General features: G+C 63.6%; 55 protein-coding genes and 1 pseudogene (1 of these 56 only partly in view). 39 read left to right on the plus strand and 17 right to left on the minus strand.

The genetic code is table 11. The features are described from left to right. The first annotated feature begins 332 nt into the window (after positions 1-332). From NMG70_RS08280 to NMG70_RS08370, 20 genes and pseudogenes are all read left to right on the plus strand, one after another. The gene (locus tag NMG70_RS08280; protein ID WP_254024535.1) at positions 333-509 is read left to right on the plus strand and encodes a hypothetical protein; all 177 of its coding nucleotides are present in this window, start codon (positions 333-335) and stop codon (positions 507-509) included. After that, a pseudogene (locus NMG70_RS33245) lies at positions 478-627 on the plus strand (winged helix-turn-helix domain-containing tetratricopeptide repeat protein); the annotation flags it as partial. The gene NMG70_RS08280 and the pseudogene NMG70_RS33245, both read left to right, overlap by 32 nt. 126 nt (positions 628-753) lie before the next feature. After that, complete coding sequence (locus NMG70_RS08285) at positions 754-1338, plus strand: hypothetical protein (RefSeq protein WP_254024055.1); 585 nt, start codon at positions 754-756, stop codon at positions 1336-1338. Between the two features lie 149 nt (positions 1339-1487). Then, positions 1488-1706 carry a hypothetical protein gene (locus NMG70_RS08290; protein ID WP_254024056.1) on the plus strand — a complete coding sequence of 73 codons (219 nt, stop codon included), beginning with the start codon at positions 1488-1490 and terminating at the stop codon, positions 1704-1706. Between the two features lie 743 nt (positions 1707-2449). Next, complete coding sequence (gene tauA / locus NMG70_RS08295; protein WP_254024057.1) at positions 2450-3463, plus strand: taurine ABC transporter substrate-binding protein; 1014 nt, start codon at positions 2450-2452, stop codon at positions 3461-3463. Between the two features lie 84 nt (positions 3464-3547). Further along, complete coding sequence (locus NMG70_RS08300) at positions 3548-4321, plus strand: taurine ABC transporter ATP-binding protein (protein WP_254024058.1); 774 nt, start codon at positions 3548-3550, stop codon at positions 4319-4321. Continuing rightward, positions 4318-5223 (plus strand): ABC transporter permease subunit, encoded by a 906-nt coding sequence (locus NMG70_RS08305; RefSeq protein ID WP_254024059.1) that lies wholly within the window; start codon positions 4318-4320, stop codon positions 5221-5223. The genes NMG70_RS08300 and NMG70_RS08305 overlap by 4 nt, the downstream gene beginning before the upstream one ends. 152 nt (positions 5224-5375) lie before the next feature. Next, positions 5376-5531, plus strand: coding sequence for a hypothetical protein (locus tag NMG70_RS08310; RefSeq protein ID WP_254024060.1), 156 nt, complete (start codon positions 5376-5378; stop codon positions 5529-5531). A gap of 374 nt (positions 5532-5905) precedes the next feature. Beyond that, the gene (locus NMG70_RS08315; protein ID WP_254024061.1) at positions 5906-6241 is read left to right on the plus strand and encodes a BRA0787 family protein; all 336 of its coding nucleotides are present in this window, start codon (positions 5906-5908) and stop codon (positions 6239-6241) included. Further along, positions 6241-7641: an FAD/NAD(P)-binding protein gene (locus NMG70_RS08320; protein WP_301555139.1), complete on the plus strand. Its 1401-nt coding sequence runs from the start codon at positions 6241-6243 to the stop codon at positions 7639-7641. Before NMG70_RS08315 ends, NMG70_RS08320 begins: the two co-directional genes overlap by 1 nt. 262 nt (positions 7642-7903) lie before the next feature. Continuing rightward, positions 7904-8854 (plus strand): sulfonate ABC transporter substrate-binding protein, encoded by a 951-nt coding sequence (locus tag NMG70_RS08325; protein ID WP_254024062.1) that lies wholly within the window; start codon positions 7904-7906, stop codon positions 8852-8854. Further along, a complete protein-coding gene (gene ssuD / locus NMG70_RS08330) occupies positions 8851-10029 on the plus strand; it encodes an FMNH2-dependent alkanesulfonate monooxygenase (protein WP_254024063.1) in 1179 nt (392 codons plus the stop codon). Before NMG70_RS08325 ends, ssuD begins: the two co-directional genes overlap by 4 nt. A 2-nt stretch (positions 10030-10031) precedes the next feature. Beyond that, positions 10032-10850 (plus strand): aliphatic sulfonate ABC transporter permease SsuC, encoded by an 819-nt coding sequence (ssuC, locus tag NMG70_RS08335; RefSeq protein WP_254024064.1) that lies wholly within the window; start codon positions 10032-10034, stop codon positions 10848-10850. Positions 10851-10924: 74 nt separating this feature from the next. Then, complete coding sequence (locus NMG70_RS08340; RefSeq protein ID WP_436798368.1) at positions 10925-11677, plus strand: ATP-binding cassette domain-containing protein; 753 nt, start codon at positions 10925-10927, stop codon at positions 11675-11677. 50 nt (positions 11678-11727) lie between these two features. Continuing rightward, on the plus strand, positions 11728-13530 hold the full coding sequence (locus NMG70_RS08345; RefSeq protein ID WP_254024065.1) for a vanadium-dependent haloperoxidase: 1803 nt from the start codon (positions 11728-11730) through the stop codon (positions 13528-13530). Positions 13531-13665: 135 nt separating this feature from the next. Beyond that, the gene (locus tag NMG70_RS08350) at positions 13666-14406 is read left to right on the plus strand and encodes a sulfurtransferase (RefSeq protein ID WP_254024066.1); all 741 of its coding nucleotides are present in this window, start codon (positions 13666-13668) and stop codon (positions 14404-14406) included. 5 nt (positions 14407-14411) lie between these two features. Further along, positions 14412-15047 carry an FMN reductase gene (msuE, locus tag NMG70_RS08355; RefSeq protein WP_254024494.1) on the plus strand — a complete coding sequence of 212 codons (636 nt, stop codon included), beginning with the start codon at positions 14412-14414 and terminating at the stop codon, positions 15045-15047. A gap of 195 nt (positions 15048-15242) precedes the next feature. Then, a complete protein-coding gene (locus tag NMG70_RS08360) occupies positions 15243-16091 on the plus strand; it encodes a MetQ/NlpA family ABC transporter substrate-binding protein (protein ID WP_254024067.1) in 849 nt (282 codons plus the stop codon). 102 nt (positions 16092-16193) lie between these two features. Then, a complete protein-coding gene (locus NMG70_RS08365) occupies positions 16194-17276 on the plus strand; it encodes a methionine ABC transporter ATP-binding protein (protein WP_301555140.1) in 1083 nt (360 codons plus the stop codon). Continuing rightward, positions 17257-17913 carry a methionine ABC transporter permease gene (locus NMG70_RS08370; protein WP_254024068.1) on the plus strand — a complete coding sequence of 219 codons (657 nt, stop codon included), beginning with the start codon at positions 17257-17259 and terminating at the stop codon, positions 17911-17913. Before NMG70_RS08365 ends, NMG70_RS08370 begins: the two co-directional genes overlap by 20 nt. 166 nt (positions 17914-18079) lie before the next feature. On the opposite strand, the gene pdxR is transcribed toward NMG70_RS08370, so the two are convergent. After that, positions 18080-19996 carry a MocR-like pyridoxine biosynthesis transcription factor PdxR gene (gene pdxR, locus NMG70_RS08375; RefSeq protein WP_254024069.1) on the minus strand — a complete coding sequence of 639 codons (1917 nt, stop codon included), beginning with the start codon at positions 19994-19996 and terminating at the stop codon, positions 18080-18082. 79 nt (positions 19997-20075) lie between these two features. Here pdxR and NMG70_RS08380 point away from each other — a divergent pair, with 79 nt between their 5' ends. Next, positions 20076-21200 (plus strand): methyltransferase, encoded by a 1125-nt coding sequence (locus NMG70_RS08380; RefSeq protein WP_254024070.1) that lies wholly within the window; start codon positions 20076-20078, stop codon positions 21198-21200. Positions 21201-21319: 119 nt separating this feature from the next. Here the strand turns inward: NMG70_RS08380 and NMG70_RS08385 are convergent, their stop codons facing one another. Then, the gene (locus NMG70_RS08385) at positions 21320-22213 is read right to left on the minus strand and encodes a LysR family transcriptional regulator (RefSeq protein WP_254024071.1); all 894 of its coding nucleotides are present in this window, start codon (positions 22211-22213) and stop codon (positions 21320-21322) included. Between the two features lie 372 nt (positions 22214-22585). Between NMG70_RS08385 and NMG70_RS08390 the strand changes: the two genes are divergently transcribed. The 6 genes from NMG70_RS08390 to NMG70_RS08415 all read left to right on the plus strand — a co-directional run bounded on the left by NMG70_RS08390 (position 22586) and on the right by NMG70_RS08415 (position 28792). Then, positions 22586-23167 (plus strand): (2Fe-2S)-binding protein, encoded by a 582-nt coding sequence (locus NMG70_RS08390; RefSeq protein ID WP_436798369.1) that lies wholly within the window; start codon positions 22586-22588, stop codon positions 23165-23167. Between the two features lie 3 nt (positions 23168-23170). Further along, entirely contained in the window at positions 23171-24169 is a 999-nt protein-coding gene (locus NMG70_RS08395; protein ID WP_254024072.1) for an FAD binding domain-containing protein, read from the plus strand. Further along, positions 24166-26283 (plus strand): xanthine dehydrogenase family protein molybdopterin-binding subunit, encoded by a 2118-nt coding sequence (locus tag NMG70_RS08400; protein WP_254024073.1) that lies wholly within the window; start codon positions 24166-24168, stop codon positions 26281-26283. Before NMG70_RS08395 ends, NMG70_RS08400 begins: the two co-directional genes overlap by 4 nt. 131 nt (positions 26284-26414) lie before the next feature. Then, complete coding sequence (locus NMG70_RS08405) at positions 26415-26810, plus strand: (R)-mandelonitrile lyase (RefSeq protein WP_254024074.1); 396 nt, start codon at positions 26415-26417, stop codon at positions 26808-26810. 231 nt (positions 26811-27041) lie between these two features. Then, on the plus strand, positions 27042-27764 hold the full coding sequence (locus NMG70_RS08410; protein ID WP_254024075.1) for an SDR family NAD(P)-dependent oxidoreductase: 723 nt from the start codon (positions 27042-27044) through the stop codon (positions 27762-27764). Then, positions 27761-28792 carry an S-adenosylmethionine:tRNA ribosyltransferase-isomerase gene (locus tag NMG70_RS08415; protein ID WP_254024076.1) on the plus strand — a complete coding sequence of 344 codons (1032 nt, stop codon included), beginning with the start codon at positions 27761-27763 and terminating at the stop codon, positions 28790-28792. The genes NMG70_RS08410 and NMG70_RS08415 overlap by 4 nt, the downstream gene beginning before the upstream one ends. A gap of 46 nt (positions 28793-28838) precedes the next feature. Here the strand turns inward: NMG70_RS08415 and NMG70_RS08420 are convergent, their stop codons facing one another. After that, positions 28839-29168: a zinc-binding dehydrogenase gene (locus NMG70_RS08420; protein ID WP_254024077.1), complete on the minus strand. Its 330-nt coding sequence runs from the start codon at positions 29166-29168 to the stop codon at positions 28839-28841. Then, positions 29152-29790: a quinone oxidoreductase family protein gene (locus NMG70_RS08425; protein ID WP_254024078.1), complete on the minus strand. Its 639-nt coding sequence runs from the start codon at positions 29788-29790 to the stop codon at positions 29152-29154. The genes NMG70_RS08420 and NMG70_RS08425 overlap by 17 nt, the downstream gene beginning before the upstream one ends. Before the next feature lie 413 nt (positions 29791-30203). Here NMG70_RS08425 and NMG70_RS08430 point away from each other — a divergent pair, with 413 nt between their 5' ends. From NMG70_RS08430 to NMG70_RS08445, 4 genes are all read left to right on the plus strand, one after another. Beyond that, positions 30204-30527, plus strand: a complete 324-nt coding sequence (locus tag NMG70_RS08430) for a winged helix-turn-helix transcriptional regulator (protein WP_254024079.1) — start codon at positions 30204-30206, stop codon at positions 30525-30527. A gap of 223 nt (positions 30528-30750) precedes the next feature. Continuing rightward, positions 30751-31023, plus strand: a complete 273-nt coding sequence (locus NMG70_RS08435; protein ID WP_254024080.1) for a hypothetical protein — start codon at positions 30751-30753, stop codon at positions 31021-31023. Between the two features lie 369 nt (positions 31024-31392). Further along, complete coding sequence (locus tag NMG70_RS08440) at positions 31393-33264, plus strand: adenylate/guanylate cyclase domain-containing protein (RefSeq protein WP_254024081.1); 1872 nt, start codon at positions 31393-31395, stop codon at positions 33262-33264. A gap of 351 nt (positions 33265-33615) precedes the next feature. Next, on the plus strand, positions 33616-34146 hold the full coding sequence (locus tag NMG70_RS08445; protein WP_254024082.1) for a dihydrofolate reductase family protein: 531 nt from the start codon (positions 33616-33618) through the stop codon (positions 34144-34146). Between the two features lie 278 nt (positions 34147-34424). Here the strand turns inward: NMG70_RS08445 and NMG70_RS08450 are convergent, their stop codons facing one another. Then, positions 34425-34670: a DUF1127 domain-containing protein gene (locus NMG70_RS08450; protein WP_254024083.1), complete on the minus strand. Its 246-nt coding sequence runs from the start codon at positions 34668-34670 to the stop codon at positions 34425-34427. 135 nt (positions 34671-34805) lie between these two features. On the opposite strand from NMG70_RS08450, the gene NMG70_RS08455 reads away from it, so the two are divergent. After that, on the plus strand, positions 34806-36323 hold the full coding sequence (locus NMG70_RS08455) for a winged helix-turn-helix domain-containing tetratricopeptide repeat protein (RefSeq protein ID WP_254024084.1): 1518 nt from the start codon (positions 34806-34808) through the stop codon (positions 36321-36323). 45 nt (positions 36324-36368) lie between these two features. On the opposite strand, the gene NMG70_RS08460 is transcribed toward NMG70_RS08455, so the two are convergent. Beyond that, on the minus strand, positions 36369-36761 hold the full coding sequence (locus NMG70_RS08460; RefSeq protein ID WP_254024085.1) for a GFA family protein: 393 nt from the start codon (positions 36759-36761) through the stop codon (positions 36369-36371). 238 nt (positions 36762-36999) lie between these two features. Between NMG70_RS08460 and NMG70_RS08465 the strand changes: the two genes are divergently transcribed. Together NMG70_RS08465 and NMG70_RS08470 are read left to right on the plus strand one after the other, a co-directional pair. Then, a complete protein-coding gene (locus tag NMG70_RS08465; RefSeq protein WP_254024086.1) occupies positions 37000-37608 on the plus strand; it encodes an ArsR/SmtB family transcription factor in 609 nt (202 codons plus the stop codon). Then, on the plus strand, positions 37599-38396 hold the full coding sequence (locus tag NMG70_RS08470) for an SRPBCC family protein (RefSeq protein ID WP_254024087.1): 798 nt from the start codon (positions 37599-37601) through the stop codon (positions 38394-38396). Before NMG70_RS08465 ends, NMG70_RS08470 begins: the two co-directional genes overlap by 10 nt. Positions 38397-38459: 63 nt before the next feature. On the opposite strand, the gene NMG70_RS08475 is transcribed toward NMG70_RS08470, so the two are convergent. Then, positions 38460-39434 (minus strand): LysR family transcriptional regulator, encoded by a 975-nt coding sequence (locus NMG70_RS08475; RefSeq protein WP_254024088.1) that lies wholly within the window; start codon positions 39432-39434, stop codon positions 38460-38462. Between the two features lie 104 nt (positions 39435-39538). Between NMG70_RS08475 and NMG70_RS08480 the strand changes: the two genes are divergently transcribed. Both NMG70_RS08480 and NMG70_RS08485 read left to right on the plus strand, forming a co-directional pair. Then, positions 39539-39808 (plus strand): hypothetical protein, encoded by a 270-nt coding sequence (locus NMG70_RS08480; protein ID WP_254024089.1) that lies wholly within the window; start codon positions 39539-39541, stop codon positions 39806-39808. Between the two features lie 94 nt (positions 39809-39902). Further along, complete coding sequence (locus tag NMG70_RS08485) at positions 39903-40445, plus strand: YybH family protein (protein ID WP_254024090.1); 543 nt, start codon at positions 39903-39905, stop codon at positions 40443-40445. Here NMG70_RS08485 and secDF read toward each other — a convergent pair. Next, on the minus strand, positions 40408-42993 hold the full coding sequence (secDF, locus tag NMG70_RS08490; RefSeq protein ID WP_254024091.1) for a protein translocase subunit SecDF: 2586 nt from the start codon (positions 42991-42993) through the stop codon (positions 40408-40410). The genes NMG70_RS08485 and secDF overlap by 38 nt on opposite strands. A 137-nt stretch (positions 42994-43130) precedes the next feature. Next, positions 43131-43469: a hypothetical protein gene (locus tag NMG70_RS08495; RefSeq protein ID WP_254024092.1), complete on the minus strand. Its 339-nt coding sequence runs from the start codon at positions 43467-43469 to the stop codon at positions 43131-43133. Positions 43470-44015: 546 nt separating this feature from the next. On the opposite strand from NMG70_RS08495, the gene NMG70_RS08500 reads away from it, so the two are divergent. The 3 genes from NMG70_RS08500 to NMG70_RS08510 all read left to right on the plus strand — a co-directional run bounded on the left by NMG70_RS08500 (position 44016) and on the right by NMG70_RS08510 (position 47664). Beyond that, on the plus strand, positions 44016-44978 hold the full coding sequence (locus tag NMG70_RS08500; RefSeq protein ID WP_254024093.1) for a sugar-binding protein: 963 nt from the start codon (positions 44016-44018) through the stop codon (positions 44976-44978). 122 nt (positions 44979-45100) lie between these two features. After that, entirely contained in the window at positions 45101-46645 is a 1545-nt protein-coding gene (locus tag NMG70_RS08505) for a sugar ABC transporter ATP-binding protein (protein WP_254024497.1), read from the plus strand. A 23-nt stretch (positions 46646-46668) separates the two neighbouring features. Further along, entirely contained in the window at positions 46669-47664 is a 996-nt protein-coding gene (locus NMG70_RS08510) for an ABC transporter permease (RefSeq protein WP_254024094.1), read from the plus strand. Positions 47665-47925: 261 nt separating this feature from the next. On the opposite strand, the gene phnN is transcribed toward NMG70_RS08510, so the two are convergent. The 8 genes from phnN to NMG70_RS08550 form a co-directional block, all read right to left on the minus strand. Next, on the minus strand, positions 47926-48546 hold the full coding sequence (gene phnN / locus NMG70_RS08515) for a phosphonate metabolism protein/1,5-bisphosphokinase (PRPP-forming) PhnN (RefSeq protein ID WP_254024095.1): 621 nt from the start codon (positions 48544-48546) through the stop codon (positions 47926-47928). Beyond that, positions 48543-49682: an alpha-D-ribose 1-methylphosphonate 5-triphosphate diphosphatase gene (locus tag NMG70_RS08520; protein ID WP_254024096.1), complete on the minus strand. Its 1140-nt coding sequence runs from the start codon at positions 49680-49682 to the stop codon at positions 48543-48545. The genes phnN and NMG70_RS08520 overlap by 4 nt, the downstream gene beginning before the upstream one ends. A 92-nt stretch (positions 49683-49774) precedes the next feature. Next, positions 49775-50482: a DUF1045 domain-containing protein gene (locus tag NMG70_RS08525; RefSeq protein ID WP_254024097.1), complete on the minus strand. Its 708-nt coding sequence runs from the start codon at positions 50480-50482 to the stop codon at positions 49775-49777. A 152-nt stretch (positions 50483-50634) separates the two neighbouring features. After that, positions 50635-51447: a 5-deoxy-glucuronate isomerase gene (gene iolB, locus NMG70_RS08530; RefSeq protein ID WP_254024098.1), complete on the minus strand. Its 813-nt coding sequence runs from the start codon at positions 51445-51447 to the stop codon at positions 50635-50637. 6 nt (positions 51448-51453) lie between these two features. Next, positions 51454-51672, minus strand: a complete 219-nt coding sequence (locus NMG70_RS08535; RefSeq protein ID WP_254024099.1) for a DUF3329 domain-containing protein — start codon at positions 51670-51672, stop codon at positions 51454-51456. Positions 51673-51719: 47 nt separating this feature from the next. After that, on the minus strand, positions 51720-52637 hold the full coding sequence (iolE, locus tag NMG70_RS08540; RefSeq protein WP_254024100.1) for a myo-inosose-2 dehydratase: 918 nt from the start codon (positions 52635-52637) through the stop codon (positions 51720-51722). Positions 52638-52788: 151 nt separating this feature from the next. After that, positions 52789-54639 (minus strand): 3D-(3,5/4)-trihydroxycyclohexane-1,2-dione acylhydrolase (decyclizing), encoded by a 1851-nt coding sequence (gene iolD / locus NMG70_RS08545; protein ID WP_254024101.1) that lies wholly within the window; start codon positions 54637-54639, stop codon positions 52789-52791. Positions 54640-54674: 35 nt separating this feature from the next. Further along, a protein-coding gene (locus tag NMG70_RS08550; protein ID WP_254024102.1) for a bifunctional 5-dehydro-2-deoxygluconokinase/5-dehydro-2-deoxyphosphogluconate aldolase crosses the window boundary here: on the minus strand, positions 54675-56472 show its 3' portion. The gene runs 137 nt beyond the window's last position; only the last 1798 of its 1935 coding nucleotides appear in the window; its start codon lies beyond the right edge, outside the window; the stop codon is at positions 54675-54677.

Here is a 56472-nt window from a genome sequence, read left to right on the forward strand (position 1 = left end):
ACCCATCTCTCGGGAAGGGCACACCACTCCAGAACAAAACTGGGTACTGGGTCGGCTTTCCGACTCCAAGCAGAAACTCGCCCGTCCTCAGCTGAACTTGCGACAATGACCATTGCTGACGTTTGCGAGCCGCGAATGGATGTCTGCCCCAACAAGCGAAGCGGTAATTCCTAGACTCACTACCTGGTCGCTGCGCATTGTAATTCCGCCCGCGTCCGCCGTGCCGATTCACGAGTGGCTGAGCGAGATCGTCGCCCTTCGCGCATCGCCCCCTGACATTTCATTTTCACGCGACCTGTTCTATGATTTTGGGGGGACAGGGCCAATTACCGATGGACCGCAAGCTCTCAGCAATCCTCGCTGCCGATGTCGTGGGCTATTCCGCCCTGATGGAACGCGACGAGGCAGGCACGTTCGAACGGCTTGGTGCCGGACGCAAGGAACTGTTTGAGCCCGAAATTGCTCGCCACCACGGCCATATCTTCAAGCCCGGAGCAAGACTATTTTAGCGACGGGATTACCGCTGAGCTTGGCAAGTTCAAGGAGTTTCTGGTCATTGCGCGGAACTCCTCCTTCCAGTTCCGCGGCAAGGCGAATGACCTGGCCGAGGTGGCAAGGAGACTTGGCGCTGCAGGTCCACATTTCGGCGCTCCGAAAGCTGCTGTCTGCCGAGATGATCGTGACCGTGCATGGTCGCGGCTATAAATATGCTGGTCCCAAGCCCTTCGCGTCCAGTACGTCGTCGAAGGCAGCGTGCGGAAGATCGGCAACCGGGTGCGGATCGCCGTGCAGCTAATCGATGCGTCCTCAATGGCTCATATCTGGGGCGAACACTACGACCGGGAACTCGACGACATTTTCGCGATCCAGGACGAAATCACCCAGATGATTGCGGCGCGTCTGGCCCGGCAGGCCAGAACCGCGATTGCGTCGCGTGCCAGGGCCAGGCCGACCGACAACATGTCGGCCTATGACTTTTACCTGCGGGCGCTGCAACTGGCAGCCACCTATGACTATGACACGGTGCGCGAAGCTGAACCCTTTCTGCGCCAGGCGGTAAAGCTCGATCCGCGGTTTGCTGCTGCCCACGCCTTGCTCAGCTTTGTGGAGACCCTCAAATTCTTCTGGGTCTACTACAATACCGACCTTTTGCACTCCGGACTGAAGATCGCAAGAACTGCACTGCAGCTTGACCCCGACGAGGCCTATGGGCATCTCGCCACCGGTTTTGCTCACTTGTACCTGCGCCAATTCAGGCAAGCTGAAATCAGCCTTGACCGGGCGGTGCGCTCAATCCGAACGATCCGTTCATTCTTAGTATCCGTGCCCTTCATCTGAACTACACGGACAGGCCGTATGAGGCGCTTGTTGAAATAAACGAAGCCCAGCGCCGCGACCCATACGCTGTGGGATGGTATGGAGACTTTCGCGGCATCATCCTGACCACGGCTGGACGATCTCGCGAGGCAACGGCCTGCTACGCGAAAATGGTAACTGTACCACCGTGGTCGCTCGTTCGTCTTGCCGTCTGCCATTGCGAACTGGGCGAAATCAAGCAAGCGCAAGACGTCCTGGCAAAAGTCAAGGCACATTATGCCGGACTACGCCTTGACGAGATCGTTGATACGGAAGTGGACTTCTATGTGGATCCCGCCGTGTGCAGCCGCTATCGCGCGATCCTGCAGCGCGTTGACAGGCAAGAATAGGCTTTTCGCGGGCCACGGTCCGCCGTGAGCTATAGGCATCCATCGACTGTGAGAGCTTAAACGCAGCGACATCCGCTCTTGGCTCAAAGCGGCGGTGATTCAGAAATCAATAGGCGCAGCAATGACATAGCGGTGCCCAGTTTCATCCTCTCCGGCGCGCCATAATTTCAAGGAGGTAGCAGGCACCGCAGACTAGAGAGAGAAATTAGTCCGCGATTTAGTCTGCGGAAGCTCATTGCATCGTGGGGCGTCGCGCCCGAATGCGGAGCAGCAGCTTCCGATGAAAGTGCAACGATGGAATCCGCCGCCATCACCAGCAGAAACGACCGTTGCCACCGAGAACCGAAGCTCTGATTTCGGCTGTGGCGGTCAAGCCGACCAATCCGTCGAGGGCATTTCTCCTTCACAGCGGATTGCGTTGGCCTGAAGCTGCGTCGGCTGGCTGCACCACCGTCACTTCGATGTTCGACCGCTTCGGTATCGACTACTGCACCGACATCTTTTAGCCCTTAGCCTACGAAAGACGAGCCGGCCCACTTGTGCCGCGAGGCTAGGGGTCCGATCGCTCAAAATGGGAATCCCGATTCTTACGGCAGCACCAAACGAGGCGAATCGCACCGTCAGCACCATCGGATTTTCTCCGAATGCGCAAAAAGATGGAACGTTTAAGTCTACAAAATAAGTAGAATTAGAGGAAGGATGAATACGCAGGAAATTTTCGGTGACCAAGAAGGGAGCACCCCGTGCGTACATTTTCCAGACGACTTCTACTCATCTCCTCAACGACGGTCGCCGGGGCGCTGGCCTTCGGCTCCGCCATCGCAGAGGATCTCAAGCTCACCATCGGCTATCAGACGGTCGTGGAACCTTCCAAGGTGCCACAGGCCGACGGCCTCTATGAAAAGGCGCTCGGCGCAACCATCGACTGGCGCAAATTCGATTCTGGCGCCGATGTCGTCGCGGCGATCGCGTCGGGCGCTATCGACATCGGCTATGTCGGCTCGAGCCCGCTTGCCGCCGCCGCCAGCCGCGAGTTGCCGATCGAGACGATCTTCGTCGTTGGTCTGATCGGCGAATCCGAGGCGCTTGTCGCCCGCAACGGGTCGGGCATTATCAAGATCGCGGACCTCGCCGGCAAGAAGGTCGCCGTGCCGTTCGTATCCACCACGCACTATTCGCTCCTTGCGGCGCTGAAGCACGAAGGCGTCGATCCGAAGACTGTCGAGATCCTTAACCTCAGGCCGCCGGAGATCGCCGCCGCCTGGGAACGTGGCGATATCGACGCCGCCTATGTCTGGGATCCGGCGCTCGGCCAGATCCGCACCTCGGGCGAGATCATCGTCGATTCCGCCAAGGTTGCGGAATGGGGCGCGCCGACCTTCGACGCCTGGATCGTGCGCACCGATTTCGCTGAGCAGAATCCGGCCACCGTGACCGGCTTCGTCAAGGTAACCGGAGACGCCTATGCCGACTTCCTCAAGGTGCCGGACGCCTGGTCGACCTCGTCCGAGCAGGCGGCCAAGATCGCGAAGCTGACCGGCGCGAAGGTCGAAGACGTTCCGCTGCTGCTCAAGGGCTACGTGTTCCCGTCGCTCGCCGACCAGGCGTCCGACAAATTCCTCGGCGGCGCGACGGTCCAGGCCGTGACCGCGACGTCGGAATTCCTCAAGGAGCAGGGCAAGATCGACGCCGTGCTGCCGGACTACGGCAAATATGTTTCCGCGAAATACGTGTCCGAGGCAGCCGCCTCCAACTGACGCGCATCCTCCCAAGCGCGCTAGCGCCCGTCCCGTCGTTCATTCCTCTGGCGACGGGGCGGGCAAACCTTTGAGGGGCCGACCATGCCGACACTTTCGCTGAACCAAGTCACCATACGCTATGACGGCGAGCCGCGGCCGACAATCGGCAGCACCAGCCTGACGATCGACACGGGCGATTTCGTCGTGCTTACCGGCCGGTCCGGCTGCGGCAAGACCTCGCTACTTAACGTCGCCGCAGGATTTATCACCCCGTCGTCCGGCACGGCCGGCATCGACGGCCGGTCGATCACGACGCCGGGCGCAGACCGTGCCGTGGTCTTCCAGAACGATGCGCTGTTCCCCTGGCTGTCGGCCCGCGACAATGTTTCCTTCGCGCTGAGGATGCGCGGTATGCCGAAGGCCGAGCGCAACCGGCGCGCGGACGAACTGCTTGAGCGCGTTCGGCTCCCGAAAGCCGGTGGCAAGGCGGTATGGGAACTTTCCGGCGGCATGCGTCAGCGCGTGGGACTTGCCCGCGCGCTCGCCGCCGATCCGGACTTCCTCTTGATGGACGAGCCGCTCGGCGCCCTCGACGCGCTGACGCGCGAGCGCATGCAGACGCTGCTCCTCGACATATGGGCCGGCGCAAACGTCGGCGTGCTTATGGTGACGCACGGCATCGAGGAGGCGCTGCTGCTCGGCACGCGCGGGGCCGTCATGGCGCCGGATCCGGGCCGCATCGTGCGGGTCATCGAGACCGGCTTCGGCCGGCGCTATGTCGCTGGCGAGCCGGTCCGGTCGATCAAGGCGGACAAAGACTTTATCGCCGGCCGGGCGGAACTCGCCGACGCCATCTTCGACGGAGAGCCGGCATGAGCGCGCTGTTTCGCCCCATGGCGCGGCCAGATCTCGAACGCCTCGCCCCATTCGACACCGAGCTTTCCGACCACGACCGGCCGGACGCGCTGTCGGTACCATGGTCCAGGCCCGCTCCCGAGCCTACCCGCAGCAAACGCTGGTCGGCCCGCTGGATCAGCGTCGCGACCATCATTGTCGTGCTCGCAGCTTGGGCACTGACCGCGGCGCTCGGCATCGTCTCACCGGTCTTCCTTCCCTCGCCAGCAGCCGTCGCCGCGCGGTTCGTGTCGGTCACCACCGAGGGTTTCGTCGATTCGACGCTGCTCGAACATCTCGGCGTCAGCCTCGCCCGCGTCTTCGCTGCGCTGATAGCCTCCCTCATCGTAGGCGTGCCGGTCGGCATCGCGATCGGCATGAGCACAGTCGGCCGCGGCATCTTCGATCCGTTGCTCGAATTCCTGCGGCCGATCCCGCCGCTTGCCTATATGCCGCTGATTATCATCTGGTTCGGCATCGGCGAACCGTCGAAGGTTCTGGTGATCGCGATCGCTATGCTTGCGCCAATCGCACTCTCGGCTGCGGCCGGCGTCAAGGGCGTGAACCGCGAGCGTATCAACGCAGCCCGCTCGCTCGGCGCGACCAGGCGGCAAGTGCTCGCCCATGTTGTGCTGCCGAGCGCGCTGCCTTCGATCCTCACCGGCCTGCGCATCGCGCTCGGCGCCGGTTGGACGACGCTGGTCGCCGCCGAACTCATCGCCGCCACGCAAGGCCTCGGCTTCATGATCCAGTCGGCCGCCCAGTTCCTCGTCACCGACGTGGTGATCATGGGCATTTTCGTCATCGCGGGCGTCGCCTTTGTGCTCGAATTCGCCATCCGCAGGATCGAAGCCGTTCTGGTCCCCTGGGCCGGCAGGGACTGATCCCCAATAGCGTCACCCTGGGAGAACGGAAATCTAATCGCGTCGTTCGCTGCGCAAACCCATTCCGTAAATCGCGCGATAAAAGCAATCGACAACGTCTACTAATTTACTAGACTAATAGAGTCGGAGGAAACCCAGACAGGAAACTCAAGATGCATGACATCGCGCTGACGCTGCCTGCGGACCATGTCTCGAGCCGTCCGCGCGTGGGTGCAATGCCGCCTCTCGGCGCGGTGCGTTCGGCTTGCATCTATCTCGCGTTCGCGTTCTCCCCGGCGTTCACCTTCGCCGTCGTCGGCGTTATCTGATTTGTATCTGGCAAAGCCCGGGGGGGCGTAGTCGAACGGCTCCATGATGGAGCCTGAGGTGATGGAGGAGATTGCATGTCAGTCGAGTTCACCCACGTCCCGACCACCAGCTGCAGGCATCTGCCGCAATATCTTTCCTCGAATGGCCAAGAGGCTCGCAGCCAGCGCCTGATGCTCGAAGGCGCTTCAGGACCGTCGTCAAAGACGGCCCCGCCGGCATCCTGACCAACATGGACGTCGCCGCCGAGACCGCCCGGCATCGCCCCTTACCCACTGGTCGGGACTATCGGGGCAGGACTGTCGGGCGCTTCCGTCCGGCGCATGTGAATTTTTCAGTTGGCTTGCGTTCGTTTGGCAAATCACAGGAGGAGTTGATGACGCGCTTGCTTCCCGCACTGCACGAAGGCCACGCACCAGTCTACTTGCATCAGGCTTTTTCGGACGCCCTCGACGCCTTCGAAGACTGGGAACATGGCATGGGCGAGCCGCTGGTCGAATTCGAAGGTCTGTCGATCCCCATCAGCTCGGTGTTCGGGCGTATGCGAAGCTGTTCAGATCTGCTTCCGATTCGCATTCTGGAGGATGTCGCCGCGATTGTCCCCGAAAGGCTTCTTGCCTCTGGCGAAGAGCAATTGACCTATGCTGACGCCGCGCGCGTGTTGCGGGCACTTTGTGTCGAGCGTCTTCGCAATGCTGAGATCCCGCGGTGATGACGGTTGCCTATCGCGGAAAATGGAATTTGGCCGCCCCTACAGTACCGACCAGGTCGATTGCAATCATCGGCGGCGGTGCAAGCGGGGTGCTGATGGCGGCGCATCTCCTGCGAAGCGGCAACGCCGGCCTCGAGGTCACCATCGTAGAAAAGCGGGCATCGCTCGGGCGAGGTCTCGCCTATTCGACCGACCTCCCGGAGCACGTTCTCAACGTCCGGGCAGCCAACATGAGCGCCTTTGCCGATGATCCCGACCATTTCGCGCGCTGGCTGAAGGCACGCAGCTTCCCCATCGATGATCCGACCACGTATTTTGCTCCCCGTCGGCTCTATGGCGAATATCTTGGAGAGTTGTTGACCGAGCCTCGGCAGAAGGGTGGTCCGCGATTGCGGATCGTCGATGAGGAATGCGTCGAGATGTTTCAGCGCAGCGATTATATAGAGCTGCGCCTCGCGAACGGATGCAGCATCGTCGCGCAGCAATGCATCCTGGCCACCGGTCACGACCGTACAGCGAACCGCGGCGGGTCGCTCCTTGCACCCTCGAAAGGGCAGCAAGCCGCCTTGCCCGGACCGGCCGATCGCGTCCTGATCCTTGGTACCGGTCTCAGCATGGTCGATACCTGCCTCTCGCTGCTGCTTCGCGGACATATCGGGGAGATTGTCGCCATTTCACGCAGAGGCCTGCTCCCGGCGGTGCACAAAAAGACCAGCCCCATCGTAGTTCACGGAGCCGATATACCGCTCAACCAAGGTCTGCCGGAGTTCGTCCGATGGTTCCGGGACCTCGTTCGCTCGACCGAGGCGCGCGGCGGCGGCTGGCGTGACGTCGTGGACGGCCTGCGCCCATTCAATCAGGCGATCTGGCGGGCCTGGCCGGATGCTTCGAGACGACAGTTCTTTCGCCATCTAAAGGCGTGGTGGGACGTTCACCGGCATCGAATGGCGCCCGAGGCAGGCGAGCGGCTCTCCAAGGCGATCGCAAGCAGCCAGCTACGCGTAATTGCGGGACGAGTGCTCGACGTGACACCCGACGACGCCGGTTTCGCGGCAAGGATACGCAGTCGAAACAGCCAACTCGTCGAGGAAATTCGAGTTGCACACATCTACGAATGCGCGGGTGTCATTGCTGATCCTGGCAAGAGCGCGAATCCCTTGATCCGGTCGCTTCTGGCTGCCGGCGTGGCCCGAGCGGATCCGCTTCGAATCGGCCTCGACGTCGCCGCCGATGGCGCCCTGATCAGTCGAGACGGCGCTTGCAACGATCGTATTTACGCCGTGGGTCCACTCACCCGCGGCACTTTTCTGGAGATCGAGGCGGTCCCCGACATCCGTATCCAGTGCCAGCATCTCGCCAGTTTGTTGGTCAAACAGCCCGCCTCGATGCGGAGAGCCTGAGACGCGTCAGATAACACCGTCGAAGGGCGGCGCCGTTGTCTGTAGCAGGTCGGCGTTCGGCAACTCTCAGTCGTACGGGTAAACTATTCCCGATAACTTCTATCAGATTAGTAGAATTTCCTTTGAGGGCGTTCTCCGGGCCCGATACGCTCACCGAAATCGGGCAATCCGAATGCGCCGTTTTGATCGCGCGCAGCGTGAGGCATGCGTCGTGCCCGCCGGTTCAAAGCCCTGGCTGACATTGGAAGAGGAGTCCGATTTGATGAATGCCTTCCTACGATATCTCGCGCAGATCACGCTCGCCGGGAGCATCGCGCTGGGCGTCGCGACGATAGCCCATGCAGAGGACAAGATCGTCCGCATCGGTTTCCAGAAGTACGGCACACTCATTCTGCTGAAGACCAAGGGCCTGCTTGAGGAGAAGCTGAAGCCGCAAGGCTACACGGTCGAGTGGACCGAGTTTCCGGCGGGACCACAGCTGCTCGAAGCGCTAAACGTCGGCTCCATCGACTTCGGCACGACTGGTGAAGCGCCGCCGATCTTCGCGCAAGCCGCCGGAGCGCCACTGGTCTATGTCGGCTATGAGCCGCCGGCGCCCGAGGCCGAGGCGATCCTCGTTCCGCAAGACAGCCAGCTCAAGACCGTCGCCGACCTCAAAGGCAAAAAGGTCGCGCTGAACAAGGGCTCCAATGTGCACTACCTGCTGGTCAAGGCTCTCGAGAAGGCGGGGCTGGCCTATACGGACATCGAGGTCAACTTCCTGCCGCCGGCCGATGCCCGCGCCGCCTTCGAGAAGCAGGCTGTCGATGCCTGGGTGATATGGGAGCCGTTCCTGGCGGCCGCGGAGGCGGCAACTGGCGCACGGCAGCTGGCGAACGGCAGTGGCGTCGTGGACAACCACGAATTCTATCTCGCCTCCCGCGACTTCCTCGACGCCCACCCTGATGTGGTCGACACGATCGTCGCGTCGCTCGGCGAGGTCGACACGTGGATCAACGCCAACCGCGGCGACGTGGCAGAGCAGTTCTCTTCGGCACTTGGCATTCCGGCCGATGTGCTCGAAGTCGCCGTCGAACGGCGGAAGTACGGCGTCAAGCCGATCACACCGGAAGTCGTGGCCGCGCAGCAGAAGATCGCCGACGTTTTTCATCAACTTGGCCTGATCCCGGCCGCGATCCGGATCGCCGACGCAGTGAAGAAACCACAGTCATGAATGCGCCCGCCGACATCGCGCCTGACCGAGTGAATGTGCTCTGGTTCCTGCCGACTCATGGAGACGGCAGGTACCTCGGCACCGCGGTCGGCGGCCGCGCCACCGACCTCCGGTATCTGCGCCAGATCGCGCAGGCGGCGGACCAACTCGGCTACTATGGCGTGCTTTTGCCCACGGGAAAGAGCTGCGAGGATTCGTGGATTGTCGCGTCGGCGATGCTCACCTCCACCGAGCGGCTGAGGTTCCTCGTTGCGGTGAGGCCAGGGCTGCAGCCGCCGACGGTCGCTGCCCGCCTGACCGCGACGCTCGACCGTCTTTCGGCTGGACGCCTGCTGATCAACGTCGTCACCGGCGGCGACCCGGTCGAGAACAAGGGAGACGGCATCTTCCTCAGCCATGCCGACCGTTACGAGATCACCCGCGAGTTCATGCATGCCTACAAGGCGCTGCTCGCTGGCGAGACCGTGACGACAGCGGGGAAGCATATCCGTCTCGAGGGCGGACAGTTGCTGTTTCCGCCGGTGCAGGCACCGCACCCGCCGCTCTATTTCGGCGGCTCGTCCGACGAGGGAATCGAGGTCGCCGCGCAAACCGTCGACAAATACCTCACCTGGGGCGAGCCCCCCGCTCTGGTCGCCGAGAAGATCGCCAAGGTGACGGCCGCCACGCGCAAGCACGGCCGCAGACTCAGCTTCGGCATCCGCCTCCACGTCATCGTTCGCGAGACCTCCGATGAGGCCTGGGCAGCAGCAGACCGCCTTATCGCCCACCTCGACGATGAGACGATCGCCAAGGCGCAGTCCGTGTTCTCGCGGATGGACTCCGTCGGCCAGAGCCGGATGAGCGCGCTGCATGGGGGCCGCCGCGACAAGCTCGTCGTCAGCCCGAATCTCTGGGCAGGCGTCGGCCTGGTCAGAGGCGGCGCGGGCACCGCCCTCGTCGGCTCGCCCGAGGAGGTGGCGGCGCGCATGAACGAGTATCGCTCCATCGGGGTCGACACATTCATCCTGTCCGGCTACCCGCATCTCGAAGAGGCATACCGCTTCGCCGAGCTCGTCTTCCCACTGCTGCCGCTGGCGCACGCGCCGGAGAGGGCCGAGCTCTCTGTCAACACCGGTCCGTTCGGCGAGACGATCGCCAACGAGATCCGTCCGGCCGCAAGAAAGGCGTCCTGAGCATGGTCGGGCCATCGCACCTTCATGGCACCGGCGCAGCGGCGCTCAGGACGCTGGCGTCGTGGGCACTCCCGATCGTGCTGCTGATCGCGTGGGAGATCGCCTCGCGAAGCGGCGTACTGTCAACGCGTCTTCTGCCAGCGCCGAGCGCGGTAGCCGCCGCTTTCTGGGAGAGCCTGCGCAACGGCACGCTCCTCACCCATGCAACAATCTCGACCGAGCGCGCGCTGAAGGGCCTCTTCATCGGCGGTGGCATCGGCTTCGTGCTGGGAGTCCTCGCCGGGGTATCGCGGCCGGCCGAGATCGTGTTCGACTCGTCGATGCAGATGCTGCGAAATGTGCCGCATCTGGCCATCATCCCGCTTGTCATCCTCTGGTTCGGGATCGGTGAGGAAGCGAAGATCTTCCTCGTGGCGATCGGGACCGCGTTTCCGCTCTACCTCAACACCTTTCACGGCATACGCACCGTCGACCCGAAGCTGATCGAGATGGCGCGGGTCTATGGGCTCGGTCCCGTACCCCTGTTCTGGCGGGTGATCCTGCCGGGCGCCATGCCATCGATTCTTGTCGGCCTTCGTTTCTCGCTCGGCCTCATGTGGCTCACCCTGATCGTGGCCGAGACGATCTCGGCGTCCTCGGGCATCGGCTACATGACGATGAACGCGCGCGAATTCCTGCAGACCGACGTCGTCGTCCTCGGGATCATCGTGTACGCGCTGCTCGGCAAGCTTGCCGATTTCATCACACGGCTGCTCGAGGCGCGTGCTCTTGCCTGGCACCCCACCTATCGCCGCACCGTCACCAGGGGAGCGACGTCGTGAGAGAATCTGCGAGCGTGCTGCGGCTGCACAAGGATGCCTCGTTCCACGAAGCGGATGCGCTGGCCGAGAAAAACCTGCTTCGCGACGTGAGACCGCACGGTAAGGACGCGCCGTCACTGAACGGGCAGGACATACGACTTGATCGCTTGTCAAAATCCTTCGGAAACCGAAGCGTCCTGTCCGACCTCGATCTGGTCATTCCTGCCGGACAGCTGCTGGCGATTGTCGGCCGCTCCGGCTGTGGCAAGTCGACGCTCCTTCGCCTGATCGCGGGACTCGATCGTCCGACGAGCGGAACGATTGCTATCGGCGGGGCGGAGGTCCAGTCGCTGCAGCCGAACGTGCGCCTTCTCTTCCAGGACGCCCGGCTGCTGCCCTGGCATCGCGTACTGAGCAATGTCGGTATCGCGCGCACGAAGGGCTGGCAGGAGACTGCGGCGGCAGCCCTCGCCGATGTCGGGCTTGACGATCGGTCGAACGACTGGCCTGCCGTCCTGTCCGGCGGCCAAGCGCAACGCGTCGCTCTCGCCAGGGCTCTGGTGAGCCGGCCGGGCGTCCTGCTGCTCGATGAGCCGTTTGGCGCCCTCGATGCGCTGACGCGTATGGAGATGCACCGGCTCCTGGAGCGCATCTGGCGTGAGCATGGTTTCACGACCGTGCTCATCACCCACGACGTCGCCGAAGCGGTCGCACTCGCGGACCGGGTGCTCGTCATCCGCGACGGCGGGATAACGCTCGACTTGCCGGTCGATCTCCCTCGGCCACGACGCGAGGGGGCCGACACCGCGGCTGTGGCCCTACAGGCGCGAATTCTCGAAGAGGTATAGGCGCAGCCGTCGATCCGTGCGGCGCCTCGGCAGAAGAAGGAGATCGCAACATGCACAAGGATCGCGGATCAGAAGGCGAAAGTCAGACCGGGCGTGTGCCGCCGGCACAGCAGAGGCCAGACCTCCCCCACGGTGGGCGCCGCCGCTTTCTTGGCGCAGCCGGAGGCGTCGCGGCCATAGCCGTTGCGGGCTTGCCTCCCCTCGCGGTCGTCGGCGGCTCCACCCGGGCACATGCCGGTGAGGAGTCGTCGGGGGATGCCCATCTTGCGTTTCGCAAGCACGCCTATGCTGTGCGAAGCGCCGCAGCGGACGCGGATTTCGCGGTGGCGATTGCGCCGCATCCGGTCAACGGCGACGAGCAGAAATATGCGAACCTCATCGGCTCCGACACTCGCGGCCTGCCGCATGATGAACGCGGCGAGGTCGACCGCGCGGCCTTCGACGCAACGTTGAAGGCCTATGCCTCGGGCGATCCCGCCGACTTCGAAGCGATACCGCTGGGCGGCAAGCGCAAGCAGCTCAATCCGATCGGTTCCCTCGCCGTGAACCTCACGGGTTGCGTCGGCCCGCAGCTCACGATCCCGCCAGCCCCCACGCTCGATAGCGCGACGCGGGCGAGCGAAGCCGTCGAGCTCTACTGGCAGTCGCTCCTGCGAGACGTTCCGCTGTCCGAGCTGACGAACGACACCAAGAACAAGGACGTGCTCGCCGCCGTCGACGAACTCAACAAGCTCACCGCTTTCAGGGGTCCGCGCAAGGATAGTGGCATCACGCCGGAGACGCTGTTCCGCGGGACGGCGCTCTATGTCGACGCCGCCGATCCGTCCGGGCAAACCGGGCGCTATGTCACGCCGCCCGGCACGCTCACAGGTCCCTACATTTCGCAGTTCCTGCTCAAGGACGCCCCGTATGGCAGCCAGCTCATTCCAGCGCGCATCCGCACCGCCGCAGCCGGGACCGATTTCCACACCGGCTACGACGAGTGGCTCGCCATCCAGAACGGCATTCCGCCTGCGAAGCCGACCAGCTTCGACCCGACGGCGCGCTATATCGCGACCGGTCGCGACCTCGCCGAATACGTGCACAACAATCCGGCCGCCTTCTGGTCGGCAGCCCTACTGCTAGGCGTGGGACCCGACAAGGCCAATGCCGAGTTCGGCGGGTTCGGGATTCCGTTCGCCAAATCCAATCCGTACCTGAACTCTAAGACGCAGACTGGCGGGTACAGCACTTTCGGCCTGCCCTATGCGCAAAGCCTGCTGCCGGTTACCGCATCGCTCGCCATCCGCGTCGCCTACTGGCAGAAGTTCTATGTCCACCGCGCCTTGCGGCCGGAAGCCTATGGCGGGCTGATCCACCACCGCATCACCAACAAGGTGGACGCCTATCCCGTCCACGGCGACATCCTCAACTCGGCCGCTCTTACGCGGAGCGTCGGCAAGTTCGGCACCCACCTCCTGTCGCACGTCTATCCGGAGGGCGCGCCGATCCACTCGAGCTATCCCGGCGGGGCGGCTCAGATTGCCGCGTCCAACGTGACGATTCTCAAGGCGCTCTTCGATGAGGACGCCACCATTCCCAATCCCGTACAGCCCGACCCGAAGGACCCGACGAAGCTCATCCCCTACCAGGGCGAGCCGCTCACGGTCGGCGGCGAGCTCAACAAGCTCGCCTGGAACTACGGGATCGGCCGCGATTGGGCCGGCATCCATTGGCGTTCCGATTTCTCGGCGTCGCTGGCGCTCGGCGAAGCGCTCGCGATCAATGTTCTCCGCAACGAACGGCAAACCTATCGCGAGCGGTTCGAGAAATTCACATTCACTCGCTTCGATGGGACCAGGGCCGACGTATGATGTCCCGGCGCACAGCAAGTGCGGGAACGGCGGCAGCTGGGGCCGCCTCCCGCCATGAGTCGGAGACGCTCGCGCCACGCGATCCAGTGATCGAGCCCGACGAACTTTCGCTGCTCGCCGCCTTTCGCCTGCTTGATGCGCGACGCCGAGGCATTCCAGGCCGACCACGCGGCGAGCGCCGTCCGCGTGCCCGTCGAACTCTGGGAAAAAGCCGCGAAAGCAGGCGAGACCTCATTCGAGAACGTCCCTTACTGGGAGCGCGCAATTGTCGATCTCGGCGTCGGCGGAACCGTGCCCGCGGTCGTCTATGACGACGGGCGCATGACGGAAGCCGCGCGCGTGTGGTTCATCCTGCAATATTTCGGAGCCGAGGCGTTCATCGTGAACGGCGGATGGCCTGCGATCCGCGGACACAGGGAGCTGCTGGTCAAGGCAAGCGAGGCACCGGGATTGACGGCGTTTCGAGTTCGACCCGGTGCCGGGTTCGTTGGTCTGGTCGATCGTGACACGCTGAAGGGAGAGCTCGCCGGCATCCAGCTCCTCGACGCCCGCACCGCGGCGGAGTTCGCCGGTACCGATCTTCGGCGCAACGCTCGCGGCGGCCATCTGCCGGGAGCGAGCCTGCTTCCTCACGCAAGCCTGCTCGAGGACGGCCGCCTGAAGCCGACTGCCGAGCTTCGAAGCCTGCTATCCGACGCTGGATTTCGCTCCGGGAAACACGTGGTCACGCACTGCGACGGTGGTGGTCGCGCTGCGTTGGCCGCGATCGCCGCTCTTCGCGCGGGCTATGACGACGTCCGCACCTACTACCTCAGCTTCGCCGACTGGGCGAAGGACGAAAGCTGTCCGATCGTGCAGGACCAGCAGACCAAGTGACCGCCATGACAAACGCCACCGTCGTCGGTTTCTCCGGCAACCTTGCGCGGCCGTCGAAGACGCGCGGTTTCGTCGAGCATTTCGTCAACGAGATTGCCGGTCGTCACGGCCTCGCGGCGGCCACTTTCGACCTCGATGACGTCGGTCCCACGCTCGGCGCGGCCCGTTGGACGCGTGATCTCGATGACACGGGTCGCAAGGTGCTCGATGCGGTAGTCGGAGCCGAGGTGCTCGTCGTCGGTTCGCCGACCTACAAGGGCAGCTACACCGGCCTGTTCAAGCACTTCTTCGATCTGATCGATCCCACCGCGCTGCGTGGCAAGCCCGTGTTGCTGACAGCGACAGGCGGCGGCGAGCGCCATGCTCTGATGGTCGAGCATCAACTGCGGCCTCTCTTTGCCTTCTTCGAAGCTCTGGTCTTGCCGACCGCCATCTACGCGACGGACAAGGATTTCCTGGACGGCGTCCTTGCGTCCGAAGCCATCCGCAAACGTGGCGAGCAATCAATCGAGGAGGCCGGGCTGGCGCTCGCCTCGCGTCGGCACGCCGCAGCAGAGGATTTCGCCCCGTCGCCCGAACTGGACGACCAACCACGATCGCTGATCGACCGCTACTGGCTCGAGGGGATCCCTCGCCTCTAGTGTAGCGGCTCCAGCAGTTTTCAGATCGTCTCTACCCCAACACCAGAAAACTTTGAGATCATTTTCCAGGCGTCGCGTTGATCGCGCAATACGATGCTTTGTCGGAAAGCGAGCGCCGTAGGCAATATGCGTCCGTGGCAGGGTGAGATTCTTCTGACAACCCTTCCTCACCTGACCCATTCCAAGGAAATCATCATGACTGAACTTCCAAAGGCTCCCACTCTTCTTTCCAGATTGATCACCCGGCGCACGGGCCTCGCCGCACTTTTTGCCTCGGCCGTCACGTTCGCTGCCCTCGCCGGACCCCAACCGGCTGTTGCGGAGGACAAGGTCATCAAAGTCGGCATCATCTCCGGCGAGGACGAGGACGTCTGGCGTGTCGTCACGCAGGAGGCAGACAAGCGCGGCCTGAGGATCGAGACTGTCGTGTTCAACGACTACACACAGCCCAACGAGGCGCTGGAACGCGGCGAGATCGACGCAAACGCCTTCCAGCACAAGCCCTATCTCGACAACCAGATCGCCACGCAGGGCTATCACATCGTGCCGGTCGGCTATACGGGCGTCTGGCCGATTGGCCTCTATTCGAAGAAGCATGCCAAGGTCGCCGACTTGCCGGACGGGGCGATCATCGGCGTGCCGAACGATCCGTCCAACGAGGGCCGCGCTCTGCGGGTACTTGAGAACGAGAAGTTCATCAAGCTGAAGGAGGGCACCGGCATTCTCGCCACCACGGCAGACATCGTCGAGAACCCGAAGAACATCGCGATCAAGGAACTCGATGCCGGAATCGTCGGCCGTTCGATCGACGACCTGGATGCCGCCGTCGTCAACACCGACTGGGCGCTGAAGAGCGGGCTCACGCCCGAGAACCGCATCGCCCAGGAGCCGATCGTCGACAACCCTTACCGCAACTTCATCGCCGTGAAGGCCGGGACGGAGAACGAGCCCTGGGTGAAGACACTGGTCGAATCTTACCAGAACCAGACCGTGAAGGCCGAGTTCGATCGCGTCTACAAGGGCACCGGCCTCAGCGCCTATTGAGCGGACAGATTGGCATTCCCGAATGACGGGCGGCCCCGCATCGACGGCGGGCCGCCGCGTCATATCTGAAGGGAGGCGCCGGGAAGATCGGAAGGGAGCATCGTGAACCAGCATTTCTCCGCAACTGTGCAACAGGTCGCCGATGTACGGACGCCGGTGGATGTCGTCAGGCTGACCGACGTCAGGCGCCGGTTCGGCACGACGGCCGCCCTCGACGGCGTGTCGCTCAGCGTGCGCAAGGGCGAGATCCTCGGCATTATCGGACGCAGCGGCGCTGGAAAATCGACGCTGATCCGCTGCCTCAACGGGCTGGAGCGACCCGACTCCGGCGAGATCTTCATCGAAGGCCGCGACATTGCGCAGCTCCGCGAACGCGAACTGCAGCCTCTTCGCCGCCGCATCGGCATGATCTTCCAGCACTTCAACCTGCTCTCGGCAAAAACCGTCGAGGACAATGTCGCCCTGCCGTTGAAGATCGAGGGGCGGCCGAAGGCGGATCGGCTTAGCCGCGCCGCCGAGCTTCTCGAGCTGGTCGGACTGTCGGAGAAAGCCAAGGCGTATCCGGCATCGCTTTCGGGAGGGCAGAAGCAGCGCGTCGGCATCGCGAGGGCGCTCGCGGCGCGTCCAGCGCTGCTGCTTTCGGACGAGGCGACATCGGCGCTCGATCCGGAGACCACCCGCTCGATCCTGGCGCTGCTCAAGGACATCAACCGGCGGCTCGGGCTGACGATCCTGCTCATTACCCACGAGATGGAGGTGATCCGTTCGATCGCCGACCGGGTCGCCGTGATCGACGCGGGGCGCATCGTCGAAGCAGGCCCGGTGTGGTCGGTATTTGCCGATCCGAAATCGCCGATCACGCAGAGCCTTCTCGGCGGCATCCGCCCGCAGCTTCCGGGCGAGATCGCGGCCAGACTCTCCACCTCGGCCGGGAAGGAGGCAATCCTCCGGATCGACGTTGCGGGAGAGGCTGCGCGCCGCCCCCTTCTTTCCGATCTCGCCGCAAGCATCCCTGGCCCGTTCCGCCTCATCCATGGTGGCATCGACCATATCCAGCGGCAGCCGGTGGGAACCCTGTTTCTCGGCGTCCCAACCGGTGCGGACCATGTGGCGCGCGTGATCGATTTTCTGGCGGGCCGCGGCGCCCGCGTGGAGGTGCTTGGCTATGTCGCCGGTAATGATTGAACTGCTTTTCCGCTCGCTCTGGGAAACGGTGCTAATGACGGCCGCCTCCGGCTTCGTCTCGCTGGTGGCCGGCCTGCCGCTCGGCCTGGCGCTCGTCGCCACCGATCGTGGTGGCATCGCTGAACAACTTTGGCTGAATCGCGTCTTGGGCGCCGTGATCAACGGTTTCCGGTCAGTTCCCTTCATTATCCTGTTGGTTGCGCTGATCCCGGTGACGCGGCTGATCGTCGGCACCTTTATCGGCACATGGGCGGCGATCGTGCCGCTGTCGATTGCCGCAACACCCTACTACGCCCGCATCGCGGAAGTGTCGCTGCGTGAAGTGGATCACGGGTTGATAGAGGCGGCACGCGCCATGGGCGGCAACCGCTGGACGATCGTCCGTGAAGTCCTCGTGCCCGAGGCGCTGCCCGGCATCGTCGCCGGCTTCACCGTGACGCTGGTCACGCTGGTGGGTGCTTCGGCGATGGCCGGCGCGATCGGCGCTGGTGGGCTCGGCGATCTCGCCATCCGCTACGGATACCAGCGCTTCGAGACCACCATCATGGTCGCGGTGGTCATCGTGCTGATCATCCTCGTTAGCGGCATCCAGTGGATTGGCGACCGGCTAGTTGCCCGTCTCGATCGCCGGACATGATCCGGTTCGCTATTCGAACACCGATTCCTGGGGCGCACCCTGCAACGTCCGCCTTTGATGAAAAACGAAGTCAGTTGTTCGACCGAAATGAGGTCGTCCGCAGAACGACGGCTTTCCGCTGAGATCGCATAAATTGCGGACTGTCTCCTCACGCCCCGATGCTGGTTCATGACGGCTCATTGCCAAAACAGGCGCGGAACAAACGCATCCCTTCTTCGATGTGGTCTGTGGGAATGGCGCCATAGCCCAGCATAACCCCGGCTCGTGGGATCTCGCTCACAGCGAACCATGACAGGACCTGGACGGCGACGCCACGATCGGCAGCGCGGCGGGCGATCTCGGCAATCTGGTCCACCGACATTGTCCGGGCCAGAGCGGTGATATGGAGTCCCGATGTCGACGGGATCAACTCGAGGTGCTCGGCAAAGTCACGGGAGATTGTGTCTGCGAGGATCTGGTGTCGTTCCCGGTAGATGGCGCCCACCCGGCGCAGGTGACGCGCAAACACGCCCTCATCGATGAAACGCGCGAGTGCCGCTTGCCCGATGGTCGATGAATGCCAGTCACTGACGAATTTCGCTTTGTGCAGGGCCTCCCGCAGCGATGGCGGCGTTACCAGGAAGCCCAGCCGAAGCGTCGGCAGCATCGTCTTCGAAAAGGAGCCGACGTAGATCACCCGGCCTTTTGTGTCGAGCGTCTGCAACGGCTCGAGAGGCCGGCCACCGAACCGGAATTCGCTGTCATAGTCATCTTCGATGATGGCCGCATTGTTCCGCTCGGCCCAGGCCAGCAGCGCCTGCCGGCGCGGCAGCGTCATCGTGACGGACAGCGGGAATTGGTGGGAAGGCGTGACATACACTGCTCGGATTCCGCGCGGTAGCGCCGCAACAACCAGCCCTTGGCGATCCACCGGCACGCCGATCACGCGAATGCCCAATGCCTTGAACAACCGCCTCGGAGGGCCGTAGCTCGGATCTTCGACGGCAATTCCGTCGCCCGATGCCAAAAGGACGCGTGCCAGGACGTCGAGCGCCTGCTGCGTACCGTTGGTGACAATGATGTCGTCCGCTGAAGCCGCGATCCCTCGCGAGATGCCTATGTGCCGGGCGATTGCGACCTTGAGATCGTGATGCCCGGCAGGGTGTTCATAAACGCCGGCAGTCGTTTCCCCCGAACGCAGCGCCCAGGTCACCGACCGCCGCCATGACCTGTGCGGAAACAACGAAGCATCGCAAAGCCCAGAGCGAAAGTCGAACCGGGCCGTCTCGAACGTGACCGGCGGTGACATCGCCTCCCAGATCGGGAGCGGCTGGAGTGTGCCGGTGGGTCGGCGTCTTTCACGCTCGGCCGGCGTGACCAGCTCGCTGACGAATGTGCCAGACCCCTGCCGGGACGTCAGGAACCCTTCCGCGGCGAGCCGTTCATAAGCCACCGTCACGGTCGCACGCGACACGGCCAGCGCCCGCGCCAGTTCGCGGCCGGGCGGCAGAGGGTCGCCGGGCCGCAGCCGTCGATCCAGAACGGCGCGCCGGATCTGACGATAGATCTCGCCGCTGAGGTCTTTGCGCCCGACCAGGCTTACGTGAAAGGCCGTCATTGTCCTGCAATCAGAATTGGTCTGACGGTTGCACCAGAGTTCGGCCCTAGAACCAGTCGCTCGCGCCCTGCGCTGCCTTAGCGGTAGGGCCTTGAAAGGGTCACCAGCCAATCGGAATTGGACTGGCCAAGAATCGATGAATTGGCACTTCCATCGGTCCTGTAGCCTCCTTACCATTGCCTCGGCAGCAAGGGAAGGAGCGGATGGCTGGGAGCGGATGGCTGGAAATGGAGGCTGAAATGGCTCACACGAAAACTCGTGTTGATCGTCACTCGTCGAGAGTGCCTCTGCCTGGGCTTGTGCTGAAAACCACAGCAACTGCAATCGCGGCTCTCGATGCCTGGCAATGGACCGCCTCAAGGCGTCGGGCGATTGCGGATTTGACCCCCGATCAGCTGAGGACATCGGCCATGCCGGGGCGCCGGCGCCTGTGCTTGAAGTCAAGGCAGGTTTAGTCACGAACTTGATGTCGATGCGGTAATGCACGACGCTGTCCCTGCTCGTTCATGCCGCCGTCGAGACGTGCGGCTTAAAGCTGCGAATTAAACGACCTGAGGAGAGCGCCATGGTCAACCATCAGCGCGCTGCTGCGCGCGCGACAACGCTTACCCGCCAGCCCGGTGCAATCTCGGGCGAGACAAGGCTTAGCGCGGCCGATCAACCGATTGACGCCACGCCGGAGCTTCCTTCCGCCGTCCCGCTGATGGCGCTTTCGACCGGTTTCTGGGCGTTCAAGACCCTGGCCGCGGCGCATGAGCTTGACCTCTTCAGCCGCCTTGCCGGCGGCGCCGGCACAACTGTTGCCGAGCTGGCGGAAGCGCTCGGCCTGCATCAACGCCCGGCCGAGATGCTGTTGACCGGCTGCGCTGCACTCGGGCTCCTGGAGAAAACCGGCGGCCGTTATCGCAATACGCCGTTGAGCGAAGCCTATCTCGTGCGTGGCAAACCGTATTACTTCGGTGGCTTCGTCGAGATGGCCGACAAGCGGCTCTACGCGGGCTGGGGCAGGCTTGCCGAGGCGCTGCGCACGAACCGGCCGACCACGTGGGACCCGGCGGTGCAATCCTCGATATTCGATGGCGAGGATCCGACGATGCTGGCGCTCTTCTGGGAGGCGATGCATTCGCTTTCCACGATGACCGCGCGCAAGCTCGGCGAAGCGGTGGATTTCGGACATTTCCGCCGCCTCCTCGACATCGGTGGCGGATCGGGCGCGTACGACATCGAGCTTTGCAAACAGTATGGAGCGCTGCGTGCGACCGTGTTTGATCTGCCGCATGTGGCCGCGATCGCCGCGGCAAAGATTGCCCAGGCCAGCTTGACCGACCGGATCGATACCGCAGGCGGCAGCTTCTTCGAGCAGCTTCCGAAAAATCACGACGTGCATCTCCTGTCGATGATCCTGCACGATTGGGACGAGGCGAAGGACCGCGCCCTGCTGCGCCGGTCGTTCCAGGCTTTGCCGAGCGGCGGCGCCGTCGTCATCAGCGAGCTTCTCGTCAATGACGAAAAGACCGGACCAGCGCCGGCGGCGCTGATGAGCCTCAACATGCTGATCGAGACGGAAGGGCGAAACTACACGCCGGCCGAATATTCGGCGTGGCTCGAGGAAGCCGGATTCCGCCACATCGAGACGGTCTGGTTCGACGCGCCCGGCGCGAATGGCGCCGTGATCGGCCGCAAGCCGTAAAGGTGCAAAGCGCAGTGGACTAGGCGCACCCCAGCCGGCGCAATCAAATCGCCTGCGCCTGCGGCGGCGCTCATGGGCCCATCGGGGGAAGACCCCTCGCGCGAACTCTGCGCCTGGCCTCAACCCGAGAAGCGAAGCGCATCGACGAGCAGGGCGAAAGCCGGCGACGCTTGACGGCGGCTAGGATAGTAGAGGTGATATCCCGGCCAGGGGGGTGACCATTCATCCAGCACCCGCAACAGGCGGCCGCTTTCCAGATGACGCTCCGCGACATCCTCCGGCACATAGGCGAGGCCGAAACCAGCCAGCGCCGCCTCGAGAATCTCGAGAGTGCCATTGAGGACAATCTGGCCGTCCACCCGCACCTTCAGTTCGCGACCGTCGCGCTCGAAATCCCAGGCCCAAAGCCCGCCACTGATGGAAAAGCGCTGGTTGATGCAAACGTGGTCGGTCAGTTCCTGCGGCGTCGTTGGCGGCGGCCGCTTGGCAAAATACGACTTCGTCCCGACGACGGCGAAGCGGATGTCCGGTCCGACGCGCACCGCGATCATGTCTTTTGCAACACGCTCTCCCATTCGCACGCCCGCGTCGAACCGCTCGGCAGCAATATCCGTCAGTGCGTTGTCGCGGAAGACCTCGACGGTGACGTCGGGATAGTCGGGCAGGAGCTTCGCCAGCTTCGGCCAGATGACGGCGTTGAACGCGTGATCGCTTGCCGTGAGGCGAATGGTGCCGGCGGGCTTTTCCCGCAATTCGCTCAACGCCTCGACCTCGGCCTCGATCTCCTCAAAGCGCGGGCCGATATTTCGCAGCAGCCGCTCGCCGGCCTCTGTAGGTGAAACGCTGCGGGTGGTTCGGATCAGCAGCCGAATGTCCAGGCGCTCTTCCAGATCGCGGATCGTATGGCTGAGCGTGGACTGCGAAATTCCGAGCTGCGCAGCGGCGCGTGTGAAGCTGCCCTCCCGCGCAACGGCCACAAAGGCCAGAAGCATATCGAGTCGTCCACGCTGCATTTATGGATCCCTCCCATAAGTCTGTGCGGATTATACGGAATAATCGAGCGAACGGCACACCCACAATTGATCGCGATTGCCGAGAGCGCCGCAAAATTCCCGAACGGCGGCGCGCGAACACGGCTGAGCGATGACGATGAAGGGAGTACCGGCGGCAGTTCATTCCCGTCGCCGCCATTCATGGCCCCGACCGATAGGTCCTATCGGCGAGCGGGCGCTAATCAAGCGGCCTCAGGCGCCCTAAGGTTTAGCGTCGCACACGCACCCAGCGTGTCTTCGGGCCGGGGGCCATCCATCACGAAAGCGACAATCGACATGTCTGATAGCCAAAGAACCTCGACAGCCAGTTCAGACATAACGCGCCGGGAGCTTATGCAAGCGGCTGCTGTGACTGGCGGTGCCCTTTTAGGAGAACAACTCGTGCCCGGAGCTATATCGCCGGCGCTGGCACAGGCTGCCGGCGCCGCGCCGGCGCTGCTCGATGTATCGCTGCGCATCAACGGGACGGAGCACCGGCTTTCGCTCGATCCGCGGACGACGCTGCTGGATGCGCTGCGCGAGCATCTGCATCTGACGGGCTCGAAGAAGGGCTGCGGCCTCGGCCAGTGCGGCGCCTGCACGGTGTTGATGGATGGCATGCGCGTGAAGGCGTGCCTCTCGCTCGCGGCGCTCGCGCAGGGCCGAGAAATCAAAACCATCGAAGGATTGGCGCAGGGCGACGAGCTTCATCCGTTGCAGGCGTCCTTCATCGAGCGCGATGCCTTCCAGTGCGGCTATTGCACGTCGGGGCAGATCATGGCCGGCGTCGCCTGCATCAGCGAAGGCCATGCCGGGTCGCCGCAGGACATCCGCGAATGGATGAGTGGCAATCTCTGCCGCTGCGGCGCCTACGACCATATCGTCGCGGCCATCCAGGACGCGGCGGCCGTGTCCAGCTCGACGCAGGGGGGCTGAGCCATGCATCCCTTTGTGCTCGAACGGCCGTGTGACCTTTCCGCTGTCCTCGCCCTCGGCGCCCAGGCTGGCCGCAATGATGCGCCGGTCGAATACATCGCCGGCGGCACCGACATGGTGCAGCTTCTCCAGGAGCATGTCCGCCGACCGGATCGGCTTGTGAGCCTCGCAGGAGTGCTCGACGATGGCATCGAGATCGGTCCGCAGGGCCTGAGGCTCGGCGCCGCCGCCACGATGGCGGAGGTGGCCGCCCATCAAGGTGTGGTCGAGCAGTTCCCTCTGATATCCCAGGCGCTGCTGAATTCGGCGAGCCCGCAGGTCCGTAACCAGGCGACCATGGGCGGCAATCTGCTCCAGCGCACACGCTGTCCCTACTTTCGCGATGTCGGCTACCAGGCATGCAACAAGCGCGCGCCCGGCTCCGGCTGCGCCGCCCTGGACGGCGAGAACCGCTGGCACGCAGTGCTCGGCACGAGCGACGACTGTATCGCCGTTCACCCGTCGGATCTCGCGGTTGCCCTCGTGGCGCTCGATGCGACGGTCGAGCTCCGAGGAACTGGCGGTGATCGTTCCGTGCCGCTCTCCGAACTCCATCGCCTTCCCCGTGATACGCCGCACCTCGAAACCGTCCTGGAACCAGGCGAAGTGATCACCGCGATCACGGTCCCGGCCAATGCGGCAGGACTGCGATCTCACTACCTAAAGCTACGCGATCGCGCCTCCTTCGAGTTCGCCGCGGTCTCGGCCGCGGTCGCAATCGAGACCGACGGCGCTCGCATCCGGCAGGCCCGCGTAGCGCTCGGTGGCGTTGGAACGAAACCCTGGCGCCTGCCGAATGTCGAGCAAGCGTTAGCTGACAAAAACCTTGAGCCCGGTGAGTTGCGCTCGGCAGCGGCCCTTGCCGCCGAAGGTGCGCAAGGTCGCGGCCACAACGACTTCAAGATCGAGCTCATGCAACGCGCCATCGTGCGTGCGGTCGAAATCGCGGGAGCACGCGCATGACTGCCGCCTTGATCGGAAAATCCGTCAGCCGCGTCGATGGCCGCCTGAAAGTTACCGGCGCTGCGACCTATGCCGCCGAGTTCGAGGTGCCGAACCTCGCCCATGCCGCCGTCGTCAGGAGCATTGTCGCGAACGGCCGCCTTGCATCCATCGACACGGCGGAGGCCGAGCGGGCGCCCGGCGTAATCGCGCTTGTGACACACCGCAACGCGCCCAAGCTCGCCTACCAGCCGCATAAAGGCCTCCCCGACGCAGCCGTTGGCGAGCGCTTGCATGTGCTGCAGGACGACCGGGTGACTCACCAGGGCCAGCCGATCGCGCTGGTGGTCGCCGAGACACTTGAACAGGCGGTTTACGCGGCGGAGGTCGTGCGGGTTACCTACCGGAATGAAGCGGCGGCCACCGATGTGGCCGCCGTCGATCCAGTTCTGCCTACCGGGAAACCGGCGGAGTGGGAGATACGGCGAGGCGAAGCCGACAGCGCATTCGAACAAGCGGAATTCCGGGTCGACCAGACCTATGTGATCCCGCGCGAGAACCACAACCCGATCGAGATGTTCGCCACCATCGCCTCGTGGGAGGGCGACAGCCTGACCTTGTGGGACAAAACACAGTGGGTGCACAACGTTGCGGAGGAGATCGCCGCCGTGTTCGGCATTGCTGCCGAGAACGTGCGTGTCATCTCGCCCTTCGTCGGCGGCGCGTTCGGCTCGGGCCTTCGCTGCTGGCCGCATGTCACGCTGGCGGCACTGGGCGCCCGTGTCGACGGACGGCCAGTCAAGCTGGTGCTGTCGCGGCGGGAAATGTATTATGGCGTCGGCTACCGTCCTCACACGGTGCAGCGGGTCGCGCTTGGCGCCTCCCGTGACGGCCAGCTCCAGGCCATCCGGCACGAGGGTCACCAGGAGACCTCGACCTACGAGGAGTTCACCGAGGCGCTGCTCAGCGCGACCCGGTTCCTGCACGCCTGCCCGAACGTCCACACGCGCCATCGCATCGCGCCCATGCACGTCCACACGCCGACCTACATGCGCGCGCCAGGCGAGGCGAGCGGCATATATGCCCTCGAATCGGCCATGGACGAGTTGGCGGTCGCGCTGAGCATGGATCCCGTCGATCTGCGGTTGCGCAACGAGCCGGACCGGGACGAATTCAAGGATCTCCCGTTCTCGAGCCGATCCACCAAGGAATGCTACCGGGCCGCCGCCGAGCGTTTCGGGTGGAGCCAAAGAACGGCTGAGCCACGCTCCATGCGCGACGGGCGCTTGCTGATCGGCTGGGGCATGGCGAGCGCCACCTATCCGATGAACTATGCACCCGCCTCGGCCCTGGCTCGACTCTTGCCGGACGGCACTGCCGAAGTGATGAGCGCAGCGAGCGACATGGGACCCGGCACATGGACATCGATGACGCAGGTCGCGGCGGACACGCTGGGCCTGCCGGTCGAGCGGGTCAAGTTCACGCTTGGCGACACCCGCCTGCCGCGCGCCCCTGTCCACGGCGGTTCCATGACCATGGCGAGCGTCGGCAGTGCGGTGCAGGCGGCTTGCCGCAAGGCGCGCGAGGACGCACTGGCACGCGCCGGCTCCAATGATCTCGAAGAGGCCATGGAGCGTCTCGGCCAAGTCATCGAGGCAACGGCCGACGTCGCTCCCGGAGATGAGACGAAGCGGTTTTCCATGCACGCCTTTGGCGCCGTGTTCGTGGAGGTTGCCGTCGATCCCGATCTCGGCGAGACGCGCGTGCGGCGCATCGTCGGCGCCTATGGCGCCGGCCGCGTCGTCAACCCGAAGATCGCGCGCAGCCAGTGCATCGGCGGCATGATCGGCGGCATCGGCATGGCCCTCATGGAGCACTCGGTTGTCGACCCCCGCAACGGGCGCGTCACCAATGCCAATCTCGCCGAATACGCCGTGCCGGTGCACGCCGACGCGCCGCCTGTCATGGACGTGATCTTCGTCGACGAGCACGACCCGCACGTGAACCCGCTCGGCGTGAAAGGCCTTGGCGAGATCGCGCTGGTCGGCGTCGCGCCAGCGATCGCCAATGCCATTTTCCACGCTACCGGAAAGCGCGTCCGCGAACTGCCCATCACGCCGGACAAGCTGCTCTGACCGTCGAAAACGAAGGGGCTCAAGACATGATCATCACCCGCAGAGACGTCCTTGCCGCGACAAGTGCTTTCGCTGCTGTGGCTGCAGCAGGCCAGGTTGGCGCAGCTTCTGTCCAAGGAAGGAATGAGACAATGAAGATCACCCGAGTTGGATCGCAGCCGTCCGGCCCCGGGCCGGCCGATTATTTTACCGGAGCCGTGCGCATCGATCCGCTTTTCCAGGCGCCCGAGCCGGCGCGCGTCGGTGGCGCCAGCGTCACGTTCGAGCCTGGCGCCCGCACCGCCTGGCACACGCACCCACTCGGCCAGACGCTGATCGTCACGGCCGGCCTCGGCTGGGTCCAGCGCGAATGCGCGCCAGTGGAAGAAATCCGGCCAGGTGACGTCGTCTGGATTCCGCCTGGCGTGAAGCATTGGCACGGCGCGTCTGCGACCACGGCGATGACGCATCTCGCTATCCAGGAATCGCTTGTCGGCAAGCCGGTCGAATGGCTGGAGAAAGTCAGCGACGAACAATACCGCAGCTGAACGTCAGCGGCACCCGGCGTCTCGCGTATGGCGGGGTCTCGCTGCTCCGAATTCCGACGGGGCAAGCTGCCAACTCACCCGATGAGGCAATCCGGCCTGGCACCGATCGCGGCTGCGCCTGCGCCCGTGCGGGCGTGAATATGGTCGGCATCGATCCGCGCAATGAATGCTTGACCTCAAGTTAACTTGAGGTTCTAGCATTGGCGTGCACGGATCGAAGGAGCATCGGCAATGCTGACGAATATGGATTTCCACGGGCTTCGCGTAGTGGTCACGGGTGGCACGTCCGGCCTCGGACTGGCGCTTGTGCGGCGGCTCGCCGCGCAGGGTGCGAGCGTCGCCTTCATCGCACGCACCGCCGCAAACGTCGAACGCATCGCTGACGAGACCGGCGCACACGGCATTGTCGGCAACCTCGGCAAAAAGCACGACATCTACCCGATCGCGTTGCAGGTCACCGCCAGCCTCGGCGGGCTCGATGTCCTGATCAACAATGCATCGAGCCTCGGGCCGGTGCCGCTTGCGCTGCTTGCCGACACCGAGTGCGAGGATCTGGAAAAAGCGCTTGTGGTCAATCTCGTCGGTGCGTTTCGGCTGACCAAAGCGCTGTTCGGTGCGCTTGCAACGTCGGCACGCGAGAGCCGTGGCGCGCTGGTGATCAACATCTCCAGCGACGCGGCGGTGAACGCCTATCCTGGCTGGGGCGCCTATGGTGCGAGCAAGGCCGCGCTTGCCCATCTTACGGCGATCTGGGACGAGGAGGCGAAAGACGATGGCATAAGGTTCCTCGCGCTCGACCCCGGCGATATGGACACCCCGCTGCACGCGCTGGCGCTTCCTGACGCCGATCCGGCCACCTTGAAGCAACCCGATCTGGCAGCTGCCGAGATCATCGAAAAGCTGCTCGACGCCTTGCCGGCCGGCGCAGCACTTGGTGCCGGGGCACGTGGATGATTGCCGCCGACCATCCGGATCGGCGCTCCGCCAGGCTGTTGGTCGTCATGGCGGACGGGGCGATGACCGACTTGCCGCGCGCTGAACTCGTGAAGCTATTCGAGCCCGGCGACATGGTCGTCGCCAATGACGCCGCGACCTTGCCTGCCAGCTTGCACGGCACGCATGTCCCCAGCAGTGAAGCGATCGAGATCCGCCTGGCGGGCTGGCTGTCACTTGCCGATCCAACGCGTTTCGTGGCGGTTGCCTTCGGTGCAGGCGATCACCGCACGCGCACCGAAGATCGGCTGCCTCCGCCTCCACTGTCACCAGGCAATCGCCTCCGGCTCGGCCCGCTTGAAGCCGTTGTGGAGCGCCTTCTCGGCCATCCCCGCCTTCTCGAGCTGCGCTTCCCAGGCAACCGCGCAGCTGTGCTTGCAGGACTGGCGCAGCACGGCCGGCCGATCCAATATGCGCATGTTCCAGAGCCGTTGGCACTTTGGGATGTCTGGACGAAGATTGCCGCCCGGCCGGTCGCGTTCGAGGCGCCATCGGCAGGCTTTGCGCTCGACTGGCGCACGCTTCAAAGCTGGCGGCGGCACGACGTCGGCTTCGCAACACTCACGCATGCCACGGGCATTTCCTCCACCGGGGATCGGGCGCTCGACTCGCGCCTTCCCTTCGACGAGCCATACCGCATCCCCGAGCACACCGCGGCGCAGGTCGCGCGGGCGAAGCTGCGCGGCAGCCGCATCATCGCGGTCGGCACGAGCGTAGTGCGCGCGCTTGAGGCAGCCGCCAATCCCGACGGCAGCGTGCGTGCCGGAAATGGCATTGCGACGGGCCGCGTCGCGCGGGACACGCCGCTTCGCGTGGTCGATGCGATTCTCACAGGCGTCCACCAGCCGGGCGAAAGCCATTTCGAGCTCCTGCGCGCCTTTGCCGAAGATGCTCTGCTCGCCAAGGCCTCCGCAGCCTTCGCCGCGCACCGATACCGGACGCATGAATTCGGCGATTCCATGCTGCTCAATCGGCAACTGCTGGATTGATCCGCCGTCGCAACGCCTGGTGATGTCTGATGGATCCGTCATTTGCTCAGCTCACCCGCAAAGCGAGCTTGCCGACGTAGTGGGTGGCAAGCGCTCGGTGCGCATCAACAACCCTGTCGAACGGGAATGTACGGGCGACATGAACGTCGAACGGGCCAGAGTCGATCAGGCGGTTAAGCTTGTCGGTCGCGTCCTGGCTGCGGGCGCCGTTGTAGCGGATGAGCTCCACGCCGGGCCGGACAGTTGGATCGGGCATCACGCCGTGCGGGCAGGCAACCCGACCGCCGTCGCGCACTGACGTCAGCGCGCGGTCGGCCGCCTCACCGCTTACGGCAGCGTCGAGGCCGCCGGCGGCGAATTCATGAGCGGCCGCCATTGCGCCCGTTGACGATGGCGTCGGCGCCCAGCCGCCGCGATAGCGCCACGCCGTCATCGCCCGAAGCCACCGCCAATACGCGGGCGCCCAATCGTTTTGCGAGTTGGATGGCCATGTGCCCGATACCGCCGCTGGCGCCGAAGATCATTACTGTATCGCCCTGCTTTAGGCCGATCTCTTCCAGGCCGCTGAGCGCGGTCAACGCATCCCAGCCCATGACGCCGGCTTGCTCGATCGTGAGCTTGGCGGGGATGAGCGACACATTGTCCGCATCCGTTACTGCGTAGGTGGCGTAGGTTCCACCCTTGGGAACTGGCATGGATGCAGCGTATACCCGGTCGCCTTCCTTGAAGCGGCTAACTTGGCCGCCAACGGCGACGACTGCGCCCGCGCAGTCCCAGCCGAGCACGTAGGGGAATGTCGACGGCATGCCGAAAGCCCCGTCGTAGCGACCCTCACGCTCGAGCGCATCCCACGAGGCCACACCCGCCACTTCGACCCGGATTAGGACATCGCTCGGTCCGACCTCGGGCACTGGCACGGCTCGCACAGTAACCAGCTCGGCTCCACCGAAGCGGTCGATGGCGGCGGCCTGCATTGTATCCGGTTTTGCATTCGTCATGCTTTTTCTCCTAGGAATACTGTCGGTCATGAAACGGCCACCGCTTCTAGCGGTCGTGAATCGAGCCTCGCCGACGTGATTTCTTGTTTCGCGCCGGCGAAGCAGGAGTTCGGTTCTCGTAGGCGTTCCATGATTGGTTGATGATGAAGGCATGGATCGCCTCCTGTCTCTTTTGCTGCCCTGTCCCAGACGGTCGTGCGATATCTCGCTTCAAGCAGCGCGCGGGCGAGCGCCGATCCCATACGTCCAGTGTCCAGGGCACCGATTGTAGGCATCATTCCGACACCCCATCTTTTGATTGGCGCAATGTTCAGCTCGCTTGTCGTCCGGTCCGAGGGAGAGCTATGATTTGGCAAGCGCGACACCAATACGCACGCAGGCGTAAGTGGTTACCTGCCGGTAAGGAGGGCAAGGTGAACAAACCCATCGAGAATGGTCTTGCAACCGCGATAAAGTTGGTCTCCGGCAAGTGGAAGCTGGACATCATCTGCGAACTCGGCGCAACACCACGCAGGTTCGGCCGGCTGCGGCAGTCAATTCCGGCGATCAGCGAAAAGATGCTGACGCAGCAGCTGCGAGAACTTGAGGCAGACGGGCTTGTGAACCGAAAAGTACATCCGGGTTCTCCGGCGAAGGTCGTTTATTCGTTGACGGAAAGCGGATCGACGCTCTGTGCTGGGGCAGAGGGCTTATGCCGCTGGGGTGAACAGTTCCGTTGCTCGGATCAGCCGGAATGATCGCGCGCGCGGGGGCAGTTTATCGAGCGCAAGGCGGACCTTCCGAGCGGTGATCTCGGAAAGGCGCGGCAACAATATACGAGATCCCGGTTTGATCCTGTCCGGCGCGAAAGCCACACTTTGGGCTAGACTGCAGTGCATGCTCCACATGCCCAGCCGCTGCTTGTGAGTTCACCTCGACTTGGCTTTGAGTTGCGCTATCTAGCCAAAAATGGAGGCAGCCATGCGTATGAAGTTCCTGCTGGCGACATCAGCGACGATGATGGCGACAGTCGTTGCCCACGCGGACAGTCAGTCCTCGAACACAAGCTCGAATAGCTCGTCGAACAACGGCGTTGTGCGTGAGCGGATTGTCGAGACCTACTGCGAAGACGACTATTGTGAGACCTACGTCAAACGCAGGGTTTACCAGGAGGGCCGATCCTCCCGTCGTTACCAGGAATATGATCGCCGCCGCTATCGCGACCGCTACATGGATGATGATGACGACGACTAACGAAAAGCCGCCCCGCTGACGCACGCGAAGGTCTGTTTTGGGATCGGATCGGCGGCCCCTCGCACCGTTCCGAGATGCTTTTGGCGCACCAAGGACGACGATGACGGTATCGGGGCGCAGCGCGTGGTCGGGCAGGCAGGCAAGACCCAGGCAATGCGGTGTCGCCCTCCGCCAGTGCGGCGACGGACGGCTCTGGACGAAGCAGATGATGGCTGACGAGGGTCAGAACGGCCGGCCCTAATCGTCACGCATTTGTGAGCTGTGTTGATAAGCCTATCCGGGATTACCGGTCTAGTTTTGGGCCGTGCGTCGCCTTAAGTTTCAGTAGTTATAGTCCGTGCATGGCCCCGCCGCTCAGGAATAATGCTGATGGAACGCAAGCTCGCGGCAATCATGGCCGCCGATATCGTCGGCTACAGCCTGCTGATGGCTGAAAACGAGGCGTCCACCTACGCGAAGCTGCGCGCTGTTTTTGATGAGCTCATTGACCCGACCTGCGCCCAGCATGGCGGGCGCATCGTCAAGACGGCGGGAGACGGCTTTCTCGCCATGTTTCCCAGCGTCAACGAAGCGGTTGATGCGGCGCTGGCCATACAGGAAGGCTTCGACAAGGGCCCGTTCGAGCTGCGCATCGGCATCAATCTTGGCGATGTCATCGAAGATGACGGCGACGTATACGGCGACGGCGTCAATGTGGCCGCCCGTCTTGAGGCCATGTGCGATCCGGGGCAGATATTCGTCAGCGGCGCCGTGGTGATGGCGGCCGACCGCAACAGCGCGGACAGGTTCGTCCGCATCGGCCGCAGGCGGGCCAAAAACATTCCCGAACTTCTAAACGTCTACCGCGTAAGGCGCGCGGGCTCTCCGTGGTCGTCATGGCGGCAAGTGCCGCAGGTGCTGCGCAGCACCGCCGCCCGCTGGTCTTATGGCGCGGCCGCCATAGCCCTCATCCTCATCGGCACCCAAATCCAGCCGCTCCCGCTGGCAGCCATGATCAGCCGCATCCCGGCGGCCTTGTCGATGGACCAGAGCCGCGCCGATCCCCGGCCGTCAGTGGCGGTCATGCCTTTTGCCGCGATGAGCGGCAGCGGCGAGCAATCGTATTTCGCGGACGGACTGACCGAGGATGTGACGACAGCCCTTGCCCGCAATTCAGAGCTGCAGGTAATCGCGCGCGATTCCACCTACGCCGTGCACGGGCAGGACATGGACGTGCGCAAGCTCGGGGCGAAACTCGGCGTTGATTATGTGGTTGAAGGCAGCGCCCGCCGTGAAGGCGACCAGCTTCGGGTGTCGGCGCAGCTGATCGATGTAAAGACAGGCGCGCATCTGTGGTCGCGCAGTTTTGACCGGCAGGTCGCCGACGTGTTCAGCGTCCAGAGCGAGCTGACCACTGAAATCGTCGCGCAGATCGCGCCCTATATCGGCAGGAGCGAGGCGGCGGCGGCAGCGGAGCGCCCGACCGACAATCTGCAGGCCTATGACCTCGTGCTGCAGGCCCGCAACCGCTACCGGCACGGCGCCAATGACCGGCAGGACATTCTGGCAGCGCGGAGCCTCTACCAGCGCGCCCTTGAAATGGACCCATCCTATGCGGCCGCCCGCGCAGGCCTCGCGTTGACCTTTATCGCCAGCGTGGCGCAGAGCGGTGACGGCAGGGCAAACGCCCCGGAGCTCCATCTTGGGCTTAGCGAAGCCCGGCAGGCGGTCCGTCTCGATCCCAATCTTGGCCTTGGCTATCAGGTCATCAGTTTCGGGCTTGCCTTGCAGGGCGACTATTCAGGCGGCCTGCAGGCCGCACGACGCGCTGTGGAGCTCAACCCTAACGATCCCGACAGCATGATGGCGCTTGCAAAGGCGCAGGTTCGCTTCGGGGAATATGATGATGCCGTCGCCAACGCAGAGCGAGCCCGCCGCCTTCATCCTATGGCGCCAGAGTACTATGCCTATGTGCACGGGCAGGCGCTCTACGCGGCTGACCGCCGCGATGAGGCTTCCGCCGTCATAGAGGAATGCCTGATCCGGGCGCCGCGCGATGCAAACTGCCTTCTGATTCAGGCCGCTTTGCAGGCTGGGGGCGGTGAGGTCGAGGCAGCCCAGCAGACGATGGCAAAGCTGGTCGAGGCGCATCCGGCATTCTCGCTGGAAGCAGAGCGCGCTTACCGCCGGTTCGGTGACAGGCCGCTGATGGAAGAGTTCCTGCAGGACCTCGCACGGGCCAAGGCTCCTGAAACCGCCTGAAAGTTTTTACGGAACGACTTCAATCACATAGCGGTCCCAGTTTCATCTCGTCCGGCGCGCCAATTTTTGCCATTTCCACGACGCCAACACCGAAAATTGCCGCCCATTGCCGCTGGAACTACGTCCGAGCGAGGAGCGCGAAATAGCCAAGTGGCGAGAAAGCGTAGTAACGGCGGTGATCGGTGGTGAAAATGTTCGAATCGTTTGCGGTCGAATCACGTATTTTGGCCCAAGGCAAAGCTCGCATATTGATCTTGGACGGACATTGCGAGCCCGGTTGGGGCGCGCTGCGCTGCTTGCATAACGCAATCAGAACCGCGCGGATGTGCCGCGTGAGGAAAGGAGGTGGGTATGGCTAAGCTCGTGTTCGGAATGAACCAGTCCCTGGACGGCTACGTCGACCATATGGCGTTTGCGCCAAGCCCCACGCTCTTCCGCCACTTCATCGAGGAGGCTCAGGGGCAGGCGGGCAGTGTGTACGGTCGCCAAATGTATGAGGTCATGCGTTACTGGGACGACGATCATCCTGAATGGGATGCAGAGCAACACGCCTTCGCGGCGGCGTGGCGGAACCAGCCGAAATGGGTCGTCTCGCGCTCGTTGAAGTCGGTTGGCCCCAACGCCACGCTTGTTGAGGATGATCTCGAGGGCGCGATCCGTGAGCTGAAGGCCGAGCGCGACGGGGAGATCGAAGTTGCTGGCCCAGACTTGGCGCAAAGCCTCACCGAACTTGGCCTGATCGATGAGTATCGAATCTACCTGCACCCCGTCGTGCTTGGTCACGGCAAGCCATATTTCGCCGGACCCCGGCCGCCGCTCCGCCTTATGACTAATGACCGGATTGGCGAGGATGTGGTCAGGTTGACCTACGTCCCTGCTTAATCTCCCGACTCGCCGGATGGAATCGCCGCTGAAGTCTGGTTTGGGCCAAAAGCCACGGGAATTGCTTGAGTGTCCACGCCGCGTGCGCGAGCGAGCTGGCCGAGATCAGCCCGGACGGGCCAAGCTCTCAAGCGCCGCGTCGAGTCGGCCAGCGCATTGGCGCCTAGTTTAGGCTTTGACCTGGGCCTGACTCATTTGCGTAGTGCGATTTCGCAATCTGTCGCAACCTCAAGGACGAGGATGACGGTGTCGGCTTCGCGACCTTGCGGCGACGAGGATTATCGCCGCCAGAAGGGCTTGGCGATCTCTGTCTCGACCTGCCGTCTCGTCAGACCGATGTCGTCGATCAAATGGGGATTGTCCTTCGACATCTGCTCAAGTTCCCAGCGAAAGCGTTTCCGCTCGTCCCAGGCCGCGATAATGCTTCGCAGGCTCGCCAGGCTGTAGTTCCGACGCAAAATTTCCGTCGGCTCCAAGGGCGTTCCCCCTGCCTGATGCGGGGCCGATGCAAGAGTATCGTTCATAGCAACCTCCATCGGTTTGAAGGTCCGGGGACCCTCGGCCTGAAAGAGGTTGAATTCTGCAGGATACGAGCAGCGTCGTAATTAAGCTCTCCCAAATAGTTCTCAAAACTTCCAAACGGGCTATAGATACGCCGCATGCAGGGATCGCGCTTTGCCTTTGGTCCGTTTGTGCTTGATTCCGGTGCAGGAACGCTGCTTCGCAACGATGTCCCCGTTGCCGTTGGCTACCGCGGGATAAAGCTGCTTGCGGCGCTCGTTGGACGACCCGGCGAAATCCTCGAGAAGGCCGAGTTGATGGACGCGGCGTGGCCAGGCACGGCCGTCGAGGAAGGCAACCTCACCGTGCAGATCGCGCTGCTGCGAAAGCTGCTTGGCCCGGCTGCCGATGCCGGTAATGGGGGCGGCGAATGGATCGCCACGGTTCCGCGCGTCGGCTACCGATTCACGGGGGCCGTCGAACAGCTCGGCGCGAAGCGAAAACCTTTACCGCTGCCCGGCAAGCCATCGATAGCGGTGCTGCCCTTCGTCAATGTCAGCAACGATCCCGAGCAGGAATCCTTCGCGGATGGGTTGACCGAAGACCTGATTACCGACCTGTCCAGGATCTCCGGCCTGTTCGTCATCGCACGCAACTCGGCCTTTGCCTATAAAGGAAAGGCGATGGACGTCCGCGATATCGCGCAGGACCTCGGCGTGCGCTACCTGCTGGAGGGGAGCGCACGGCGCGCTGCGGGGCGCGTGCGCATCAACGCCCAGCTGGTCGACGCAGTGAGTGGCGATCATCTATGGGCGGAACGCTTCGATCGCAGCCTGGAAGACATCTTCGCCGTTCAGGACGAGGTCACCGGCAAGATCATGGAGGCGTTGCTCGGCAGGCTGCGCACGCCGCCGCCGCGCAATCGGCCCAAAAGTCTCGAGGCTTACGATCTCTGCGTGCGGGCGCGCAAGCTGATGGATGACACGCCGCAGACGGCGCGCGAAGCGCATCTGATGCTCACCCGCGCGGTTTCGCTCGATCCGGAATATGCCGAGGCCTATCGCTGGCTTGCCATGAACCACTGGATGGGATGGGTGCATTCCGGCGGACCTACCGAAACGGCCCGTAGCGTTGCGTTGGAACTGGCGCGCAAAGCCGTGGCGATCGATCCGAACGATGCCGGCTGCCGCTGGGTTTTGGCTTACCTCCTTTCCTATGAGCGCAGCTTCGGCGAGGCGGATGCGGAATTCGCCAAGGCGATCAAGCTCGATCCGAACGAGGCTGATGCCTGGGCGGCATTATCCGACATCGCGGTCCTGGCCGGACGGGTCGAGGACGGCCTTGAGCACATTCGCAAGGCGTTCCGGCTGAACCCGTTTCCGGCAAGCTGGTACTATCTGACGCTTGGCCAGGCGCAATATGCGGCCGGCGAATACCAAGCCGCTGTCGAGACACTGCGCAGGGACGAGACGTATCGCACAAGCTCACGCCGTTTCTTGGCGGCAAGCCTTGCCCAATTGGGCCGGTTCGACGAGGCGCGCGCAGAGGCCGAGCTGTTCCTCGTCGGCAATCCGCATTTCACAACCCGCCACTGGGCCGCGACAGAACCATTCCGCGACGCTGCGACGCTTGAGCATTTCGTTGACGGCTTCCGCAAGGCTGGTCTTCCAGAGTGACGTGCCGGGGTGACCTCCCAAACGCCTTCGCACCGTTCGTGGGATCTACCCCTCAAAGCGACTCGTGGCGTGACGATCGCGCTCGTACCGTCTCATGAGCGGAAACGGCGGCAACCAGGACTCGCGACGGATGATCCAGCTTTCGTAGGTTGGCATCAGTTGGTCAGGGGCGTCCAGGCATCCCAGGTTCACTTCGATCTCGTCTGCGGTGCGTCCGAAAATTGTCGAGCCGCAACGGGGACAGAAAAACCGCCCGGCGTAGTCGCGCGTCTCGCCTTCAATCGTCACCGCATCCTGGGGGAACACCGCCGAAGCGTGAAAAAGCGCCCCATGATGCTTGCGGCAGTCGAGACAATGACAAATGCCGACCCGGTATGGGAGCCCCGACGCCACTATCCGGACGTTGCCGCACAGGCAACCGCCAGTGAATCGGTCCATGCTGCGTCTCCTCCAAAATCAAGCGGTCGCAATGGCTACAACGAACGGCACCGTCATTGCAATTGCCCGCTGCGGGCGGGGGCGCGTCGTATTCGGTAGCGGGCGGACAGATTGGTCGCTCGCTGCAGTCGCATGCCGTTTGGGAGCGTCGGCTTATTGGGACGAACCGGTCCTTTGGCTCTTGACAATTACACTCGTCAACGGCATTTGACAGGAAATCTTGTCAATGTGAGGCTGCATGCTCGATATCGAAGTCATAGATCGGCCGAGCGCGGCCGCCGCCGCGTTGGAGCCCGTTCGGAGTCAACTCCTCTCAGAGCTGCGGGAGCCGGCCTCGGCCGCTACCCTCGCCACACGCCTCGGCCTCAAGCGGCAGAAGATCAATTACCACCTGCATGCTCTGGAGGAGCACGGGCTCGTCCAAGTTGCAGACACGCGCAAGTGGGGTGGCCTGACGGAGCGGCTCATGGTGGCGAGCGCCACAAGCTATGTCGTCTCGACGAGCGCGCTGGGTCCGGTCGGCGCCGATCCGGACCGCACCGCCGACCGCCTGTCGGCAAGCTACCTCATCGCGCTCGGCGCTCGGCTGGTGCGGGAGATCGGAACTCTCCAGCGCGCCGCCACCGATGCCGGCAAGCGCCTGGCGACCTTGGCGATCGACACCGAAATTCGCTTCCGCTCCGCCGCCGACCGCGCCTCGTTCACGCGTGAACTGACTGAGGCCATCACCACGCTGGCGGCACGCTATCACGACGAAACCGCGCCGCAGGGACGGTCGCATCGCCTTGTCGTGACGGCGCATCCTTCACCAGCCAATCCGCAAGCAAAGGACGTTCAATGCCAGTAAAAAAAGATGCGGCCGGCAATCGCTCGGTCGAGGCGCAAGTGGATGTCCCCGGTACACCGGAGGACGTCTGGAACGCGATCGCAACGGGACCTGGAATATCTCAATGGTTCGTGCCAAGCGAACTCGAAGGTCGTATCGGAGGAACCGCCGTTTCGCATTTCGCTGCCGACGGAAGCATGGATTCGGTCGCCATCATTACAGCTTGGGAGCCGCCCAAGCGGTTCGTCGCAGAAGCACCGGGCGAGCCGGGAACGGTAGCGACGGAATGGACCGTCGAGGCAAAGTCCGGCGGGCTTTGCACCGTTCGCGTTGTCCATCGCTGGTTCGCGACTTCCGATGATTGGGATGATCAGTTCGAGGGCCACAGCTACGGGTGGATCTCCTTCTTCCGCTTGCTCCGCCTCTACCTCACGCATTTTTCCGGGCAGCACGGCTCGGCTTTTCAGCTCTTGGTGCCGTCTTCCGAACCTTTAGCTGATGCGTGGCGAAAACTGGTTGTACCCTTGGGCCTGGCGAATGCGACTGAACAACGGCGCGTGGTTTCGGACGCGCAGGCATTCGAGGGCGTTGTCGAACGAACAGGGCCGCAAGACCATCCCGAGGTGGTGGTCCGGCTGGACCAGCCAGCGCTGGGCTACGCGCATCTCTTCGCCTTGCCGATGGGCGGGATGACATACCTATCCGTGCGGTTTTTCCTTTTTGGGGACGATGCAGCGAGCATTGCAAAACGGGAGGAGCCAAAGTGGCGAACCTGGCTTGAAAAGCATTTCCCAACTCCCGGGGAGTAGCGCTCCAGCGGAAACGCAATTTGTCAATTTCATCCACGCTGGGCGCCGACTAAGCTTTCCGAGCTATGATTGCCGTCTTCGTGCGGGCGGGCCGCTGTGGTGCTTCTGCGCAGTCTGCTCCACGCCTGCAAGCAGATCGAAGAGCCATGCCACACCCGCATCCATCATCGCGACCTTGGGAGCGACGGCGTTGAGCCGGAAGCCGGGCAACGGCAACGGGGCATCGAGGCTCAGGACGCCGAAACGCGCCGCATGCATGGCAACGAACCGCCGCGGCAGGGCCGAGATGAGGTCGGTCTCGGCGATCACCGCCAGCGCGAATATGAAGTTCGGAACCGTCAACGCAATCCGTCGAGCCCGGCCTTGCTTGGCCAGTTCTTCATCCACGAAGCCATAAGGATCGCCACTGTGCGAGACGACCAGATGCTGCATGTCGCAGTATCGCTCCAGGATCGGATCACGCGCGAACGGATGTCCAAGGCGCATGGCAATTACAAAGTCTTCTTCGTAGATGCAGCGCCTTTCGAAGCGAGGCGGGATGTCATCGGACGGAATGATCGCGATGTCGATGGCGTGCGTCTCGAGATCGACAATCGCGCTTTGCCAGACGCGGGCCGGAGAGGGCAAGATCTGACGCACCCCGAGGTCGATGCGTGGCGCAATCCGGCTTAGTTCGGCGAGGAGGGGGCGCAGGATCACGGCTGAGACACCGTCCGGGGCGCCGATTGCGAACCGGCGCACGGCCGTGGCGGGGTCGAAGGGTGCGGCAGTCGCCATGACGCTGCGCACGCGCGCCAGAACCTCGGCGATCGGCGCGGCCAGTTCCGTTGCACGCGCCGTCGGCACCACGCCCTTGGGCGTTCTGAGGAACAGCGGATCGTTGAGGAGCCGGCGCAACCGGCCGAGCCCGTGACTGACGGCCGATGGCGTCAGATTAAGCCGGTCCGCCGCCCGGCCCACGTGGCCCTCTCCGAGCACGGCCTCGAAGAGGACGAGGAGATTGAGATCGGTGCGCGAAAGATCAATGTCGTTCAGCATATTCCTGAAATCATATCATTGGCTTCATCAACATCAACATGCAATTTTACCGGCTGAACGGTGTATCGCTCTCGCACGAACGGAGCCTTGGGCGGGAAACAGCCATGTCGGTGATGATGATTTCCGAGGTCGGCGGACAGTCGCCGCAAGGGTATGACGGCATGCTCGCCCTCGTGGGTGATGCTTTGAGGCAGGCGCCGGGCTTCATCATGCACGTGTCGCACCCGGTGGCGGCCGGCTGGCGGATCGTCGAGGTGTGGAATTCCCGGGAAGACGCGACGCGCTTCTTCGCTGCTCATATCGCGCCGGATCTGCCGGATGGCATCCGGCCGAAGCTGTCCTTCCAGCCGCTGCACAGTCTGTTGAAGGCCTGACGGAAAGGCCGGCCGGTTGAAGGATGTGAGATCGCCTCGGCTCGACGGGCGGGCTGCGCCTGCGAATCGGTTACAAACATAGGAGAAATTTCTCATGCCAGTTTCACGACGTTCAGCACTCGCTGCAGCGGGCGCCGGTCTCGCGTCGCTTGGGATCACGAAAGCTGCAAGCGACCCGGCCCTTGCCCGTCAGGTCTCCATCGCCGACGACGAGGTTGCCACGCTCGCCAGGCAGGCCGCCGAAGCCAACGCGGCGCTGATGCGCGGCGACATCGCCCGATACCGTGCGTTGATCACGCTCACCGATGACTTCACGCTGATGTCGCCTTTCGGCGGAACGCCGACGCGCGGCGTGGACATGACGAGCGAACGCTGGGAGGCCATGGGGCGGTTCTTCAGGAACGGCACGCTGGAGCAAGAGCTCGTCCAAGCCTATGCCGCGGCCGACATGGTGGTTCTCGTGGTCATCGAGCGCGGCCGCGGCGAAGTCGGCGGTCTGCCGGCCCAGGACTGGCCGCTGCGCGTCACTTTGGTCTATCGCCGCGAAGGATCCGAATGGCGGCTCGCGCACCGTCACGCAGACCCGCTCGTCCGGGGTGTCAGCCTGGAGCAGGCGGCCGCACTGGCCCGCCGCTGACGCTTGTGCCGAGCGGCTCTTTCGCCACTGTGGCTTCCTCTTGGCTGAGGGCGCCCGGCCGGAGCTTGAACAGGATCAGCAGCGGCCCGGCGACGAAGATCGAGGAATAGGTCCCGGCGAGGATGCCGAAGATCATTGCCATCGTGAAGGACTGGATCACCTCGCCGCCCCAGATCGAAAGCGCCGCCAGCGCAAACAGCGTGGTCACGCCGGTCAGGACCGTTCGCGCCAGTGTCTGGTTCATCGACAGGTCGAGCAACTCGGCAATCGACATCCTTTTATAGCGGCGCAGATTCTCGCGGACCCGGTCATAGACGACAACCGTATCGTTGATGGAATAGCCGACAATGGTCAGGATCGCGGCAATCGAGGTCAGATTGAACTCTATGCCGGCGACGACGTAGAAGCCGACCATCAGGATCACGTCGTGGAATGTCGAAATGATGGCGCCGAGCCCGAACTGCCACTCGAACCTGATCCAGATGTAGACGAGCATCGCCAGCAGCGAGGCGAGCACGCCCATTGTGCCGTTGAACGCGAGTTCGGAAGACACTGTCGGACCGACAACCTCGATACGGCGGAACTCGTAGTCGGTTTCGAGCGCGCTTCTTACCTTCTCAACGGCGGACTGTTCGGCAACGTCCCCGCCCCCCTGGGTGCCGATGCGGATCAGCACATCCCTGGTCGAGCCGAACTCCTGCACCTGCACCTCACCCAGTTCGAGACCCGTCAGCCGCTCACGGATGGTGCCGATGTCGGCCTGCTGGCCCTTCGCCTGCACCTCGATGCTCGAGCCGCCGCGGAAGTCGATGCCGTAGTTCATGCCGACAGTGAAGAACAGCACGGCCGAAGCGATCGACAACAGCACGGACAGCGTGAAGGCGTATTTTCGGAATGCCATGAACGGCACGCGCGTGTCGTCGGGCACCAGCCGCATGACACCGCTGGGCATGGTTTTCGGCCGCTGCCGGCGGAGCCAGAACGCGACCAGCCAGCGCGTCAGCGTGAACGCCGTGAATACGGTGGTGACGATGCCGATCGCGAGGGTGACGGCAAACCCCTTGATTGGCCCCGAGCCGAGGAAGAACAGGATGACGGCGGCAATCAGCGTCGTCACATTGGCGTCGACGACAGTCGCCAGCGCCTGTCTGAACCCGGAATCCATCGACTGCACGATCGAGCGCCCTTGGCGGTTCTCTTCGCGGACGCGCTCGAAGATGATGACGTTGGAATCGACCGCCATGCCCATCGTCAGCACGATGCCGGCGATACCAGGCAGCGTCAGCGTCGCCCCGAGCACGGACAGGATGGCGATGATCAGTGCGACGTTGGCCAGCAGCGCGATATTCGCGATCAACCCCAGCCGCCCATAGGCGAACAGCATGAAGCCGACGACGAGGATCCCGGCGATGATCGCCGCGAACTGGCCCGCCTCGATCGAATCGCTGCCCAGGCTCGGACCGACGGTGCGCTCCTCGACGATGGTGAGGTCGGCAGGCAGTGCGCCGGCGCGCAGCAGGACCGCAAGGTCGTTCGCGCTCTCAACCGTGAAACTTCCGGATATCTGCCCGGTGCCGCCCAGGATCGGTTCGCGGATCTGAGGCGCGGAGATCACCTCGTTGTCGAGGATGATCGCAAACAAGCGCCCGACATTGGCCTGAGTAGCCTGACCGAAGCGGGTGGCGCCGCGGCTGTCGAAGCGAAACGAGACCACCGGCTCGTTGGTGCGCTGGTCGAATGTTGCCTGCGCATCGACAAGGTTTTCGCCGGAAACGATGATCCGGTTCTCGATCAGATGCGGAACCCGCGGCTCGTCCGTCGAATACAACACCGTCGAGCCCGCCGGCGGGCGGCCGGAGATCGCCTCCTCGACCGGAATCGACTGGTCGACCATCTGGAAGGTCAGCTTCGCGGTCTGTCCGAGGATATCCTTCAGCCGCTGCGGATCCTGCAGGCCCGGCACCTGGACCATGATGCGGTCCGATCCCTGGCGCTGGATGATCGGCTCGGTCGTGCCGAGTTCGTTGACTCGCCGGCTGACCACCTCGATCGATTGAGTCAGCGCCGCGGCGATCCGGTAGTCGATCCCGGCTTCGGTCAGCGTAAAGCGCAGCAGGCCCGGTTCCGGCTCGGCCATCTCCATCTCGGTTACCGAGCCGCTCATGAACATGCCGGTCGAGATCGGCTGCGTCAATCTTTCGAGCGCGCTCTTCGCAGCTTCGATCTGGCCTTGGTCGCGAATGCGGACCTGGATGGACTTGGCGGTGCCGGCAAGCCCGGTATAGCCGATCTGGGCATCGCGCAGTGATGTGCGGACCTCGTCTCGTGCCGATTCGAGGCGTTCGTTGGCAAGGTCCTGCCGATCGATCTGGAGCAGGATGTGCGAGCCGCCCTGCAGGTCGAGCCCCAGCGTCAGCTGCTGCTTTGGCAGCCAATTCGGCAGCGAGGCCAGAGTGGAGGCGGGAACCAAATTGGGAGCTGCGTAGAGGATGCCGGCCAGGACCGTCAGCCAGATGAGAATGGTCTTCCAGCGCGAAAAATGCAGCATGTTCTTGTCCGTTCAGCCCATATCGGGCGCAAACTGCCTCCGACAAGAGCTTTGGCGTTCCGATCGGCGAGCAACTCGTCGAACGGAACGCGATGTGAAAGTTTGGGGTTCGAGGGCCCGCGGTCGCGCGACCAGGTTCACGCCGTGAGAAGCGGAGGCGCGCGCGCATCAAAGGTGCGGATCGGCGACAGTTTTGGCTGGTTTTCAGAACCTACACCAAACGGTGCGGCTGACGCGGATTCGGGCGGCAGGCACCAATCCGGGATGATACAAAATGGCTTGCCATTTCCCGCAGTGACAGGCGTTCCCGTCTTGAAACGGGAAGTCTCAGCAGCAACACGGCGCGCAATGTCGCGTACGAGGAAAGTCGGGTGTGTGACTGGCTCGGCTGCGCCGAGCCGCATTTGCTCCCTGGCCAGGTCGTGCGCGACCTGGTCGGCTGTTGCCGCAGGAATGGTCCAGATCAGAAAGAGCAATGAAGCCAGCAGCCGCAGACCAGCACCCAGGTTGAGCAGGACGCCGGCCCCAGCCCGTCCTCGGCCGCCTCGTCTCATCCCATCGCTACGGCTTTCATACACTGCGACCAATACGCTTTCGCCTTCGTTGCCTCAGTAAGCGGCGAGCCGCATTCTTGGTCTAACTATAGCACTCGCGTTGCAAATTGAAGCGCAGCTTTCACGGGACCAGAAGGGTTGGCTCCAGAACCTGTTCTCAGCTATCCGAACTGGATATTCGTATACTCGATACCAGTATCCGCGAGGCTGCCTCCACAAGGAGCCTCATCTGCATGGCTTTGGCCACCTTCGTCCGGGACGTTTGCGCTGCAGGGCAAACGCTCCACAATCACGAAATATCAGACAAATCGGACTATTTACGAGCAGCCAATGAGTCTCTAGAGTTCGGATCGCGGCTGGGATGGCGCCGTTCTTTCGCTGCCAGCACCCTTGAGGAGGAGGGCGTCCAAGCCGCATTCGACAAAGTTCAGATCAGCGAAAATACTGAATCAAAATGGGAGGTTGAACATGAAATCTGCGATACGAAATGCGTCCGTCGCCGCAGCGGCCTTGGCTCTCGGTCTGTCCTTCACGGCGATTGCCCGTGCCCAGGACAAACCGACGCTGGCCTTCGTCGTCAACGGCGCTTCCGATTTCTGGAAGGCGGCCGAAGCCGGCGTCAAGAAGGCCCAGGCCGAATTGCCCAACTACAATCTCGAGCTCAAATATCCGGAACAGTCGTCGGTCGCCATCCAGCAGCGGCTGATGGACGATCTGGTGACGGCCGGCGTCAAGGCGATCATGGTTTCGGCCGTCGATCCCAAGACCTCGACCGACGGACTCAACAAGATCGCCTCGGAGACGGCGCTGTTCACAACCGACAGCGACGCGCCGCAGACCAAGCGTATCGCCTATATCGGCTCGTCCAACATCGATGCCGGCAAGCAGGCGGCCGAGATCGCCAAGAAGGCGATGCCCGACGGCGGCAAATGCCTCGGCTTCGTCGGCCTGCTCGGCGCCGACAATGCCAAGGAGCGCATCGAAGGCATGAAGGAAGGCCTCGCCGGCACCAAGATCGAGCTGATCGACGTGCGTGGTGACGACATCGACCAGGCCCGCGCCAAGAAGAATGTCGAGGACGCGCTGGTCGCCAGCCCCGACGTCACCTGCATGGTCGGCTTCTATTCCTACAACACGCCGCGCATCTATGAAGCGCTGCGCGACGCCGGCAAGCTCGGCCAGATCACGGTCGTCGGCTTCGACGACGATCCGATCACGCTCGGCGGCGTCAAGGAAGGCACCGTTGCCGCCACCGTCGTGCAGCAGCCCTTCGAATGGGCCTACCAGGGCATGAAGCTGATGGCCGCCTATCTCGAGGGCGACAAATCGGGCATTCCGGAGAACGGCCTGATCATCATCCCGACCAAGATCATCGGCAAGGACGACGTCGACTCCTATGCCGCCAATCTGAAGGCGATGTCCGGCAATTAGCACGAAAGCAGTTGTGCCGGCTCGAGGTTCGCTTCGGGCCGGCGGCTCGCATTGACGAACCCTGCAAGGGTCGTCAGTCTGCAGATGTGGCTAGAACGGCCCACCGGCTGCTGTCAGGCATGATGAATTATTCCGACGCATCCATCGGCGCATCCACGATTGCTCCGTTCCTCAGTCTCGAGGGCGTGCGCAAGACCTATCCCGGCGTGGTCGCGCTGGATGGATTTTCGATGGAGGTCAGGCCTGGCGAGGTCATCGGCCTCGTCGGCGAAAACGGCGCCGGCAAGTCGACGCTGATGAAGATCCTCGGCGGCGTCACCACCCCCGACACCGGCACGATCATCGTCGACGGCGTCGCCCATGACGGGCTGACCGTCGAGGCCAGCATCGGTTCCGGCATCGCCTTCGTCCACCAGGAACTCAACCTTTTCGAAAACCTCGACGTTGCCGCCAACATCTTTTTCGGCCGCGAGCCGTTGCGCGCCGGTCCGCTGAGGCTTGTCGACCGGGCCAGGCTGCGCACGCTGGCGGCGCCACTGCTCAAACGCGTGGGCGCCAATTTCTCGGCCGACACCCCGGTATCGGCGCTGTCGCTTGCCCAGCAGCAGATGGTCGAAATAGCCAAGGCGCTGTCGATCGAGGCGCGGCTGGTCATCCTCGACGAGCCGACGTCGAGCCTGCCGCTTGCCGAAACCGACAAGCTGCTCGATGTCATCAAGGCGCTGAAGGCCGAGGGCATCAGCGTCATCTTCATCTCGCATCGCCTTCACGAGGTCGAGCGGGTTGCCGATCGCGTCGTCGTGCTGAGGGACGGCATGCTTGCCGGCACGCTGCCGAAAAACGCCATCAACCACGACCAGATGGTCAAGCTGATGATTGGCCGCATGCTGAAGGAGCGGGAGAAGGCGGCAGAATCGGCCCGCCCGCCCGGCGCCGTCGCGCTGTCGGCCAAGGCCGTTCGCACCAGCGCCTATCCCGACCGGCCGGTCGATCTCGGCGTCAGGCGTGGCGAAATCCTTGGCCTGGCAGGTCTTGTCGGTTCCGGCCGCACGGAACTGGCGCGCGTGCTTTTCGGCATCGAGAAGAGCCTTGGCGGCGCGCTCCAGCTTGATGGAACAGATCTGGTTCTTGGTTCGGCGGCCGACGCTGTGGCCAACGGGATCTTCCTCGTCCCCGAGGATCGCAAGCTGACCGGCATCCTGCTCGACCTGTCGATTGCCCAGAATATTTCGCTCCCCAATCTGCCGGCGCATGCCCGGCGATCCCTGGTCTCTGCCCGCGCCGAAGCCGTCACCGCCGAGAAGCAGAAACGCAATCTCGGCATCAAGGCGCCCTCGGTGGCGACGCGCACCGGCACGCTGTCCGGCGGCAACCAGCAAAAGGTGGTGCTGGCCAAGTGGCTGGCCATGAGCCCCAAGGTGATGATCCTCGACGAGCCAACCCGCGGCATCGACATCGGCGCTAAGGCCGAGATCTACGGGCTGATGCGGGCGCTGGCCGATGCCGGCGTCGCCGTGCTGATGATATCGAGCGACATGGAGGAGGTGATCGGCGTCTCCGACCGCATCGCCGTCATGCATGAGGGCCAGATCTCAGGCATTCTCGACAAGGAACAGTTCAGCCAGGAAAACGTCCTGCTGCTGGCCGTCGGCAAGCAGCCGAAGTAATTTGCGGGCATTGGGAGAAGACGATGAGCAAGAAAGATCTCGGCCTGCTGATCCTGATCCTTGTGGTGGGAGCGGTGGTGGCGATCATCAACCCGCGCTTCCTGCTGCCGATCAACCTCGCCAACACCTCGAACCTGATCGGGCTGTTCGGCATCCTGGCGATCGGCCAGGCCTTCGTCATCATCACCGGCGGCATCGAATTGTCGGTCGGCTCGGTGGTCGCGCTGCTCGGCGTCCTGTTCGTCGATTTCATCGCCACGCGCGGCATGGCATGGCCGGTCGCGCTGCCGCTGATCCTCGTGCTCGGCGGCATCATCGGGCTGGCACATGGCTGGCTGATCACGCGGCTCAAATTGCAGCCTTTCGTGGTGACGCTGTGCGGCCTGTTGATCTATCGCGGCGTGGCGCGGTTCTACACAGCCGACGGCACGGCGGGCTTCGCCTTCGGGCAGAATTTCCCGGAGCTCGAGTTCCTGACCGCGGGGCGATCCTATGGCGTGCCGAACAGCTTTATCGCGCTGATCGTCATCGCCATCGTGATGTGGGTGGTGCTGCACCGTTCGGTGTTCGGCCGCTACCTCTACGCGATCGGCAAGAATGAGGAGGCGGCGAAATATTCGGGCATCCGCACCGGCCGCGTCGTCATGGCCGCCTATGTCATCTGCGGTGTGCTGACGGCGCTGTCGGCGATCTACTTCGCCATGTACACGCGCTCGATCTCGCCGGCCAGCCACGGCCAGTTCTACGAACTTTACGCCATTGCCGCGGCAGTGCTCGGCGGCTTCTCGCTGCGCGGCGGCGAGGGCTCGCTGATCGGCGTCATCCTCGGAACGGTCCTGCTGCAGGAACTGCAGAACCTCGTCAACCTGCTTGGCATCCCGTCCTCGCTGAATTTCGCGGTGATGGGCGGCGTGATCTTGATCGGCGTGCTGGTCGACCAGCAATGGGGCGTGTACCGGGAGCGGCGGCTGATGCTGGAGGCCACCCGCAGGGGCACGGCTGGTGCGGCCGCGGAGTAGTGCTTCACGAAGCTTGAGTCGGCGGGACAGCGCGGACAGCGCCCCCCTCTGTCCTGCCCTCTTTGCCAAGACTTGTCATCTCCCCCACAAGGGGGGAGATTGGCAGCTCTGCCGACGGCGCCTTTTCTTCAGCGTTGGAGTTTGGCGAAAGCCGATGCGACATCCAATCTCCCCCCAAGTGGGGGAGATGTCCGGCAGGACAGAGGGGGCGCGAAGGATCGCTACAGATGAGTTCTGCCCCGCTCCATTCTTTGATCGATGTCAGGGTCGGTCCGAAAACGCCATCGCCTTGCGCAGCACTTCGATAAAGCGCTCGCCAGCCGCCTCGCGCGGGCCGCTATTGTCGATCGAGGTGACGCCTGGCCCCGACAACGCCACATTGGTGCTGCGCGCCAGCCGCGCCAGCACTTCGCCACGCGACTCGCGGCCGCGCATCGCCAGCCGTTGCGCCAGAATCTGCGGCGATGCGGTGATCTCGACGACAGCCAGGTTGGCATAGCGATCACGCAGCGCCGGGATGATGGCGCGGGAGACATTGGCGATGGCGACGCGGCCATTGGCCACCGACCGGTCGACTTCAGCCGGGATGCCGTAGCGCAAGCCATGCGCCTCCCAGGAGATGGCGAAGGCGCCGTCCGCCTCGGCCTCGACGAAGGCCGCATCGGCCAGCGTGTCGTGATCCTCGCTCGTCGTGTCGCTCGGCCGGGTGATGACCCGGCGCACGAACTCCAGCCGGGTCTCGTCGGCAAACAGCGACCGGGCATAGCCGATCACCGTGTCCTTGCCGGCGCCGCTCGGCCCGACGACGGCGACGAAGACGCCGTCGCGGATCGGAAACGCCGCGGCGGAAAATTCACGCTCGATCGACGCCGACACCATCACGCGACCCGACGCCCCTGCCGCCAGACCGTGCGGACAACCGGGACATGATCGTCAAGACGGACGCGAACCAGATCGGCGCGCCGGCCCTGCTCGATGACGCCACGGTCGGCGAGGCCGACCGCCTCGGCCGGGTTCTTCGAAACCATCGCCACCGCCTGCGGCAGGGAGATGCCGTCGACCACGTCGCCGAGGAAAAACGCCGACTGGATCAGGCTGAAGGGGATGTAGTCGGACGACAATATGTCGAGCAAGCCTTCGCCGGCGAGCGTCCGAGCCGAAACATTACCCGAATGCGACGCGCCTCGCATCACGTTCGGGGCGCCCATCAGCACCCCGAGCCCTGCCGTCTTCGAAGCTTTGGCGGCCTCCTTGGTGGTCGGGAACTCGGCGACACGGACGCCTTGTTCGATCGCCTCGTCGACATGGCCGGTCGTGGCGTCGTCATGGCTGGCCAGCACGATGCCGCGCTGATGGCAGGCAGCAGCGATGAAGGCGCGGTTCGCCCCCGAATTCGTCGCCGACTCCGCCATCCGCTTCTCGCAGAATTGCTGGAATTCGCGGTCCGTCAGCTTCAGCTTGCGCTGGTAGTAATAGGCATAGGTTTCGAGATCGACGAACTGGCGCTGCCCAGGCGCATGGTCCATCAGCGACGCCAGCTTGATCCTGTCATCGCCGTCAAAATGCGCGAAGGCGGCGAGGCAATCCGGCGCCGAAACCTCGCAGCGCAGATGGATGAAATGGTCGGCCCGCAGCCGGTCCTGATGGACGCTGTCCTCGATCGCATCGGCCAGCTTGCGCATGTCGGCCGAATTCATGTCGGCATCGTCGTCCATGCCGACGCGCAAGGCGTCGAGCACGGTGGTGATGCCGGCCGTCGCCACCTGCGCGTCATGGGCGAGAACGGCGGCGATCGGGTTCCAGCGCACCTTCGGTCGCGGTGCGTAGTGAGCCTCCAGGTGGTCGGTGTGAAGCTCGACCAGCCCGGGAATGATGAAATCGCCGCCCATGTCCTCGCCGCTCCGGGCGGCGCCGGCGTCGATCCCGGCGATCAAGCCGTCGCGCAGCACGATCGACCCTTCGACGATCTCGTCGGCAAGCACGATGCGGGCATTGTTGAGAACGGTCTCGACGGTCATTTCAGGCAGTCCTTGGAGCATTTTGCAGCCAATTGGAATCACCGATTGGGTGAATTGGCGTCGCACAAATACGGTTAAAACAAATAGCCATTTCAGGCAGTTTTTCTCGCCGGGCGGCGCCCGAGCGCGTGATGGGAAAGCACCATGAACGGGGCGCCCGGTTCGGTTTCGACAAACAGGGTCAGTGCGTCCACCGTCACCGGCCGTTGCAAGACCTGCGCAAATAGGCTGTCGATTGCTGCGCGAAGACGAGGGCTTTCCTGTGACGAGACACGGCCGGACAGCGTCATATGGAATCGAAAGGTCTCGAAGACATAGGGGTAGCCCCACTGGCAGAGATTGCGGAATTCATCCGGCTTCAGCGAATCGGGGCTGCGCCGCTCGATTTCCGCCTCGCTCAGCGGCGCGCGAAAACGGTCGAAGTCGCGCACAACGTCGTCGGCGAAGCGGTTGAGCGCCGGCAGCAGTCCTTCCGGCACTAGCGCGAAGAAGCCGTCGATCTGGCTGACGACCAGCCGTGGGATCGTCACCACCGGCGTCGCCTCGGCAAAATCGTCCAGTGCTGCGCGAAGCGCGCCTTCCGTCTCGTTCGAAGCCAGCCGGAAGGGCGCCTTCAGTGTCGCATGAAAGCCGTAGCGGCGTGCCGAAGCGGTATGAAAGGCGACTTCCGCCGCCGACAGCTCGCCCACGGCCTCGACCGGCCTCGTGGCGGCGCCGAACGGGTCGCGGCCGAGCCAATTTGCGGCGATCCGCGCCAACGGTTCGTCCTGCCGGGGGGTGAAATAGATAGCGTAGCGCATCGAAAGTCCTCGTCAACTCCCGCTGCCATAGGCGATTTGCATGACGAAATGACGAAGCTGATGGTCGTTCCTGATAACAAACCTGTTCAGGCGGGTCATTAGCCGACGATTTTTTCGCCTTGGGCCAGTTTGCCGACCCGGACGGCAGTGCCTCAGGCCTTCATCAGCCATTCGTGCTCGGGAGCGTTGTGGAACTTCCACGTCCGCTTCGGCCCGGCCATGACATTGAGGTAGTAGAGGTCGTAACCGTGGCAGGCGGCGCAAGGGTGATAACCTTTGGGCACCAGCACGACATCGCCGTCCTCGATCGCCATCGCCTCGTCGAGCGAACGAGCGCCGTTTCGATCGGCATCGGTGTAGACGCGCTGGAAGGCAAAGCCCTGCGGCGGATTGAGGCGGTGGTAATAGGTCTCCTCGAGATAGGACTCGGCCGGCAGATTGTCCTGGTCATGCTTGTGCGGCGGATAGCTCGATGTATGGCCGCCAGGCGTGATGACCTCGACCACCAGCAATGAATCGGCCGGCTTGCCTTCCGGCAGGATGTTGGTGACGTAGCGCGTGTTGGTGCCCTTGCCGCGAACCTCCTGGCCGAGATCTTTCGGCGCAATAATGCGGACCGGCAGCCCGCCGCCAAGGCCCGGTGCCGAGCAAAGCGCGACTTCGAGACCGGTGTCGGCGGTCACCGACCAGTCAGAGCCCTGCGGCACGTAGACCGACCACGGCTTGCCTTCGAAGGGCGACATGCGTTCGCCGAGCACGCCGAGATCCTTGCCGCCGGCCTTGGCCTTGCCCTTGCCGGTGACGAACACCAGGCAGACTTCACGGCTTGCGGTTTGTCCGGAGACGGTCTCGCCGGGCCGCAGCCGATGCAGATCGAAGCCGACATAGGTCCAGCCGGCGTTCTGCGGCGTCACATGGGCGACGCGGCCATGGCCCTTATCGGCTTTAACGAGCAGTTTCGACATTGAGGCTCACTCCTTTGGTTCGGTGTCGGCCGAAGCCTTGCCGCCGTCGGCCGGCTTGTAGAGATAGAAGAACTGCCAGACCGCATAGCCGGCGAAGCCGAGCGCGATCGTGCCCCAGAACGGCGCGCCGGTGGCAAACTCGACCACGGACCAGACCAGGCAGACCGCGACGATGGCAACGCGCCGCCACAGTGGCCGAAAGAACGGATGCTCGGAGTCCTTCATCGAATCAGCCCCCGCATCGGATCAGCCCGTCGCCGGGAAGAGGTTGCTCAAGCATTGGGGAAGCCCTGCGTTTCAACCGTGTAGCCGGCGGCCGTCATTACCCGCATCAACTCCTTGTAGCCGACTTGCGCCATCCTGAGCGGCGGATTTTTCTTGGGATCCTGCTCGGCCTCAACCACGAACCAGCCTTCATAGCCATAGTGCGCCAGCCTTTCCACAATGGCGCCAAAATCCAGCGAGCCATCTCCCGGCACCGTGAAGGCGCCGAGCGCCACGGCATCGAGGAAGGATTGCCTCTGGCGATCGAGTTTTTCGATCACCTCCATCCGCACGTCCTTCACATGGACATGGTTGATGCGCCGGTGATGATTGTCGATGGCGCGCAGCACGTCCCCGCCGGCAAAAGCCAGATGGCCGGCATCGAGCAGCAGTGGAATGCCTTCTCCCGAGTAGCGCATGAACGCGTCGAGCTCGGGCTCGGTCTCGACGACCGCCGCCATATGATGGTGGTAGGAGAGCGGCATGCCTTGCTCGGCGCACCATTCGCCGAACTGCGTCAGGCGCCTCGCATAGGCCTTCATCTCGTCGTCCGAAAGCCTGGGTTTGGTGGCGAGCGGCTTTGAGCGGTCACCCTGGATGGAGCGGCCGACCTCGCCATAGACGATGCAGGGCGCGTTCACCGCCTTGAACAGATCGATCATCGGCTGGATGCGATCCTTATTCCTGGCCATGTCTTCGTCGACCAGCGTACCGGAGAACCAGCCGCCGCAAAGCGTGACGTCGGCCTCTTGCAGGATCGGCAGCATGATTTTCGGGTCATTGGGAAAACGGCGGCCCATTTCCATGCCGGTGAAGCCCGCCGAACGCGATTGCGCCAAGCACTCCTCCAGCGAGACATCATCGCTGAGTTCCGCAAGATCGTCGTTCCACCATGCAATGGGGGACATGCCCAGTTTGGCTTTCAAGTCGTCACTCCGATTTCAGTTCGTGTCCACCCTCCCTCCAAGAGGGAGGGTGGCTGCATAGCAGCGGGGTGGGGGTGCGGCGCCGGACCCCCACCCGAACCTTCGGTCCGACCTCCCCACAAGGGGAGGTAGGGGCTTGGCAGCGCCGACATCAATCACCAACACTCTGCATCTGCCGCTTTTCATCATAGGCCCTGCGCGCGGCATTCACTTGCGGCCGGGTCGAGACTTCCGGCACCGCGACGTCCCACCAGCTTCCACCGGCTTCGGTCGAAACCAGCGGATCGGTGTCGATGACCAGCACTGTGGTCCTTGTATTCTTCTTGGCTTGCGCCAGCGCCGTTTCCAGCCCGGCGATCGACGAAACCTTCTCGGCGATCGCACCAAGGCTTGCCGCATGCGCGGCGAAGTCGATGTCGGGCAAAATCTCGTGGCGTGCGTCCTTCAGCAGATTGTTGAAGTTGGCGCCGCCGGTTGCCATCTGCAGCCGGTTGATGCAGCCATAGCCTCGGTTGTCGAGGAGCACGATGGTCAGCTTGAGGCCGAGCATGACCGACGTTGCGATCTCGGAATTGAGCATCAGATAGGAGCCGTCGCCGATCATCACGACGACCTCCTCGTCGGGCTTGGCCATCTTGACGCCGAGCCCGCCTGCGATCTCGTAGCCCATAGTCGAGAAGCCGTATTCGGCGTGGTAGGAGCCGGGTGCGCCCGCCTGCCAGAGCTTGTGCAACTCGCCGGGCAGGCCGCCGGCAGCATGAAGCAATATCACGTCGGAGCCCATGGCGCGCTGCACGGCGCCGATCACTTGCGCGTCGGACGGGTAGGCGGCATTGGTCGAGGCCGTCACCTTGCCGGCTTCGGCCTGCCAGTCCTTTTTGCCCTTGGTAGCATTGTCGGTCCAGGCGGCCGGCGCCTGCCAGCCGTTCAGCGCCGCGCCGAGCTCGGCGAGCCCTTCCGCCGCATCAGTGACCAGCGGCAGCGCCTGGTGTTTGCCCGCATCGAAAGGCTGGACGTTCAGCCCGATGATGGTCTTGCCGGAATTCTTGAACAGCGCCCACGAGCCGGTGGTGAAATCCTGCAGCCTGGTGCCGACGGCAAGCACGACGTCGGCTTCCTCGGCCAAGCGGTTGGCGGCCGAAGTGCCGGTGACGCCGACTGCCGCCATGTTGAGCGGATGATCGTCCGGCAGCGAGGATTTGCCGCCCTGCGTCTCGCAGACCGGGATGCCGGCGCCTTGCGCCAGCTTCGCCAGTTCGCCGGAAGCCTGCGAATAAAGCACGCCGCCGCCGGCAATCACCAATGGCTTTGTTGCCGCCTTCAGCGCCACCACCGCGGCCGCCAACTCCCCACGGTCCGGACGCGGCCGACGCTGATGCCAGACCCGTTCGGCAAAGAAGCTCTCGGGGTAATCAAAGGCCTCTGCCTGCACGTCCTGGCAGAGCGCCAAGGTCACCGGTCCGCATTCGGCCGGATCGGTCAGCACTTGCATCGCACGGTTGAGCGCCGGGATGATCTGCTCGGGCCGGGTAATGCGGTCGAAATAGCGCGACACCGGCCGGAAGCAATCGTTGATTGTCGTCGTGCCGTCGGAGAAATCTTCGACCTGCTGCAGCACTGGGTCGGGGACACGATTGGCGAAGACGTCGCCGGGGAGAAACAGGACGGGCAACCTGTTTACATGCGCAAGTGCCGCTGCCGTCACCATGTTGAGCGCGCCGGGGCCGATCGAACTGGTCGCCGCCATGAACCGGCGGCGGAAATTGGCCTTGGCATAGGCGATCGCCGCATGCGCCATCGCCTGTTCGTTGTGAGCGCGGAAGGTCGGCAATTCGTCGCGCACCTGATAGAGCGCCTCGCCGACGCCGGCGACGTTGCCGTGGCCGAAAATCGCCCAGACGCCGCCGAAGATCGGCAGTTTCCTGCCGTCGATCTCGGTCATCTGGCGAGCAAGAAACCGGGTCAGCGCCTGCGCCATCGTCAGGCGGATTGTCTTGGTCATGGTGTTTTCCTCCGCAGTCCTTAAGCCGCGCCTTCTTATGCTGCTTTGCGGCCGCGCGCGGCAAGCCATGCCTCGGTCAGTCGCTCGAAGCGCGACGCCATGTCGGCCACCGCCTCCTCATCCGACATCTTGCCGGCAAGCCATTGTTCGGCCGCGTTGATGAAGATGGTGCGGCCGACGGCGAAGCCCTTGACGATCGGTACCTTGGCGGTGGCGGCGAAGGCCGCTTCCAGCTCGTCCTGTGGCGCTTCCAGGCCGAGCAGCACAACCCCGCGGCACCACGGATCGTTCTTCAGGATCACCGCTTCGATCTCTGCCCAGGCCCCTGCCGAGGCTTGCGGCTCAAGTTTCCACCAGTCGGGCTTGATATCAAGCGCATAGAGTTCATCCAGCGCGCGCGGGATCGTCGTGTCGTTGAGCTCGCCGTGCTTGCCGGCGATGATCTCGATGAGAAGTTCTCTCCCCACTTTCCGCGCGGCCTCGAACAAGCTTTTGAGCTTCTGCTGCTGCTCGGTCTTCAGCGCCTCCGGGTCGTCGGGGTGATAGAAACACAGGCACTTGATGCAATGGTCGACCGGCCACTCAATCAATTGCGAACCGATGTCCTGCGAGAATTCGAAACGCAGCGGCCGCGATCCCGGCAGCTCGACCGGCCGGCCAAGCCAGGCGAAGGAATGGCGGGCAAATTCGAACATCGCCTCGCGGCCGTATTTCTCGTCGAGCAGCATGCCGTAACCGGGACGGCCGGCGGCAACCTTCGCCGCCGCCTTGACCGTCAGCACCTTAAAATCATGGATGCGCGACGGGTCGGCGCCGGCTTTCGCCGCGACATCGTCAAGCTGGATGCGGTGGTCGCAGGCCAGCGCCATCAGCGAGGGAATATCGCGCCGGCGCGTCGTCGCCCAATGGATATGGTTGATCGCCTCGTCCTTGCGCAGCGCCAGATGCTGGCTGCCGTTCTTCAGGAAGAACTGCAATTCCTCGAAGGTCGGGTATTCCGGCGCACAGAGCAGCCGCGATACGGCGAAGGCGCCGCAGGCATTGGCCCAGGTCGCTGCCGTCTCGAGGCTTTCGCCGCCGAGCCAGCCGCGCAGGAAGCCCGACATGAAGGCATCGCCGGCACCGAGCACATTGTAGACTTCGATCGGAAAACCCTTGCCGACGATGCCGCCTTCGAGATCGTCGCTGATCGGCCCGTCATAGACGATGCAGCCCATGGCGCCGCGCTTCAAGACGATGGTGGCCTTGGACAGCAAGCGGATCGTCTGCAACGCGCTCAGGCAATCGTCAGTGCCGGAGGCGATCATTATCTCTTCTTCGGTACCGACGATCAGGTCGCAGTCGGGCAGCACCGACTTCAGCTGGGCGGAGACCCGGTCGGATTTCACATAGCGCTCGAACCCTTCGGCATGGCCGGCAAGGCCCCAGAGATTGGGGCGGTAGTCGATGTCGAACACCACCTTGCCGCCCTTGGCCTTGATAGCGCGGATCGCCTTGCGCTGTGCGGCATCGCTGTTGGGCCGCGAAAAATGCGTGCCGGTGACGACGATCGCGCGTGCCGAGGTGATGAACGCCTCGTCGATATCGTTTTCCGAAAGCGCCATGTCGGCGCAGTCGGTGCGATAGAAGATCATCGGAGAGACGCCCTCGTCCTCGACCGACAGCAGCACCAGCGCGGTCAGCCGGTCCGGGTCGGTCCTGAGGCCGTCAACCGAAACCCCCTCGCGTGTCAGCTGCTCGCGGATAAAGCGGCCCATCTGCTCGTCGCCGACCCGGGTGAGCAGCGCCGAGCGCAGGCCGAGCCTCGCCGTGCCGACCGAAATGTTGGCCGGA

Source organism: Mesorhizobium ventifaucium, assembly GCF_935822925.1.
Taxonomy (GTDB): Bacteria; Pseudomonadota; Alphaproteobacteria; order Rhizobiales; family Rhizobiaceae; genus Mesorhizobium; species Mesorhizobium ventifaucium.

Excerpts from the sequence above, each read along its gene's own strand:
- NMG70_RS08280 (WP_254024535.1), top strand. The coding sequence starts at position 333 with ATGGACCGCAAGCTCTCAGCAATCCTCGCTGCCGATGTCGTGGGCTAT.
- NMG70_RS08290 (WP_254024056.1), top strand. The coding sequence starts at position 1,488 with ATGGTAACTGTACCACCGTGGTCGCTCGTTCGTCTTGCCGTCTGCCAT.
- NMG70_RS08300 (WP_254024058.1), top strand. The coding sequence starts at position 3,548 with ATGCCGACACTTTCGCTGAACCAAGTCACCATACGCTATGACGGCGAG.
- NMG70_RS08305 (WP_254024059.1), top strand. The coding sequence starts at position 4,318 with ATGAGCGCGCTGTTTCGCCCCATGGCGCGGCCAGATCTCGAACGCCTC.
- NMG70_RS08310 (WP_254024060.1), top strand. The coding sequence starts at position 5,376 with ATGCATGACATCGCGCTGACGCTGCCTGCGGACCATGTCTCGAGCCGT.
- NMG70_RS08315 (WP_254024061.1), top strand. The coding sequence starts at position 5,906 with ATGACGCGCTTGCTTCCCGCACTGCACGAAGGCCACGCACCAGTCTAC.
- NMG70_RS08320 (WP_301555139.1), top strand. The coding sequence starts at position 6,241 with ATGACGGTTGCCTATCGCGGAAAATGGAATTTGGCCGCCCCTACAGTA.
- NMG70_RS08325 (WP_254024062.1), top strand. The coding sequence starts at position 7,904 with ATGAATGCCTTCCTACGATATCTCGCGCAGATCACGCTCGCCGGGAGC.
- ssuD (WP_254024063.1), top strand. The coding sequence starts at position 8,851 with ATGAATGCGCCCGCCGACATCGCGCCTGACCGAGTGAATGTGCTCTGG.
- ssuC (WP_254024064.1), top strand. The coding sequence starts at position 10,032 with ATGGTCGGGCCATCGCACCTTCATGGCACCGGCGCAGCGGCGCTCAGG.
- NMG70_RS08345 (WP_254024065.1), top strand. The coding sequence starts at position 11,728 with ATGCACAAGGATCGCGGATCAGAAGGCGAAAGTCAGACCGGGCGTGTG.
- NMG70_RS08350 (WP_254024066.1), top strand. The coding sequence starts at position 13,666 with ATGCGCGACGCCGAGGCATTCCAGGCCGACCACGCGGCGAGCGCCGTC.
- msuE (WP_254024494.1), top strand. The coding sequence starts at position 14,412 with ATGACAAACGCCACCGTCGTCGGTTTCTCCGGCAACCTTGCGCGGCCG.
- NMG70_RS08360 (WP_254024067.1), top strand. The coding sequence starts at position 15,243 with ATGACTGAACTTCCAAAGGCTCCCACTCTTCTTTCCAGATTGATCACC.
- NMG70_RS08370 (WP_254024068.1), top strand. The coding sequence starts at position 17,257 with ATGTCGCCGGTAATGATTGAACTGCTTTTCCGCTCGCTCTGGGAAACG.
- NMG70_RS08380 (WP_254024070.1), top strand. The coding sequence starts at position 20,076 with ATGGTCAACCATCAGCGCGCTGCTGCGCGCGCGACAACGCTTACCCGC.
- NMG70_RS08385 (WP_254024071.1), bottom strand. The coding sequence starts at position 22,213 with ATGCAGCGTGGACGACTCGATATGCTTCTGGCCTTTGTGGCCGTTGCG.
- NMG70_RS08390 (WP_436798369.1), top strand. The coding sequence starts at position 22,586 with ATGCAAGCGGCTGCTGTGACTGGCGGTGCCCTTTTAGGAGAACAACTC.
- NMG70_RS08395 (WP_254024072.1), top strand. The coding sequence starts at position 23,171 with ATGCATCCCTTTGTGCTCGAACGGCCGTGTGACCTTTCCGCTGTCCTC.
- NMG70_RS08400 (WP_254024073.1), top strand. The coding sequence starts at position 24,166 with ATGACTGCCGCCTTGATCGGAAAATCCGTCAGCCGCGTCGATGGCCGC.
- NMG70_RS08405 (WP_254024074.1), top strand. The coding sequence starts at position 26,415 with ATGAAGATCACCCGAGTTGGATCGCAGCCGTCCGGCCCCGGGCCGGCC.
- NMG70_RS08410 (WP_254024075.1), top strand. The coding sequence starts at position 27,042 with ATGCTGACGAATATGGATTTCCACGGGCTTCGCGTAGTGGTCACGGGT.
- NMG70_RS08415 (WP_254024076.1), top strand. The coding sequence starts at position 27,761 with ATGATTGCCGCCGACCATCCGGATCGGCGCTCCGCCAGGCTGTTGGTC.
- NMG70_RS08420 (WP_254024077.1), bottom strand. The coding sequence starts at position 29,168 with ATGGCGGCCGCTCATGAATTCGCCGCCGGCGGCCTCGACGCTGCCGTA.
- NMG70_RS08425 (WP_254024078.1), bottom strand. The coding sequence starts at position 29,790 with ATGACGAATGCAAAACCGGATACAATGCAGGCCGCCGCCATCGACCGC.
- NMG70_RS08435 (WP_254024080.1), top strand. The coding sequence starts at position 30,751 with ATGCGTATGAAGTTCCTGCTGGCGACATCAGCGACGATGATGGCGACA.
- NMG70_RS08440 (WP_254024081.1), top strand. The coding sequence starts at position 31,393 with ATGGAACGCAAGCTCGCGGCAATCATGGCCGCCGATATCGTCGGCTAC.
- NMG70_RS08445 (WP_254024082.1), top strand. The coding sequence starts at position 33,616 with ATGGCTAAGCTCGTGTTCGGAATGAACCAGTCCCTGGACGGCTACGTC.
- NMG70_RS08450 (WP_254024083.1), bottom strand. The coding sequence starts at position 34,670 with ATGAACGATACTCTTGCATCGGCCCCGCATCAGGCAGGGGGAACGCCC.
- NMG70_RS08455 (WP_254024084.1), top strand. The coding sequence starts at position 34,806 with ATGCAGGGATCGCGCTTTGCCTTTGGTCCGTTTGTGCTTGATTCCGGT.
- NMG70_RS08460 (WP_254024085.1), bottom strand. The coding sequence starts at position 36,761 with ATGGACCGATTCACTGGCGGTTGCCTGTGCGGCAACGTCCGGATAGTG.
- NMG70_RS08465 (WP_254024086.1), top strand. The coding sequence starts at position 37,000 with ATGCTCGATATCGAAGTCATAGATCGGCCGAGCGCGGCCGCCGCCGCG.
- NMG70_RS08470 (WP_254024087.1), top strand. The coding sequence starts at position 37,599 with ATGCCAGTAAAAAAAGATGCGGCCGGCAATCGCTCGGTCGAGGCGCAA.
- NMG70_RS08475 (WP_254024088.1), bottom strand. The coding sequence starts at position 39,434 with ATGCTGAACGACATTGATCTTTCGCGCACCGATCTCAATCTCCTCGTC.
- NMG70_RS08480 (WP_254024089.1), top strand. The coding sequence starts at position 39,539 with ATGTCGGTGATGATGATTTCCGAGGTCGGCGGACAGTCGCCGCAAGGG.
- NMG70_RS08485 (WP_254024090.1), top strand. The coding sequence starts at position 39,903 with ATGCCAGTTTCACGACGTTCAGCACTCGCTGCAGCGGGCGCCGGTCTC.
- secDF (WP_254024091.1), bottom strand. The coding sequence starts at position 42,993 with ATGCTGCATTTTTCGCGCTGGAAGACCATTCTCATCTGGCTGACGGTC.
- NMG70_RS08500 (WP_254024093.1), top strand. The coding sequence starts at position 44,016 with ATGAAATCTGCGATACGAAATGCGTCCGTCGCCGCAGCGGCCTTGGCT.
- NMG70_RS08505 (WP_254024497.1), top strand. The coding sequence starts at position 45,101 with ATGAATTATTCCGACGCATCCATCGGCGCATCCACGATTGCTCCGTTC.
- NMG70_RS08510 (WP_254024094.1), top strand. The coding sequence starts at position 46,669 with ATGAGCAAGAAAGATCTCGGCCTGCTGATCCTGATCCTTGTGGTGGGA.
- NMG70_RS08520 (WP_254024096.1), bottom strand. The coding sequence starts at position 49,682 with ATGACCGTCGAGACCGTTCTCAACAATGCCCGCATCGTGCTTGCCGAC.
- NMG70_RS08525 (WP_254024097.1), bottom strand. The coding sequence starts at position 50,482 with ATGCGCTACGCTATCTATTTCACCCCCCGGCAGGACGAACCGTTGGCG.
- iolB (WP_254024098.1), bottom strand. The coding sequence starts at position 51,447 with ATGTCGAAACTGCTCGTTAAAGCCGATAAGGGCCATGGCCGCGTCGCC.
- NMG70_RS08535 (WP_254024099.1), bottom strand. The coding sequence starts at position 51,672 with ATGAAGGACTCCGAGCATCCGTTCTTTCGGCCACTGTGGCGGCGCGTT.
- iolD (WP_254024101.1), bottom strand. The coding sequence starts at position 54,639 with ATGACCAAGACAATCCGCCTGACGATGGCGCAGGCGCTGACCCGGTTT.